Raw genomic sequence first — 55,916 nt, 5'->3', positions numbered from 1 at the left:
ACTTCCCGGCCATCGGCATGGACGACCGCGCCGCCGCGCGCGAGGTGGTCGAGCACCTGTTTTCGCTGGGCCACACCCGCATCGGCCATATCGCCGGCCACCCGGATCACGCCGCCAGCACCCACCGCCGCAACGGCTTCTTCGAAGCCTACGCCGCCCGTGGCCTGCCGCGCCCCTCGCCCGAGCTGATCGTGCAGGGCGAGTTCACTTTCAAGACCGGTATCGACGCGGCCCAGAAGCTGCTGGACATCGACAATCCGCCGACCGCGATCTTCGCCGCCAATGACGACATGGCCGCCGCCACCTGCATGGAGGCCCAGCGCCGAGGCCTGCGGATCCCCGACGACCTGTCCGTCGTGGGCTTCGACGACGCGCCCATCGCCGGCGTCATCTGGCCGACCCTGACCACCATCCGCCAGCCGTTCGACCAGATGGCCCTGCGCGCGATGCAGACCTTCGCCGCCTGGAGCGCCAACGAAGGCGCCGGCAAGACCAACACGCCTTTCCTCGCGCAGCACTCGCTGGTGGTGCGCGAGTCCACCGGTCCCGCCCGAGACGGTCCGCCGCCTCGGAGACGACCTTAAATCCCCTCCCCGACGTGGCCGCAGCGCCGCGCGGGACGCAAGAACGAGACCACGGAGGAAACATGACCCAGACGACCTGGCGGGGCCTGCAGCTCGCCCTGCTGATCGGCGCCTCGGCGTCGGCGCTGACCGTCGCCCCGGCCCTGGCCGACACGGCCAAGAAGCCTGTCGCGGCCAAGCCGGCCCATCCGTGGATGAACACCAAGCTCTCGGCCGACGCTCGCACCGACCTGGTGCTGAAGGCGATGACCAACGACGAGAAGTTCACGGTGATCTTCGGCTACTTCGGTTCGGACATGAAGCCGAAGTACACGCGCCACAAGGACTCGCTGGAGGCCTCGGCCGGCTACGTGGCGGGCGTCCCGCGCCTGGGCATCCCAGGCCAGTGGCAGACCGACGCCGGCGTCGGCGTGGCCACGCAAGGCAGCCACCAGGACCTGCGCCAGCGCACCGCCCTGCCGTCGGGTATGGCCACCACCGCCACCTGGAACCCGGAGCTGGCCTTCAAGGGCGGCGCGATGATCGGCAAGGAGGCCCGCGACTCGGGCTTCAACGTCCAGCTGGCCGGCGGCGTGAACCTGATGCGCGAACCGCGCAACGGCCGGAACTTCGAATATGGCGGTGAAGACCCGCTGCTGGCCGGGACCATGGTCGCCGCTCAGATCAAGGGCATCCAGTCCAACCACATCATCTCGACGATCAAGCACTACGCCCTGAACGGCCAGGAGACGGGCCGCTTCGTGGTCAGCAGCAACATCAGCGACGCCGCGGCCCGCACCTCGGACCTGCTGGCCTTCCAGTTCGCCATCGAGCAGTCGGACCCGCACTCGGTGATGTGCGCCTATAACCGCGTCAACACCGAGTGGGCCTGCGAGAACGACTGGCTGCTGAACACCGTCCTCAAGAAGGACTGGGGTTACAAGGGCTATGTCATGTCGGACTGGGGCGCCGACCACTCGTCGGCCAAGGCCGCCAATGCCGGTCTGGACCAGGAATCGGCCGGCGAAGCCTTCGACAAGGAGGCCTTCTTCGGCGCGCCGCTGAAGGCGGATCTCGCCTCGGGCAAGGTCAACCAGGCCCGCATCGACGACATGGCCCGCCGCGTGCTGCGCGCCCTGTTCGCCAGCGGCGCCATCGACCATCCGGTGACCCAGCCCAAGGGCCATGACCTGCCGGCCGCCACCCTGGCCGCCCACGCCAAGATCACCCAGGCCGACGCCGAGGAAGGCATCGTCCTGCTCAAGAACGACGGCGACCTGCTGCCCCTGGCCAAGACCGCCAAGACCATCGCCGTGATCGGCGGCCATGCCGATGTCGGCGTGCTGTCGGGCGGCGGCTCCTCGCAGGTCTATCCGGCCGGCGGCCGCGCGGTGAAGGGTCTCGAACCCGCCACCTGGCCGGGCCCGGTGATCTACTATCCGTCCTCGCCGCTGAAGGCGCTGCAGGCCCGCTATCCCAACGCCAAGATCGTCTATGACGACGGCACGGACCCGGCCCGCGCCGCCAAGCTGGCCGCCGAAAGCGAGCTGGCCCTGGTCTTCGCCGACCAGTGGACCACCGAGTCCTGGGACGTCCAGGACCTGAACCTGCCCAAGAACCAGGACGCCACGATCGATGCGGTGGCCTCGGCCAACAAGAAGACCGTCGTGGTGCTGCTGACCGGCGGCCCGGTGGTCATGCCGTGGCTGGACAAGGTGGGCGCCGTGGTCGAGGCCTGGTTCCCGGGCACGGCGGGCGGCGAAGCCATCGCCCGCGTGCTGTCCGGCGAGATCGACGCCACCGGCCGCCTGCCCGTCAGCTTCCCCAAGAGCGTGGCCGACCTGCCGCGTCCCAAGCTGGACGGCGTCGGCAAGGCCGAGGGCGAGCTGTTCGACACCGACTACGACATCGAAGGCGCCGCCGTCGGCTACAAGTGGTACGACGCCAAGAAGATCGAGCCGCTGTTCCCGTTCGGCTACGGCCTGTCCTACACCAAGTTCGCCTATTCGAACCTCACGGCCACCGCCGCCGGCGACAAGGTCACGGTCAGCTTCGACGTCAAGAACGTTGGCGCCCGCGCCGGCAAGGACGTCCCGCAGGTTTACGTCGGCCCCAAGGCCGGGGGCTGGGAAGCGCCCAAGCGCCTGGCCGGCTTCAAGAAGGTCTCCCTCGCCCCCGGCGCGACGCAGCGCGTGACCGTCACGGTCGATCCGCGCCTGCTGGCCACCTGGGACGGCAAGGCTCACGGCTGGTCGATCGCGGCCGGCCAATACGACATCGCCCTGGGCTCTTCGTCCCGGGCCCTGACCTCCACCGCCCAGGTCACCTTGGCGGCCCGGAGCCTGCCGGTCTCTCCGGCGGCGAAGTAGGCGAGTTCGGCGGGATCTAGCCTACCCCTGTCCCGCCGCGCTCATCTATGTCTCTTCCCTTCTTCGGGAGCGTCGCCTTCGGGCGCCGCTCCCTTTTTTTGGCCGCTTGCGTCGCGGCATTTATAATATAATTAGCGCGGGGCGGCGCGAGGCCGGCGGGAGGAACTACGCGTGATCCGGATCGGCCTCGTCGGCGTGGGCAAGATCGCCCATGACCAGCACATCCCCGCCATCGCCGGCGACCCGCGCTTCGAGCTGGTCGCGGCCGCCAGCCGCAGCAAGCCGGACTTGGGCGGGATCCCGGTCTTCCACGACATCGAGACCATGCTGGCCGAGGGCCCCGAGCTGGACGCCGTCGCCCTGTGCACCCCGCCCCAGGCGCGCCGCGAGACGGCTTTGGCCGCCCTGCGCGCCGGCAAGCACGTGTTCCTGGAAAAGCCGCCCGGCGCCACGGTCAGCGAGGTCGCCGAACTGGCCGCCGTCGCCCGTGAGCACGGCGTGGTGCTGTTCACCAGCTGGCATTCCCGCTTCGCCGCTGGCGTGCCCCAGGCCAAGGCCTGGCTCGCCTCGCGCCAAGTGCGCAAGCTGGCCATCGAATGGCGCGAGGACGTCCGTCGCTGGCATCCCGGCCAGACCTGGATCTGGCAGGCCGGCGGCATGGGCGTCTTCGACCCGGCGATCAACGCCCTGTCGATCCTGACCGAGATCATGCCGACCGAGGTGTTCGTCACGGACGCGCGGTTACAGGTCCCAGAGAATGTGCAGTCGCCGATCGCGGGGTCGGTGGCGATGACCACGCTGGGCGGGGCCGAGATCACGGCGGATTTGGACTTCCTGCAGACCGGTCCGCAGACCTGGGACATCACGGCTTGGGCCGATGACGGGGTGCTGAAGTTGTCGCTGGGCGGGGCCGAGCTGACGGTGGATGGGGTGGCCGTGGAGGTCGGGAAGAACCGGGAGTATCCGGGGCTCTATGATCGGTTCGCGGGGTTGGTGGCGCGGGGAGAGTCCGAGGTGGATGTGCGGCCGCTGACGCTGGTGGCGGATGCGTTTCTGGTGGGGGTACGGGAGAGCGTGGAGGCTTTCATCGAGTAAGACTTGCCCCCTCCGGGCCTTCGACCCTCCTCCCCCGGAGGGGGAAGAAGGATATGGCTCCAACCTTCCGCCCCCTCCGGGGGCGGACGACCGCGTAGCGGTCAGGTGGGGGCAAGTGCTCGCCTCAGTTCACCTGCCGTTCCCGCCCTTCCCAGTACGGCGCCCTAAGCTCCCGACGCAGGATCTTCCCCGACGCATTGCGCGGCAGCGCCGCCACGAAATCCACCGACTTCGGAACCTTGAACCCAGCGATCCGCGTCCGCGCGAACGCGATGATGTCATCCGCATCCGGCTCCACCCCCGGCTTGGCAGCCACCACCGCCTTCACCGCCTCGCCCCATTTCTCATCCGGCACGCCGATCACCGCCACCTCGGCCACGTGCGGGTGGCCGTACACCGCGCTCTCGACCTCGGCGGGATAGATGTTCTCGCCGCCCGAGATGATCATGTCCTTCACCCGGTCGTGGATGAACAGGTAGCCGTCCTCGTCCAGGTAGCCGGCGTCGCCGGTGCGCAGCCAGCCGTCGGCGTCGACCGTCTTCCTCGTAGCGTCGTCCAGCTTCCAGTAGCCGGCCATGTTCGAGCCCGAGCGGATGGCGATCTCGCCCACGGCGCCCGTCGCGACGCTGTTGCCCTCGGCGTCCATGACCTTGATCTCGACGCCCGGCATCGGCAGGCCCGCCGCCCGCATGCGCTTGTTGCCGGCCGGGTCGTGGTCCTCGGGCGGCAGATAGACCACCGTGCCCGTGGTCTCAGTCATGCCGTACTGCTGGACGAAGCCGCAGCCGAACACCTCCATACATTCCCGCAGCAGGTCCAGCGGAATGGGCGCCGCGCCGTACAGGATGTGGCTGAGCCGCGAATAGTCGATCTCGCGCGCCCGGGGCTGGCGCACCACTATCTGCAACGCGGCCGGCACCATGAACATCTTCGAGACCCGGTCCTTCTCGATGAAGTCCAGCACCTTGAAGGGATCGAACTCGCGCGCCACCACGCCCTTGGCGCCGTTCATCAGGCCCACCAGGCCCCAGCCGGTGCCGCCGATATGGGCCACCGGCATGGCCACCAGGCTGACGTCGTCCGGGCCCCACTGGTTCCATTCCATTGGGTTCTTGGACGCCTCCCGACGCATGCCCAGCAGGTTGTCGTGGGTCAGCATCGCGCCCTTGGGTCGCCCCGTCGTGCCCGAGGTGTAGAGCTGGATGGCGATGTCCGAGGTCTCGATCGGCTTGTGCGGATCGGTATCGGGCTGCGCGTCGCGCCAGGTCTCGAAGGTCGGGTGCTCGCCCGCCCCCTCGGCCTCCATGGCGATGACCACCGGACGCTGGCTCAGCGCCGCGCCGACCGCGTCGACATGGGCGATCAGCTCCGGACCGACGAAGACCATCTTGGCCTCGCTGTCGGCGACGATATAGGCGACCTCGGCAGAGGCCAGGCGCCAGCCGATCGGCGTGGTCACCACGCCCGCCTTGGCCGCGCCCAGCAGCAGCTGGAAATAGTGGTCGCTGTTCTTGCCGACATAGGCGATGCGGTCGCCCGTCCCCAAGCCCGCCGCGATCAGGGCGTTGGCCACCTGGTTCGCATGGCGGTCGAACTGCTCGAAACTGGTCTGCCGCCCCTCGAATACGAAGGCCACGTCGCCAGGGCGGACCTCCGCGTGATAGCGGGCGACGTCGCCCAGGGTTTGCATGCGGTCGAAATCGATCGCGGTCGACATCAGGCCTGGCTCCCTCGGTTTGCCCACTCTGCTGGCGGGTCAAACGGATGTTGGGCCAGGCTTGGGGTGGCGACAACCTATTCTTATCGACAGGGTAGGCCTCACAACCTTCCCTTCATTTGCCTTCCTCGCCCTCGTGGCGAGGATCCATCGTTCCGCCGGTGCGGAGCACGACGGTCCAGCGCTGCGCCAGCGGCACCATGGGTCCTGGGCACAAGGCCCAGGAAGACGGGGTTGGGTTGGACTATCGCCAGGCTCTCACGCCGAAGACCACCGCCGTGCTGCCGGCCCGCTCGCCCAACGGCGTCAGCGGGCCGAACGTCCGCTCTCGCACCACCCCGACATAGGGCGCGAACTCGCGGGTGATCTCGTAGCGCAGGCGCAGGCCGCCCTCGAGCCGCCCTGCCCCGGCCTCGGCCAGGTCGCCTTCGAGGCGCGGTTGCAGGATCAGCCTCTGGCTCAGGCGCAGGTCGTAGGACGCCTCGCCCCGCGCCGAGACCTTGCCCTGGTCGGAGAGGTATGCCGCGCCCTGGAGCTCGAACCAGTAAGGCGCCAGACCCTCAAAGCCGACGGCGGCGTACGACCGTCCTTTCGGCGCCAGATCGTAGCGGGCACCGGCTTGCAGATCGAAATAGGGACCGACCGGCCAGGCCTTCAGCAGCTCGGCCTCGCCGGTCTCCCAGCCTTCGCCGTCGGTGCGCTCACCGCGCGCCTTCACGACCCATTTGGAGCTGTCATTGCCCCACCAGGCCTCGCCCTCGAACGCCTTTCCATCGGCGCCTTTGCGCGCGCGGTATTCCAGGACGTCGGCGCGGACGGTCCAGAAACTGCCGCCGCCGTGCTCCTTCATCAGCTGGGCGCGGGCGGCGGCCATTTGCTGGGGCGTGTAGAAGCGCTCGGCGGCGTGGTCGCCCGCAACGGCCGGCGCGGGCTGCTCGATCGCCGGCGGCGTGTGCTGATGGTGCTCGTGCTGCATCACAGCGGCCGCACCGTCACGACGTTGAACATCCCAGCATGCATGTGCAGCAGCAGGTGGCAGTGGAAGGCCCAGTCGCCGGGCTCATCGGCCGTGAGATCGAAGGCGACCTTGCCGCCGGGGGCGACATTGACCGTGTGCTTCAGGGGCTGGTTCTGCTGGCCGTTGACCAGCTCGAAGAAGTGGCCGTGCAGGTGGATCGGGTGGGCCATCATGGTGTCGTTGATCAGCACCACCCGTACCCGCTCGCCCCTCTCGAAGGCGATCGGCTTCTTGATCGGCCCGAACGCCTCGCCATCGAACGCCCACATGAAGCGCTCCATGTTGCCGGTCAGGTGGATCTCCTTTTCCCGGCCGGGCGGGCGCGTGTCCTTGGCTGGCGCGAGGTTTGCCAAGTCGGCGTAGCGCAGCACCTTGTGGCCGACATCCTCCAGCCCCTGCGGCGGCTGGCCCATCCGGTCCATCGGCATCGGCGAGATGGTCTGGACGCCCGGCGTCAGCGGCACGTTGGGGGCGTTGCTCTGGGCCCGCATCGACATGTCCATGCCGGGCATATCCATGCCGTGATGCATGTTGCCCATGCCCATGTCCTTCATGGTCGCCAGCGGACGCTTGCGCAGCGGCGGCACGCCGGCGGCCATGCCCAGACGCGGCGCCAAGGTCCCGCGCGCCATCCCCGAGCGATCCGACGCCTCGGCCACCAGGGTGAAGGCCTGGTCCGTCGTCGGACGGACGATGACGTCATAGGTCTCGGCCGGGGCGATCTGGAACTCGTCGACGCCGACCGGAACCACCGGCTGACCATCGGTCGCCACGACCTCCAGGCCAAGGCCCGGGATGCGGACGTTGAAGATGGTCATGGCGGCGGAATTGATGAACCGCAGCCGCACCCGCTCGCCCGCCGAGAACAGGCCCGTCCAGTTGTCGCCCGGCCCCTGGCCGTTGATCAGATAGGTGTAGGTCGAGCCGGTCACGTCGGCGATGTCGGTGGGATCCATCCGCATCTTGCCCCAGGCGGCGCGGTCCTTCAGCGACTGGTCCTGGCCCGCCAGCAGGCCGCCCACAGTCTGCTTCTGCATGTTGAAGTGGCCGGCATTGACCTTCAGCTTCCGGAACAGCTCGTGCGGATGCAGGAAGCTCCAGTCCGACAGCACCACCACGTGCTCGCGGTCATAGGGAATAGGATCCTCGCCGGCCGGGTCGATGATCATCGGGCCGTAGTGACCGACCTGCTCCTGCAGGCCCGAATGGCTGTGCCACCAGTAGGTCCCGGCCTGCCGCACGGGGAACTCATAGGTGAAGGTCTCGCCCGGCTTGATCCCGGGAAAGCTGACGCCCGGCACGCCGTCCATCTGGAACGGCACCAGCAGGCCATGCCAGTGGATCGAGGTGTCTTCATCCAGGGTGTTGGTGACGGAGAGCCGAACGTTCTGGCCTTCCTTCAGCCGGATCAGCGGTCCCGGGATCGTGCCGTTGACGGTCACCGCATGGCCGGCCTTGCCGTCGATCTTCGCCATGGTGTGGCCGACGGTGAGCTTGATTTCGTCGCCCGACAGCGCGACCGGCCGCGTCCCTTCGCTGGCTGTCGCCCATTCGGGCAGCAGGCCGGCCGCGCTCAGGCCTAGAGCGCCGCGCAGCAAGGTCCGTCGATCGATCATCCGCTATCCGTATTCCAACGCTTGTCGCACTTGGGTATCACCGCAAGCATGTCCAAGAGCACCCCCGCCACGATCGCACTGACCAAGGCCGGCGTCGCGTTCGACCTGCATACGTACGACTACGACCCTGGATCCGAGCGCGTGGGCCTCCAGGCGGCCGAGGCGCTGGGCGAGGATCCCTGCCGCGTGCTCAAGACCCTGGTGGTGATGCTGGACGGCAAGCCCGCCTGCGCCATCCTGCCCTCGGACAAGGAGGTCAGCATGAAGAAGCTGGCCGCCGCCCTGAAGGGCAAGTCGGCCGCCATGGCCCCCGTCCCCGACGCCGAACGCATCACCGGCTACAAGGTCGGAGGCGTCAGCCCCTTCGGCCAGAAGAAGCGCCTGCCGACGGTGATGGAGGAAGCCGCCTTGGCGCAGCCCTACGTCTTCATCAACGGCGGCCAGCGGGGCTTGCAGGTCAAGCTGGCGCCTGCCGATGCGGTGAAGGCGCTCGGCGCGGTGACGGCGGCGATCGTCTCCGACTAAGTCTCCAATCCAACAACAACCCTGCCTTCCTGGGCCTTGTGCCCAGGACCCAGTGTTCAGCGGGCATTGAGGTGGTCGGGCGTTCTGGGCTTCGACGGCGGCGCGTCCTTGGCTGTTCAAAGCCGCCCGTCGGCATGGGTCCTGGGCACAAGGCCCAGGAAGGCAATCTGGGGAGATCTGGAAACTGGAGAGAACACCGCCGCTTGATATCCCGCGCGGTTCTCGCCTATAAGCCGCGCCTCCTGGGGCTGGGTAGCTCAGATGGTTAGAGCGGTGGATTCATAACCCACAGGTCGGCGGTTCGATCCCGCCCCCCGCCACCAGGACAGACTACTTTTCCTGAAAATTCAACGCGATGTCACAGCGGCGGATGCTTGGCCAGGTGCAGCGCCATGCCGATGCCGTTCCATACCGCATGCGACAGGATCGCCAGCCAGTAGGCGAGTCGCCCGGGCTGCCTGGACCAGTCCCAGGACATATAGGCCATCAGCACGAAGGCGCAGGCCTGGCCCAGCGTTCCCGGGCTGGCGCCGTGCAGCAGCCAGGCCCCGCCGAAGATGATCGATAGCATGATCCACAGCGCCAACGAGACGCGCTCGCGGTTCGTGCGTCGTACCAGGTAGGTGATGAACGGCGTCTCGATCAGCGCCGGCAGCAGGACCCAGCTGGCGAACACCGCCCAGGCGCTGGCGTCGGGTGGCGGCGGCGCGGGCCCCCGCGTGGGGCCGCCGACGATCGTATTGGCCGCCGCCCGCACCAGCAGCGAGATCGTGAACAGCGCCACGCCGACCAGCACGGCCTGGCCGATCAGCTTGCCCAATTTCCTGTCGTCCGCGCCCATGGCCAACCCATGCCACAGATTGCAGCATGGAGACTACTAGTCTTGAGCGCGAGCACGGTTTGACTGCCATTCACCCCGCCTCCTACTCTGCCGGCATGACGGAAACGGCCTTCAAGGGCGGATGCCTGTGCGGCGCGCTGCGCTGGGAGGCTGACAGCGCCCCCACCTTCATGGGCGTCTGCTGTTGCGCCGACTGCCGCAAGGCGTCGGGGAGCGGGTTCATTCCGTTCATGGGCTTTCCTGCCAGCGCCCTGACCATCACCGGCCCGGCGCGGCAGTACCGCAGCCGCGCCTTCCGAGGCGGCGAGGCCACCCGCAATTCCTGCCCGAACTGCGGGGGCCTCGTCTTTGGCGGGGAGCATGGCCTGCATGACTCCCACACGATTTATGCCGGGTCGCTGGATGACCCGGGTCTGTTCAAGCCCGCCATGGCCCTGTTCGGCCGCGACAAGCCCGACTGGGTGGTCCTGCCCGAAGGCGTGACCGTGTTCGAGACGATGCCGGACTAGGCCATCATGCCCGCGTCATGGCTCTCCGCGACCTGCCCCACCAGCGCCACAGCCTTGGCCGCGCCCAGCAGCTCGGTCCCGTAGGTCGCCGTGCCATCATAGGCCTTGGTCAGGAACGCCTTCACCGCCTCGGCATAGGCGCCGACGCCGCCCTCCAGCCCCTTGGACATCAGGAACCCCGCCACCGCGGCCTTGGCGCCCAGGGCGTCGTGGCCATAGGCCTCGAAGTACTTCTGCTGGGAGACGATGTAGTCCAGCGCGGCGTTGACATTGACGCCCGCCGCCTGGGCCTTCGCATTGCCGATGATGGCGTCGTAGATCTTGGCCGCCGCGTCGCGGAAGCTCAGCGTGTCGTAGGCGGTCTTGAAGGTCACCGCGCCCGTGCCGCTCATGGCCTGGTTGACGGCGAATTCGATATATTTGTTCTCGGTGCTGTAGATCGCATAGGCGAAGTCGGTCAGGTCGGTGGTGTTCGCAGCGCTGTCGATCAGCTCGTTCAGCGCCGCCTGGGTCGGCGTTTTGCCGGTGAAGAAGTTCATCGCCTGCAGCGCCAGGGCCGAGGTGTCGGCCGAGAAGCCGATCAGCTTGTCCAGGAACGCCGCCTTGGTGATCTTGCCGGCCGTGACATCGACCTGCAGCTGGGCCAAGAGCTTCATCTCGGCATAGAAGGCGTTGACCACCTTCTCGCCGTTGGGGCCCGTGAGGTACTCCGACAGCGCCTTGGACGAGGTCGCCGCGATGCCGGCCAGGGCCTTGTAGGCGTCCTTGATCTGGGCGTCGGTCAGCACGATCGGATTGGCCACCGTGCCCCCGCCGTCGCCGCCACTGCCCGAGCCGAAGGCCACGCTGAGCGGCGTATCCAGCGGCCACTTCAGCAGGGCCTCCTTCAGCGTCGCCAGGCCGATATTGATCAGCACCGGATTGGCCTCGACCAGCTTTAGCGCCGCGTCGACTTCGGGGGTCAGCACGTTGAAGCTCTTCAGCAGCCCCCGGATGTCCGAGAACTTGAAGCTGGCCTGGATCAGGCCGCTGTCGATCAGCTGGACCAGGAACTGGAAGTCGCGAAGCGTCGGTTCGGCCATGACGGGATCCCCTCGGGACCCTCGTCGCACCACGCGCCGCGCACTGTCCCCGAACGCCGTTCTACGGCTCGGGGCGCTCCGCCCGACATCCCCAGCTCAGGGGGTTGGCGCGCGGACTCAACATCCGGCCGGCCTTAACCTCCGGCCACTCTTAACCTCCAGGAAGCGTGCCCGGACGGATGTAGGCGAACATGTGCGAGACCCAGTCGGGCTTGCCCAGCGCCACGCCCTTGTGGCGCAGGATCGCGTAGGCCGCGGTCAGGTGGAAATAGAACTGGGCCAGCGCCCAGTCGCGCAGGAACTGCTCGCCGGTCATGTCGAAGACGATGCCGTTGGGCATTTTCAGCTCGATCGTCTTCTGCGCCGCGCCGTCGAAGGCCGAGGCTGGTGTCGCCTGCACCTTCGCGACCGCCTCGGCCAGCTGGGCGCGCAGGCCGTCGAAATCGGTCGCGTCCTCGGCCGGGGTGAACGAGTCCGAGCCGGTCAGCTGGCGCAGCATGTCGCTGGCCTGGGTGCAGACGAAGCGCACCTGGGTCGACAGCGGGAACATGTCCGGCGCCAGGCGGGCGGAGATCAGCTCGTCCGGTGACAGGCCATTGTCGGCGGCGAAGGCCTGCGCCTTGGTCAGCTGGTTCGACAGGCCCTTGAGCATCTGGGCGTAGGTCGGGACGGCGATCGCGTGCAGGTCCATGGGAGCTCTCCGGTTTGGGCGGGAGCTAAGCCGACGCGGCGCCCGTGCGCCAGAGGGACCGCGCCCTTAAGCTCCCGGCCCGAACCGCGCCACCAGATCATACGCCTCGCCGGGGAAGACCTGGCGGACGCGAGTCACGTGCTGGCCCTCCCGCCAGGTGCGGCGGTCGACGACCAGGCAGGCGGCGCCTTCGTCGAGCGCCAGCAGGCGGGCGTCTTCGGCGTCTGCGTTGATGGCGCCGATGCGGCTCTCGGCCTCGGTCCAGGTGACGTGCTCCAGCAGCCAGGCGCCGGGCGGATGTTCGGCGAAGTCGGCGGCTTCGATCTCAGGCGCGGCCTTTAGGCTGACCAGGCGGCGCTCCAGGGCGAAGGGCCGGCCGCCGGCGTCGTGGACGCCGTCCAGTTCCAGCAGCTTGCCGCCCGCCGCCAGCTCGACCTCTTCGGGGCTATCGCGGTCGGCCGCCCGCACCGTCCGGGCCAGCAGGCGGAAAGCGTAGGCCTCGCCGCGCGCGACGATCTCGGACTGGATGTCGGGGATGTTCAGCACCGGCGCATGCACCTTGGGCCGTGCCACGAACGAGCCGGCCCGCTTGCGGCGCACGATCAGCCCGGCCTCGACCAGGGCGGTCATGGCCTTGTTCACCGTCATGCGCGCGCAGCCGTACTGATCCATCAGCTCGGCCTCGGTCGGCGCCTTGTGGCCGGGCGCCCACTCGCCCGAGCGGATGCGGGCCTCGATGTCGCCGCGGATGCGCTGGTGCAGCGGTCCGGTCACGCCAGCAGGGCCTTCAAGGTCTGGACGTAGCGGGCCTGAATCACCTCGCGCGCATGGTGACGACCGCCGCTGACCAGCTGCTTGCCGTGCCGCCAGACCGTATCGATGCCGCCGCCAGCGAAGACCAGGCTGTCGATCAGCGTATCGCCAGAGCGGCCGACCAGGTTCGGGTGGTTGGCGTCCAGGGTGATGAAATCGGCCGGCGCCCCGCGACGCAGGCCGCCTCGGCCGACGCCCAAGGCCTGCGCCCCGCCGACCGACGCCGCCCGCCACAGGTCGCCGCCCGTGGAGCGACGCGCGCCGCCCGCCAGCACGTTGCGGGCCCGGCGGGTCAGGCGCTGGGCGTATTCCATGGTCCGCAGTTCCTGGGCGGCGTCGATCACGATGTTGGAGTCCGTGCCGATTCCGAAACTTCCGCCAGCCGACAGATAGTCCGGGGTCGGGAAGATCCCGTCGCCCAGATTGGCCTCGGTCACCGGGCACAGGCCCGCCACCGCGCCGCTCTTGGCCAGGCGCTCGGTCTCGGTGGCGTTGATGTGGGTGGCGTGGATCAGGCACCACCGCTTGTCGACCTCGGTGTGGTTCATCAGCCAGCGGACCGGACGCGCGCCGGTGGCGGCCAGGCAGTCGTCGACCTCCTTGGTCTGCTCGGCCACGTGCATGTGGACCGGCCCGCCGGCGGCCAAGGGCAGGATGGCGGTCAGCTCCTCGCCGGTCACCGCGCGCAGGCTGTGGGGCGCGATGCCGACCACCGCCTCGGGCAGCGGCGCGACAATCGCGCGGCAGGCCTCGACCAGCCGGGCGAAGCCGTCGACGTCGTGGATGAAGCGCTTCTGGCCATCCGTGGGCGGCAGGCCGCCGAAGTTGCTGTGCGCGTAGAATACCGGCAGCAGGGTCAGGCCGATGCCCGTCTCCTCGGCCGCCGCCGCCATCCGCGCGGCCATCTCGGCGGGGTTGTCGTACGCGCCGCCATCAGGCGCGTGGTGCAGGTAGTGGAACTCGCCCACCCGCGTGAAGCCGCCCTCCAGCATCTCGACCTGGCCCATGGCGGCGATGGCCTGGGCCATGTCGGGGTCGAGGCGCTCCAGGAAGCGGTACATCACCTCGCGCCAGGTCCAGAAGTTGTCGCCGGTCTCGCCGCGCGTCTCGGCCAGACCGGCCATGGCGCGCTGGAAGGCGTGGCTGTGGACGTTGCCCAGGCCCGGCAGGGCGTGACCCAGGCGCTGGGCGTCGCCGGCGTTGACGTCGGTGTCGATGCGCCCGATGCGGCCGTCGGTGATCGTGAACTTGACGCCCCGCGCCCAGCCGTCCGCCAGCAAGGCGCTCTCGCACCAGACCACCGTCGAGGACTCTACCGACTTCTCTGGGGGATTCTGCGCGTCGGTCACTGGACAAGCCTCATCGTTCGCAAATATGTCTATACATATTGAAGCCGACTGCAAGCGAGGGAGACGGAACAGAATGCGTTGCGACACCCTGTGGATAACTTGCCGTCTGGCCACCCTCGATCCGACGCAGCCGGGTCTTGGACTCGTCGAGAACGGCGTGATCGCCGCCCGCGACGGCCGCATCGTCTATGCTGGTTCGGCCGATGACGCGCCTGCCTTCGAGGCCGATCAGACGATTGATGTCGAAGGCCGCTGGATCACCCCCGGCCTGATCGACCCGCACACCCACCTGGTCTTCGCCGGCGACCGCGCCCACGAGTTCGAGCTGCGCCTGGCCGGCGCGTCCTACGAGGAGATCGCCCGGGCCGGCGGCGGCATCGTCTCGACCATGCGGGCCACCCGCGCGGCGTCGGAAGAGGAACTGGTCCAGGCCGCCCTGCCCCGCCTGGACGCCCTGATCGCCGAGGGCGTCACCACGGTCGAGATCAAGTCCGGCTATGGCCTGTCGCTGGACGACGAGATCAAGAGCCTGCGCGCCGCCCGCGCCCTGGGCGGCATCCGCCGCGTCGGGGTCAGCACCACCTTCCTGGGCGCCCACGCCCTGCCGCCGGAATATCGCGACGACAAGGACGGCTACATCGCCCTGGTCTGCGAGAAGATGATCCCCGCCATCGCCGCCCGCGAGCTGGCCGACGCCGTCGACGGCTTCTGCGAGGGCATCGGCTTCTCGCCCGAGCAGATCCGCCGCGTGTTCGAAGCGGCGCGGAAACACGGCCTGCCCGTGAAGCTGCACGCCGAGCAGCTGTCGAACCTGCACGGCGCATCGCTCGCCGCCGAGTTCGACGCCCTGTCGGCCGACCATCTCGAACACCTCGACGAAGCCGGGATCGCCGCCATGGCCGCCTCCGGCACGGTCGCGACCCTGCTGCCTGGCGCCTACTACTTCACCCGCGAGCACAAGGCCCCGCCGATCGTGGCCCTGCGCGAAGTGGGCGTGCCGATGGCCCTGGCCACGGACTGCAACCCCGGCACCTCGCCCCTGACCTCGCCGCTGCTGGTCATGAACATGGCCGCCACGCTCTTCCGGATGACCGTCGAGGAGTGCTTGGCCGGCGTGACGCGCGAGGCCGCGCGGGCCCTGGGGCTGCTGCACGATCGCGGCACGCTGGAGGCCGGCAAGGCCTGCGATCTCGCCATCTGGGACGTCGAGCGTCCCGCCGAACTTGTCTACCGCATGGGCTTCAACCCGCTCCATGCGCGCGTGTGGAGAGGCCAGTGACCAAGCTTGTTCTGAACCCCGGCGCCGTGCCGCTGGCCGACTGGAAGGCGATCTATCGCGGGGCGACGCCGCGCCTGGCCGACGACGCCTGGCCTGTGATCGCCGAGAGCGCCGCCGCCGTCGAACGCATCCTGGCCAAGGGCGAGCCGGTCTACGGGATCAATACGGGCTTCGGGAAACTGGCCAGCGTCCGCATCGGCGACGCGGACCTGGAGACCCTGCAACGCAACATCGTCCTCTCCCACGCCGCCGGCGTCGGCGAGCCCTCGCCCGTGCCGGTCATCCGCCTGATGATGGCGCTGAAGCTGGCCAGCCTGGCGCAGGGAGCCTCGGGCGTGCGGGTCGAGACCGTGCGGATGCTGGAGCTGATGCTGCAACACGACCTGACGCCGGTCGTGCCGTGCCAGGGCTCGGTCGGCGCCTCGGGGGATCTCGCCCCGCTGTCGCACATGGCCGCGACCATGATCGGGGTCGGCGAGATCTTCGTCGACGGCGAGCGCAAGCCGGCCGCCAAGGCGCTGAAGAAGGCCGGCCTGGAGCCGCTGGTCCTGGGTCCCAAGGAGGGCCTCGCTCTCCTTAACGGCACCCAGTTCTCGACCGCCAACGCCCTGGCCGGCCTGTTCGAGGCCGAGCGCCTGTTCCAGTCGGCCCTGGTCACCGGCGCGCTGTCCACCGAGGCCGCCAAGGGCTCGGACACCCCGTTCGATCCGCGCATCCACACCCTGCGCCGCCATGCCGGCCAGATCGAGACCGCCGCCGCCTTGCGCGGCCTGATGGCGGCCTCCGAGATCCGCGCCTCGCACCTGAAGGAGGACGAGCGCGTCCAGGACCCTTACTGCCTGCGCTGCCAGCCGCAGGTGATGGGCGCGGCGCTGGACGTGCTGCGCCAGGCGGCCACGACGCTGGAGACCGAGGCAAACGGCGTCTCGGACAATCCGCTGATCTTCCCGGAAGCCGACGAAGCGCTGTCGGGCGGCAATTTCCACGCCGAGCCCGTGGCCTTCGCCGCCGACATGATCGCCCTGGCCGTCTGCGAGATCGGCTCGATCGCCGAGCGCCGCATCGCCATGCTGGTCGACCCGGCGCTGTCGGGCCTGCCGGCCTTCCTGACGCCCAAGCCTGGCCTAAACTCCGGCTTCATGATCCCCCAGGTCACGGCCGCCGCCCTGGTCTCGGAAAACAAGCAGAAGGCCTATCCGGCCAGCGTCGACTCGATCCCGACCTCGGCCAACCAGGAGGACCACGTCTCGATGGCCGCCCACGGCGCGCGGCGCCTGCTGGGCATGGTCGAGAACGCCATGGCGGTGCTGGGCATCGAGCTGCTGGCGGCGGCGCAGGGGTGCGACTTCCACGCGCCGTTGCGGTCGAGCGCGGCGCTGGAGGCGGTGCGCAAGCTGACCCGCGCCGAGGTCCCGCACCTCGACGACGACCGCCACTTTCACCCGGACATGGAGGCGGCGAACGCCCTGGTGCGGAGCGGTGCGGTGATCACGGCGACGGGCGAGTTGCCGGGGATCGCATGACCCTTCCCCTTCATCCGATCTCCCCGGCGAAAGCCGGGGCCCAGATCGAACCCACGAGCGCCCGAGGATTGGCTAGGGCCGTCGGCGCGCGCACCCCAACCGCTCCGGATGAATCTGGGCCCCGGCTTTCGCCGGGGAAACGGAGGGTTGAGGGATGAGAGATTGGCTTCAGGTCATCAGGGGCTCCGCGCCCCTCATCATCTCCCTGCCCCACACCGGAACCGAGATCCCACCAACGATCGAGGCCGGCCTCGTCTCCCCCTGGCTGGCCCGCAAGGACGCCGACTGGTGGGTCGACCGGCTATACGCCTTCGCCGAGGGGATGGGCGCGACGATCGTGCGGACGGCGATCTCGCGCACGGTCATCGACGTCAATCGCGACCCGTCGGGGGCCTCGCTGTATCCGGGCCAGGCGACGACGGAGCTGTGCCCGACCACGACCTTCGACGGCGAGCCGCTATATCGCGACGGCGGCCCTGACGCGGCCGAGATCGACCGGCGGCGCACGACCTACTTCGAGCCCTACCACGCCGCCCTGCGCACCGAGATCGACCGCCTGCGCGGCCTGCATCCGACCGTGGTTCTGTACGAGGCCCACTCGATCCGCTCGCGGGTCCCGCGCCTGTTCGACGGCGAGCTGCCGCAGTTCAATCTCGGCACCAATAGCGGCGCCTCCTGCGCCGACGCGCTGACCGCCGCCGTCGAGGCCGCCTGCGATGCCTCGGGGCGCTCGCGCGTCACCAACGGCCGCTTCAAGGGCGGCTGGACCACGCGCCACTACGGCCAGCCGTCGACCGGCGTCCACGCCATCCAGATGGAGCTGGCCTGCCGGGGCTACATGGACGACCCGGCCGAGCCGCCGACCGAAGACACCTGGCCCACGCCCTTCCACGCCGACCGCGCCGAGCCGCTTCGCCTCGTGCTCGAAGACGTCCTCAAAGCTTGCCTGCAATTCGCGAGAGCCCCATGACCCGCCGCGACAACACCCGCGTCATCCGCCCCGCCACCGGCACGGAACTCGGCGCCAAGTCCTGGCTGACCGAAGCCCCGCTGCGGATGCTGATGAACAACCTGCACCCCGACGTCGCCGAGCGTCCGGAGGAGCTGGTCGTCTATGGCGGCATCGGCCGCGCGGCCCGCGACTGGGAGAGCTTCGACAAGATCGTCGAGACCCTGCGCCGGCTCGAGGACGACCAGACCCTACTGGTGCAGTCGGGCAAGCCGGTCGGCGTCTTCCGCACCCATGCCGACGCCCCGCGCGTGCTGATCGCCAACTCCAACCTGGTGCCCCGCTGGGCCAATTGGGAGCACTTCAACGAGCTCGATAAGAAGGGTCTGGCCATGTACGGCCAGATGACCGCCGGCTCGTGGATCTATATCGGCGCGCAGGGCATCGTGCAGGGCACCTACGAGACCTTCGTCGAGATGGGCCGCCAGCACTATGGCGGCGACCTGTCGGGCAAGTGGCTGCTGACGGCGGGCCTGGGCGGCATGGGCGGCGCGCAGCCGCTGGCGGCGGTGATGGCCGGGGCATCATGCCTGGCCATCGAGTGCCAGCCGTCGCGGATCGAGATGCGCCTGCGCACGGGCTATCTCGACAAGTCCACCGACAGCGTCGACGAGGCCCTGGCCTGGATCGAGAAGGCCTGCGCCGCCAAGACCCCGATCTCGGTCGGCCTGCTGGGCAACGCCGCCGAGTTGCTGCCGGAGCTCTTCAAGCGCGGCGTCCGCTCTGACCTGCTGACCGACCAGACCAGCGCCCACGACCCGAACAACGGCTACCTGCCGGCAGGCTGGACGCTGGACCAATGGGAGAAAGCCAAGGCGCGCGACCCCGACAGCGTCAACCGCGCCGCCCGCGCCTCGATGGCCACGCATGTCCGCGCCATGCTGGACTTCCAGGCCGCCGGCGTCCCGACCGTCGACTACGGCAACAACATCCGCCAGATGGCGCTGGAGGAAGGCGTGGCCAACGCCTTCGACTTCCCGGGCTTCGTGCCGGCCTATATCCGCCCGCTGTTCTGCCGGGGCATCGGTCCGTTCCGCTGGGCGGCGTTGTCGGGCGATCCGGAAGACATCGCCAAGACCGACGCCAAGGTCAAAGAGCTGATCCCGGACAATCCGCACCTGCACAACTGGCTCGACATGGCCGGCCAGAAGATCAAGTTCCAGGGCCTGCCGGCGCGGATCTGCTGGGTGGGCCTGGGCGATCGCCACCGCCTGGGCCTGGCCTTCAATGAGATGGTCGCGTCGGGCGAGCTGAAGGCTCCGGTCGTCATTGGCCGCGACCACCTGGACTCAGGCTCGGTCGCATCGCCCAACCGCGAGACGGAAGCCATGCAGGACGGTTCGGACGCGGTGTCGGACTGGCCGCTGCTGAACGCGCTGCTCAATACCGCCTCGGGGGCGACCTGGGTGTCGCTGCACCACGGCGGCGGGGTCGGCATGGGCTTCTCGCAGCATGCGGGGATGGTGATCGTGTGCGATGGCACCGAGGCGGCGGCCAAGCGGCTGGAGCGCGTGCTGTGGAACGACCCGGCGTCGGGCGTGATGCGCCACGCGGATGCGGGCTACGACATCGCGGTCGAGTGCGCGCGGGAGAAGGAGCTCGATCTCCCTGGTATTCTCTAGAACCAAATCTCGTCATCCCGGCCGCAGCGAAGCGGAGAGCCGGGACCCAGGGGTGGCCGCACTACACCGGCCCCTGGGTCCCGGGTCGGCTACGCCGCCCGGGATGACGAGTTTTAGTGAGCGGAGAGAAGCTGTGCCGCCTCGGCGGGGCTCTTCTTGCCGGTGTCGCGATCCACTGCGTAGTTCGCCGCCTGCATCGCCTTGACGTCGATGCTGCCGGCGAGCGGTTTCAGGGCGTCGAGCAGGCGCCGATCCCCCGCCCGCTTCGGCGAGACCAGGATCACCGCGTCATAGGGCGGCAGCGCGCCCTTGGGGTCGCCCAGCAGCACCAGGTCGTCGGCCGCGATCCGGCCGTCCGACGAGAAGGCCGAGATCACGTCGGCTTCGCGGCTCTCCAGGGCGCGGTACATGAAGGTCGGCTGGAACTGGCGCTTGGCCTTGAAGCGCAGGCCATACTGCTTCTCGACCGACGCCCACTCGGGTCGCGAGAAGAACTCCAGGTCGCCGCCCATGGTGAGCTGCGAAGACTTGGTCGCCAAGTCGGCCAGGGTCTTCACGCCCAGCGCCTCGGCGCGGTCGCGGCGCATGGCCAGGGCGTAGGCGTTCTCGAAGCCCAGCGGCGCCAGCAGCACGACGCCGTCGCGGGTCTTCAGGTCCTTGCGCAGGGTGTCGAGCACCGCCTGGCGACCGGGATTGTCCGTGCGGTGCAGGATGTTGGCCCACAGCGTACCGGAATAGTCGACATAGGCGTCGATCTCGCCGCTGGCCAAGGCGCGGTAGGCGATGACCGAGCCCAGGTTCACGCGGCGCTGCACGGCCGCGCCCTGGGCCTCCAGCTTGCCGGCCATCAGCTCGGCCAGGATGTACTGCTCGGAGAAGTTCTTGGCCCCGATGACGTAGGCCGGCTTGTCGTGCGGAACCACTAGCGGTCCCAGCGCCGCCAGGAGACCGATCGCCAGGCCCGCGCCGCCGACCCACAGCCGCCTTGGCTCGCGCCGCGCGACGCCGCCCTCGATCAAGCCCAGCAGACCGTCCACGACCAGCGCCAGCCCCGCCGAAGCCGCGCAGCCGACCAGCACCGCCACCCAGTCCTCGGTCTGCAGGCCAGAGAAGATGTAGTCGCCCAGCGAGGTCTGGCCGACGGGAGTCGAGAGGGTCGCCGCTCCGATCGTCCAGACGGCGGCGGTGCGCACCCCGGCCATGATCACCGGCGCGGCCAGGGGCAGCTCCACGCGCCACAGCCGCTGGCGGTCGGTCATGCCCACGCCCCGCGCGGCCTCGACCACGGCCGGGTCGATCCCCGAGACGCCCGCCGCCGCGTTCCGCAGGATCGGCAGCATCGAATAGAGGGTCAGGGCCAGCAGCGACGGCAGGAAGCCCAGGGCCGGAAAACCGTGTCCCAGCACCTTGGTCGCCAGCCCCGAGAGCAGCAGCAGCACCGGATAGAACAGCGCCAGCAGGGCCAGGCTCGGAATGGTCTGCACCAGGCCGGCGGCGCCCAAGGCGAGCCACTTCAGGCGCGGATTGCGCGCGGCCGCGATCCCCAGAGGCAGGGCGATGGCCAAGCCCAGCGCTAAGGCCGAAGCCGACAGGGTCACGTGCCACCCTAGACGTTCCGGTAGAACCGCGAGCGCGGCGCTCAAACGATCAGCCACGGGCCAGCTCCGCCAGGCGCTCGGCCTGTTTCTTCGGCGCGGCGATCAGGTCGGCGACCACGGGGTCGGGATGGCCCGCCAGCAGCTCGCGCGGAGAGGCATGGGTCAGCGCCCAGCCGTCGGCCATCACTACCACCTCGTCGGCCAGCAGCAGGGCCTCGCCGACGTCGTGGGTGACCATCACGGTCGTCAATCCCAGCTGGTCGTGCAGCGCCCGGACATCATCGGCCAGGGCCGTGCGGGTCACCGGATCCAGCGCGCCGAACGGCTCGTCCATCAGAAGGATCGAGGGTCGCGCCGCGAGGGCCCGCGCCACGCCTACCCGCTGGCGCTGGCCGCCCGACAGCTGCGACGGCGCGCGGCCGGCGACCTTGCGCGGCAAAGCTACGAGATCGAGCAGCTCATCCACCCGCGCGGCGATGGCGTCCGCCGGCCAGCCCAGCAGGTCCGGCGTGACGCCGATGTTCTGGGCCACGGTCATGTGCGGGAAGAGGCCGATCTCCTGGAAGACGTAGCCGATCCCCCGTCGCAGCTCTGGCCCCGGCCGTCCGGCGATGTCCTCGCCGTCGATCAGCACCCGCCCGGCGCTGGGCGTCGACAGGCCATTCATCAGCTTCAGCAGCGTGGTCTTGCCCGCGCCCGAGCCGCCGACCAGGGCGACGAAGCGCCCCTGGGCGATCTCCAGCGTCGTCTCGTGCAGCACCGTCTGGCCGCCGTACGTCTTGCTGACCTGATCGAGGACGATGGCGCTCATGGGGGGAGAATCAACCTTTCGCCGCCTCCGAGCGTTGACTCGAATGAAGGGTGCGACAAGGCGGCGCGCGACAGGTCGTCAGGTTCGCACAGGCCGAGTCAATCTCGACCATGAGGGTCAGGTTCAAGGAGCGTCTTCATGACCGTCGCCACGCAAGCCCGTCCGTTCGATCCGCGTCCCGCGCGCCGTGCGCCCCGCCAATGGCCCCTGGGCTTCGCGGTGCTGCTGGCCTCGGTGCTGAACGCGATCATCTGGGGCGGCCTGCTCGCGGCGGCCAAGACCTTCCTCCATCTCTGAGTTTGTTCAGTAAGCGTAGCGTTTCCTTCTTTCTCCCCTGAAGCAAACTGGGCCGCGTCCTCCCCGAGGCGCGGCCCTTCTTTCGTCTAGGCGACGCCGTAGCGAGCGGCGGGCTTGGCGTTGCCGAACTTGGGACCCAGCGCGCGGCGGTCCTCTTCCCAACGGGTCCACAGGGCGTCGTCGTGCAGGCCAGGGATGGTGACCGTCTCGCCCAGGTCCAGGCCGGCCAGGGCCGCGTCGACCAGGTCCTCGGCCGACATGGTGATCGCCGAGGTCTTCTGCGCGGCATAGCCGGCCACGTCCCAGAACTCGGTGGCGGTGGCGCCCGGCAGCACGGTCTGGATGCGCACGCCCTTGTCGCCCAGGTCCTTCTGCAGCGAGTGACCCAGGCTCAGCACGTACGACTTTGAAGCGCCGTAGACGCCGTTCAGCACCTCGACGGCGATGCCGACAACCGAGGCGATGTTGATGATCGTCCCCTGCCCGCGCGCGGCGAAGGCCGGGGCGGCGGCGTAGGTCAGGCGGGTCAGGGCGGTGATGTTCAGGTCGATCATCGCCTCCATGTCCTCGACATCGGCCTGGAGGATCGAGGCGACCGAGCCGACGCCGGCATTGTTGACCAGCACGGTGATGTTGGAGTCCTCGCGCAGCACGGCCTCGACCTTGGCGCGGCCGGCGCGGTCGTTGAGGTCGGCCGGCAGGACGGTGACCTGGCGGCCGGTGTCGCCGCGCAGGCGGTTGGCCAGGGCGTTCAGCCGCTGCTCATTGCGGGCTACCAGGATCAGGTCGTAGCCGCGCTTGGCCAGACGGTCGGCATAGACCGCGCCGATGCCCGTGGAGGCGCCGGTGATCAGGGCCGCGCCTTTGGAAGAGGGATTGCTCATGGGGGAGGTTCTTTCGTCCGTGACACTCGGGATCGAGTGCGATGGCCGATGGATACGCTTGCCCTCCGAAGTCTCAAATGTCATATAAGCGGCGATTTAGGTCATTCGGACGCCGCCAATGCGTGATTTCGCCTTCGTCGTCTATCCTGGCTACTCGGTCATGGCCCTGGCGGTCGTCACCGCCTTCGAGGTCGCCAACGCCATCGCCGGCGAGACGCTGTACGACCTGCATTTCGTGTCCGAGACCGGCGGCAAGGTGCGCACATCGGCCGGGATGCAACTGGACACCGAGCCGTTCACCGACCGGCCGTTCGACACCCTGGTGGTCGGCGGCTCGACCCTGCTGGAGCCGGTCTCGCCTGGCATGATCGCCTTCCTGCGCGAGGCCTCCACGCGCTCCCGCCGGGTGGCCGCCGTCTGCACTGGCGCCTTCGTGCTGGCCGAGGCGGGCCTGCTGGACGAGCGCCAGGCCACGACGCACTGGATGCACGCCCGCGACCTGCAGCGGCAGTTCCCCAAGGTGCGGATGACCGAGGACCGGATCTTCGTGAACGACGGCCCGATCTGGACCTCGGCGGGCATGACGGCCGGCATCGACCTGGCCCTGGCCTTGATCGAGAGCGACCTGGGACCGGAGGCGGCCAAGGCCGTGGCCCGCAAGCTGGTGGTCTATCACCGGCGGGGCGGCGGCCAGTCGCAGTTCTCGACCCTGCTGGAGCTGTCGCCCAAGTCGGACCGCATCCAGACCGCTCTGGCCTATGCCCGGGACAACCTGCACAAGCCGCTGAGCGTGCCGGACCTGGCCGAGGCCGCGGCCTTGAGCCCGCGCCAGTTCAGCCGCGCCTTCCATGCCGAGACGGGACAGTCACCGGCCAAGGCGATCGAGAACCTGCGGGTCGAGGCGGCGCGCGGCCTGATGGAGCAGAGCCGCCACCCTATCGACGTGGTGGCGCGACAGACGGGCTTTTCCGATCGCGACCACATGCGCCGCGCGTTTCTCCGCGCGTTCGGCCAGCCCCCGCAGGTGCTGCGCCGCCATGCGCGCCTGGAGGCGGTGGACGCCTAGATCGGCATCCGCATGATTTCTTGGTAGGCCGAGATCACCTGGTCGCGAACGGCCATCACGGTTTCCAGGCTGGCTTCGGCCGAGCTGATGGCGGTGACGACGTCGACCAGTTCGGCCTTGCCGGCCACCTGGTCGGCGATCTTGTGCTCGGCGACCTTCGAGGCCTTGGTCGCGCCTTCCATGGCCGACTTCAGCATGTCGCCGAAGTCCATGCCCTTGGCCTTGTCGGTCCCGCCGATGGAGCCGATCGAGCCGACGCCCATGGCGCCTTGCGAAGCATAGGCCTTGGCGGCCGCCAGCGCGGTGATCATGGCCTAGCCCCCTACTTCTTCAGGATGTCGAGGGTGCGCGCTTCCATGGAGCGGGCGGTCTCGATGACGTTGAGGTTGGCTTCGTAGGCGCGCTGCGCCTCCTTCATGTCCAGCGCCTCGACCAGCGTGTTGACGTTGGGCGTCTTGACGTAGCCCTTGGCGTCGGCAGCCGGGTTGCCGGGGTCGTATTCGCTCTTGAAGTCGCTCTGGTCGGGATCGACGCGCAGCATCTGCACGCCCTCGGCGCCCTGCACCTGGGTCGGCTTGAACACCGGGATCTGGCGGCGATAGGGGTCGCCGCCGGCGGTGCGCGCCGTCGAGTTGGCGTTTGCGATGTTTTCCGCGATGACGCGCATGCGGCCCTGCTGGGCGCGGAGGGCCGACGAGGCCACGGCCATGGTCGCCAGCGAGTTGGATTTGATCTCGGCCATCTAGTCCTTACCCGTTCGGCTTGCGCGCCGCCTGGCGCAGCATGTTCATGGACTTCTGGTAGAAGCTGATCGCCGCGTCGTAGTTCATGCGCGCGTCGGTCATCTTGAGCATCTGGTCTTCCAGCGACACCGCGTTGCCGTCGAGCGTCGTTTCTGAGTCCGGCCCTTCCTTCTCGTGCCAGCCGCTGGCCGCCTTGGCCGGCGCCATGTGGGCGGCCGAGGTGGCCATCATCGCCACGCCGCTGGTCGGCGCGCTGGGTCCGCCGCGATAGGCCGAGCCCGAGGTCTGGTTCATCAGCGAGGCCTGGAAGCTGAACGGCTTCAGGTCGCTGGGACGGTAGCCAGGCGTGTCGGCGTTGGCCACGTTCTGGGCGACAAGCTTCTGGCGCTCGGTCAGATAACCGAGGCGGCTCTTAAGCATGCCGAAGAGAGGAATGTCATCCGGTCCCATGGCGATCATGGTGAAGAAACAGGGTTAATTCGGCATTAAGAACCCTCAGGCACACCAGGGTCGTAGGCACGATTTGCCTGCGCCAAGTTGTCTCGCCACTCCTGGGTGTTTTTGGGCGATCCATGCTCGATATCGTCGAATTCATTCGCGCCCTGGCGGCGCTGGCGGTCACGCTGGGCCTGATCGGCCTGGGCGCCTGGGCGCTGCGCAAGTACGGCCCCGACGCCATCGGCCGCGCGATCGCCGCGCGCCAGGAGCGCCGCCTGCGCATCGTCGAAAGCCTGGCCCTGGATCCGACCCGCCGCCTGGTCATCGTCAGCCTGGACGGCCAGGAGCGAATGGTCCTGCTGGGCGACGGCAAGCTGCTGGACTGGATCCCCTCGCCTCCCGCTGAAACCGTTCCCGCCCCGGAGCCCGTGGTCTGATGATCCGCGACCTGATCAAGTCCGTGACGGGCGCCAAGGCCGAGGACCTGCGCCGCGCCGCGGTGATCTCGGTGCTGGCCGCCATCGCCTGCGCGGTCATGCCCGCCGCGGCCCTGGCTCAGTCGGCGGTGAACATCAATCTGGGCTCGGGCGCGGGCCTGACCGACCGGGTCGTGCAGCTGGTCGGCCTGATGACGGTGCTGTCCCTGGCGCCGTCGATCGTGATCATGACCACCTCGTTCGTGCGGATCGTGGTGGTGCTGGGCCTGCTGCGCACCGCCATCGGCATCCAGCAGAGCCCGCCCAACCCGGTGATCATCAGCCTGGCGCTGTTCCTCACCGCCATCGTCATGGGCCCGACCTTCGAGCGCAGCTACGACGCCGGCATCAAGCCGTTGCTGGACCACCAGATCGAGCTGCCCGAAGCCTTCGACCAGGCCAGCGGGCCGGTGAAGCAGTTCATGCTGCGCCAGGTCGACCGCGAGGACCTGGCCCTGTTCGTGCGCCTGTCGAAAGTCCCCCAGACCCAGAACGCCCAGGAACTGCCGATGAAGGTGGTGACGCCGGCCTTCATGATCTCGGAACTGAAGCGCGCCTTCGAGATCGGCTTCCTGCTGTTCATCCCGTTCCTAGTCATCGACCTGGTGGTGGCCAGCGTGCTGATGAGCATGGGCATGATGATGCTGCCGCCGGCGACCATCAGTCTGCCATTCAAGCTTATCTTCTTTGTGTTAGTGGACGGCTGGCGACTCGTCGCGGGCAGCCTCGTCGAGAGCTTCCAGCGCGGCGGCGGCGGATGACGACCTTCTAGAAGACTTAAAGACCATGACTGTTTTCGTTCTCGGCTCGATCAACCTGGACGCCGTGGCGCGGGTCGATGACCTGCCTCGCCCGGGCGAGACCGTCGCCGGCACCTCGCTGGAGCTGTTCCTGGGCGGCAAGGGCGCCAACCAGGCGGTCGCGGCCGCCCGCATGGGCGCGGCCACACGCCTGATGGGCGCGGTTGGCGGGGACGACAGCGGCAAGAGTCTGAAGGCCAGCCTGGCCGGCTACGGCGTGCAGGTCGCCGACGTGATGGAACTCAGCGGCGTCCCGACCGGCCAGGCCCACGTCTGGGTGGCCAACAACGCCGAAAACATGATTGTCGTGACCGCCGGAGCCAACGCCCTGGTGACGCCGCAGCAGGTCTCATCGACCCCACTGGAGGGCCAGCGGGTGCTGCTGTGCCAGCTGGAGACCCCGGCCATCGCCATCGAGACCCTGTTTCGCACCGGCGCGGCCAAGGGCGCCCTGCGCGTGCTGAACGCCGCCCCGGCCCTGCCCCAGGGCGCGGCGCTGTTCCCGCTGACCGACATCCTGATCCTGAACCAGACCGAGCTGGCGACCTACGCCAAGCTGGACCGCGAGCCGGTCCGCCTGGAAGACGTCTCGGTCGCCGCCCGCAAGCTGATGAGCCGCCCGGACCAGACGATCATCGTCACCCTGGGCTCGGCCGGCGTCGCCGCCGTACGCCGCGACGAGGCCTTCCTGGTCGAGGGCAAGAAGGTCAAGGCCGTCGACACCGTCGGAGCCGGCGACTGCTTCTGCGGCAGCCTGGCCGCCGCCCTGGCTTCCAGCATGGACCTGCGCGACGCCGTCGAGCTGGCCAATGGCGCAGCCGCCCTGTCAGTACAAAAGGCCGGCGCGGCGCCGTCGATGCCCTCGCGCCGCGAAGTAGAAGCCTTCCTGGAAGGCTAGACCTCCGGGTCGCGCTTCAGGTTCTTGGCCACCACCGCCACGATGATCAGCACGAAGGCCGCCAGGCGGATCAGATAGATCCCGCCGCGGTCCTCCTGCGGGATATGCAGGATAACCGGCAGCGCCTGGTTCACCGCCATCAGGGCGAAGGCCGCCGAAAAGGCCAGGAACAGGCGCTCGCGCGTGCGCCCCCAGAAGCGCAGGAAGAACGCCGCCAGCACCAGGAAGCCGGCGCTAAGGCCGCCGGCGATCAGGCCCTCCTGGCCGCTCATTGGTCGACCTCCCAGATGAAGGCGTAGATCAGCACACCGATACCCAGCGCCAGAGCGATCTGGCGCGGCCACCACAGCTGCACCTGGGTGGGCAGCAGGACGAGATCCACGACCAGCAGCAGGTTGTTCAGGGCCATGAAGCCGAATGACACGGCGGTCCAGAGCAGCAGGCGCGTGCGGGCCTTCGCCCAGGCGCGGAACAGCAGCCCCGCGCACAGCAGGCTGGCCAGCAGGCACAGGCCGTAGACGACGGCGGGCGTCATTTGCCCCCTCCCCGGAATTTAAACGCGTCGGCCAAGGACTGTAGCCGCTCGGCCGGCGCCGAGATCCAGCGGATCACGGTCACGGGCCGAACGCGGTAGGTCTCTTCCAGTTCGTCGCACAGCTTGGCGAGGGCCGGCGCGGCGGGGCGGTAGCGGAAACAGCCAGCGTCGTCGGGGACCACTAGGCCCGCGCTCATCAGGGCGTCCAGATTGCCGTCGACCAGGGCGTGGCTGGCGCGCATGGACTCGACCAGTTCGTCGGCCGTCCAGCACCTATCGGGATCGGCCTTCAGCTTCAGCAACAGCTCCAGCGCCCACACCGATCGGATGTGTTCGCGGATGAAGCTCAGAACGTCCCGGTCCCCAGTCACGCCGTATCGAACCTGCCCCTAGAAGCGGCGGACCTTAAGCGGGTTCGCCCGAGGGACAAGCTGAGCTGTAGGGATTTCTGAGATGAGGGGCCTTAAGCCGCCCGGATGCCCGAGACGCCTTCGGCCGCCGCGCCGACCACGGCGTCGTAGCCGAGGATCATGTCGACGTCCTTGCCATTGGTGGCCAGCGGCAGGCGCAGCCACAGGATCGACATGTGCGGGGCGCCGCGCCAGGCCAGGCTGTGGACGCCGACGCCCGGACGGCGCTCGTCAACAACCTTGTCCAGCTCCTTGCGCCAGTAGTCGCCGGCGGCGGTGTTGTAGACGTCGTCCAGCTTGCGGCCGGTGATCTCGCGGCCATAGACGCTGTACAGGCCGGTGCCCGCCAGACGCAGGCGGTAGTCGCGGGTTTCGCCACGAACGACGTCGATCAGCGACACCGTCGGCAGCAGCCGCTTCATGTTCGAAGGATGCAGATCGACGCGCGCAGGGAGGCTCGCCCCCCGGCGGAGGGACGCCCAGTAGGCGAACATCTCCTGATGAGCGCGGGCCGCCGTGGCGGATGCGCTCAATTGCGCGGACATCTTCAGAGTCCTTAACAAGCTATTGGAATCACTTCGATTCACTATCGCTTAAGGAACGAATCGGCGGCAAGTGAAAAACATGTCGCGCGACAAGATTCCCATATTGAGTCAACCGCCAAAGACAACGCCCGCCGTCCGGGTTCGGACGGCGGGCGCGGGGGTCTCACAAGGCCGCTAAAGGCCAAGCTTTTGTTCCGACTCGACTATTTGCCCTTGCGAGCCGGCTTACGTCCGCCCTGACCCAGGCCCATCTGCTTGGCCAGGTTCGAACGCGCCTCGGCGTAGTTCGGGGCGACCATCGGGTAATCCTTGGGCAGGTTCCACTTGGCGCGGTAGTCCTCGGGGGTCATGTCGTACTTGGTGCGCAGGTGGCGCTTCAGCGACTTGAACTTGCGACCGTCTTCCAGGCACACGAGGAAGTCGGGCGTGATCGACTTCTTGACCGGAACCGCGGGCTCTTTGGGAGCCGGGGCCGGCTCGGCGGCCGGAGCGCCGACCGTGGCCAGCGCGGCGTGAACTTGCTTGATCAGAGCCGGCAGGTCGGCGGTCGAAACCACGTTGTTGCCGACATAGGCGGAGACGATGCCCGCGGTCATCTCGATCAGGTCGGATTGATCTTCCATAAGGCCTCGCCCGTAAGCCAATCTTTTTTACGCGACTGATTCACTGATCAGTCGAGGGCTGCATACAAAAGTTGCAAGCGGCGGGCAATACGGACCAATCAAGAGATCGCCCGTAATAATCCAGTGTTCGCTCAACCGGCTCAACCAGCCGGGCGTCAAGTAAGGGAGGTTGAGTTCCTGAAGGATCACAAGCAGCGTGGTCGAAAAACCAACGATATTCCGATGTTAGAGCGCGCCGGTTGAAGGTGTGCGGGATTTCACCCTCGAAACACGCCTCAAATATTGGGAGTTGGAGCGCTTCCGAGAGGGCTCTAGCGGCCAAAATCCCGTGACAGCGCCAGCATCGCGGCGCGCTGCGGAGCCGAGTATTCGTCGACGGCGGCCTCGTCGCCCTCGCGGATGGCCTTCAGCAGGGCCGGGGTCAGGGCCGAGGTCAGCGACCAGTTCCAGTACCTCAGCACCGTCTGGGCGCGGTCGACGGCGACCATGTCGTAGACGGTCAGCACGCGCTCGAGCGCGTGGTCGAGGGCGCCGCTGCGATCGACTTCCTGCCGGCGCAGGCCGCGCCACAGCTGGCGCACGCAGTTGCGCGGCAGGCCGGTGGCCTTGCACAGTATAGCCAGAGGCTCGCCGCCCGGATCGGTGAAGATCTTGGCGCCGGTCATCGGCTTCATGCCCGAAAGGTACGAGATCTCCTCGGCGATCTCGCGGGTGATGCCCGTTTCGCCGGCGGCCACGGCCTCGTCGAGACTGTTGTACGGGCTCTTGGCGATGGCCGCGCGGTTGCGCTGGCGGCGCTCGATGAACTGCAGGGCCTTGCGCGACAGCGGGTCCTGCCAGCCCTCGGCCGAGGCCAGGGCGAAGACGTCGCCGACGGCGTCCTGCAGGATCTCGCGCGATACGGCGAAGCGCTGGAGGATGGTCTTGCGCGCCTCGGCGTCGGCCCACCAGAACATGACGTAGGCGTGGCTGGGCCGCAGCTCGGCGCGGCGTAGCAGCAGCGGGATCAAGTACTGGTTGTCGCGCGTGGCGGCGACGATGTTCTCCACGCCCTGGTGGCTGAACTTGACCAGCTCGTTGCGCAGCAGGGTCTCGATGACCGGCGGCTCGGCCATGTCGATCAGGGCGTCGGCGACCACCTCGCTGACGCCGCGCCGCTGGGCGATCAGCCGGCGGTGATCGGTGGTCGACTGGTACAGGCAGGCGATTAGGTCGGCGTCCGACAGCTTCTCGGCCTCGACCAGCAGGGCGCGAGCGACAGGCAGCTCGTCGCGCAGCAGCAGACGCGCCAGCACGCCCGGCATCTCGGTCAGCATGGCCAGGCGGCGGGCGACCTTCTCGCGCTCGGTGACATTGGCGTCGCGCAGCATCTCGACCAGCAGGTCGGCGGTCATCGAGCGCTCGAAGGCGTTGATCCGGCTGGTCGGCAGGCACACCACGTCGGCCAGGCGCTTGAGCAGGGCCGAGCGCGAGCGCGGCGCGGCCTTGGGGGCCTCCGGCTCTTCGAACGGCGATGTCCGCGCGGCGTCATTCATCCGATCGACAAGAGCAGATCGTGCTTAACGGGTGATGAGCGGGGGCGCGGCGTGTTTACGCATCCTCCAATCCGTTTCCCCGGCGAAAGCCGGGGCCCAGATCCATCCCGAGAGGTTTGGGATGACGCGCCAGCAATCCCAGCCATGGCTCCAGCATTCGTGGGTTCGATCTGGGTCCCGGCTTTCGCCGGGAAGACGGGAGAGGAGGCTTTATCGAAATTCCGGCTCTTCCCACTCCGGCCAGATGTCCGGCACGTCGGTCGAGACCTTGTTCGGATAGACCGGCGAGCGTTTCTCCAGGAACGAGGTCACGCCCTCCTTGGCGTCGCCGGACGCGCCGCGCGACTGGATGGCGCGGCTGTCGGCCTTGTGGGCCTCCATCGGATGCGAAGCTCCGGCCATCCGCCACAGCAGCTGGCGGGTCAGGGCCACCGAGACCGGCGCGGTGTTGTCGGCGATCTCGCGGGCCAGGGCGCGGGCGGCGGGCAGGAGCTCGTCGGGCGCGTGCAGCGAGCGGACCAGACCCTTCTCCAGCGCCTCGGACGCCGGGAAGACGCGGCCGGTGTAGCACCACTCCAGCGCCGTTTGCAGGCCGACCAGGCGGGGCAAGAACCAGGACGAAGCAGCCTCGGGATTGATGCCCCGGCGGGCGAAGACGAAGCCGAACTTGGCCTCGGTCGAGGCCAGGCGGATGTCCATCGGCAGCTGCATGGTCACGCCCACGCCGACCGCCGCGCCGTTGATGGCGCCGATGATGGGTTTCAGGCTGTCGTACATCCGCAGGGTCACGCGGCCGCCGCCGTCGCGATAGACGTCGCCGACCTTGCCCTCTTCACGCTCGACGGCCTGGGGCGAGCTGCGATCGAAGGTGCCGCCGCCACCGCCCAGGTCGGCCCCGGCGCAGAACGCCCGGCCCGCGCCGGTGATGATCACGGCCTTCACCGCGTCGTCGGCGTCGGTGATGTCGAACACCTCGATCATGTCCTTCATCATCCGGGCGGTGAAGGCGTTCATCCGGTCCGGGCGGTTCAGGGTGATTGTCGCGATGCCGTCCTCGACGTCGTACAGGATGGTCTCGAAGGTGGGCTGCGACATGGGGCGGGTCCTCGTGGTTTGGGATAATCCAAACATGTGTATGAATTGAGGGCAACTTCGAACCCTCCCAAATCCGATCTCCCCGGCGAAAGCCGGGGAAACGGGAAAGGGACTATCCCCGTCTCACCCCCAGCTTGCTGATCGCGTGCACGAAGTTGTTCGGCGCGATCTCGATCTCGCCCGTCCACGTCAGGTCGGGGAACCGCGCCAGGATCTGCCGATAGGCTTCCTCCAGCTGGATCTGGGCCACGCGCTTGCCGATGCAGGTGTGGGGGCCGTAGCCGAAGGCGATGTGCTTGCCGGCGTTGGCGCGGGTGACATCCAGCCGGTCGGGATCGGGGAACATCGCCGGATCGCGATTGGCCGCGCCGTAGTACATGACGACCTTCTCGCCCTCGCGGATCAGCTGGCCATCGACCTCGACATCGGCGGTGGCCGTGCGGCGCATATAGATCACCGGGCTGACCATGCGAATGAACTCGTCCACCGCCCCGCCTAGCAGCGACGGATCGTCGATTAGCTTCTGCTTCTGGCCTGGGAACTCGGTCAGCAGCTTCATCGCGCCCGACAGGGTGTTCCGCGTCGTGTCATTGCCGGCGAACACGATCAGCAGCCACGAGCCGTCCAGATACTCATCAGCCAGCAGCGCCCCGTCGACCTGGGCCCGGGCGATGGCGGTCATCAGGTCCTCCTTCGGATCCTCGCGACGCTTGAGCAGCATCGTGCGGCCGTAGTCGAACATCTCCTCGACGCCGTTGTTGAAGTCCTGGACGAACTGCATCAGCTCCAGCGTCGGCGCGACCGGCGCGGCGGCGTTCTGCACCGCCAGGTCCTGGGCGCGTTCCAGATAGTGCATCCACTTGAGGAACTTGGGCCGGTCCTCGGGGGGCACGCCCAGGATCTCGCACAGGGTGAACAGCGGCAGGATCGAGCTGAAATGCTCGACCATGTCGATCTGCGCCCCGTCGGCCAGCAGCGGCTCCATCTCGTCGAGCAAGCGCGTGATCTCACCCCGCACCCGCTCGGTCAGGCCGCGCAAGTAGGCCGGAGTGAAATAGGGCATGTGCTCGCGACGCAGCTGCAGGTGATGCGGCGCGTCGAGGTTGATCATGGTGTCCATCGACGCCCGGAACAGCAGGGCATGGCGCTTCTCGGGCGGCCCCATCGACATCAGGATGCCGCCGCGCTGGGAAGAGAAGGTCGCCGGATCGCCGTTCACCCGCTGGACGTCGTCGTACTTGGTCAGCGCCCAGAAGCCGGGACCGTTGAACGGCTCGGCGTGCCACATGACCGGCGCCTGCTCACGCATCCGCGCGAAGTCGGCCCAGGGCTGTCCTTGCGTGAAACGGAAGATGTCGGCGAGGTCGACGCCGCTCAGCGTCGGATAGGTCGGCGGCGCCCCGGGGCCGGCGAGGCCGTCCACCACCGTCTGGCTGATCAGGTCCATATCGCGCCTCCCAGAGCACCGTTCTTTGGACGCGACGATACCCCGGAAACGCGCCGGAGGAACGGCGCCGCGACGGCAACTTGCGCGATCCCGGAACCTGGGCGCATGCTCCAAACTGAACGGCGATCACGCGGGTCACACGCGGAAGCCGAAGGGAGAGAGACGATGACCGGGATCATCGAGGCCGACTACGTCATCGTGGGCGCGGGCTCGGCCGGCTGCGTACTGGCGGCCAGGCTGTCCGAGGGCGGCAAATTCAAGGTCGTGCTGCTGGAGGCCGGCGGCGACGATCGCCCGACCAAGAACCTCGGCCAGTTCGCCTCGAACCTGATGATTCACATCCCGGTCGGCTACTCGTCGACCTTGAAGGATCCCAAGGTCAACTGGCTCTACACCACCGAGCCCGACCCCGGCACCGGCGGCCGCACCCATGTGTGGCCGCGCGGCAAGGTGCTGGGCGGCTCGTCCTCGATCAACGGCCTGCTCTATATCCGCGGCCAGCACGCCGACTATGACGGCTGGCGGCAGCTGGGCTGCGAGGGCTGGGGCTGGGACGACGTCGCCCCCTACTTCCGCCGGGCCGAGCACCAGGAGCGCGGCGGTTGCGACTGGCATGCCACGGGCGGCCCGCTGAACGTCTCGGACGTCACCACCAAGCACCCGGTCTCGGACGCGGTGATCGAGGCTTGCGAGCAGGCCGGCATCCCGCGCAATGACGACGTCAACGGCTCGTCGCAGGAAGGCGCGACCTACTACCAGCTGACGGTCAAGAACGGCCAGCGCTGCTCGGCGGCGGTGGCCTATCTGCACCCGGCCATGAACCGGCCCAACCTGCGGGTCGAGACCAACGCCCTGGCCGGCCGCATCCTGTTCGACGGCCGCCGCGCGACCGGCGTCGAGTTCACCCAGAACGGCGTCAAGCGCGTGGCCAAGGCGCGGGGAGAGGTGATCCTGGCCGGCGGGGCGATCAACTCGCCGCAGCTCTTGCAGCTGTCGGGCGTGGGGCCGGCCGAGCTGCTGATCCGCAACGGCGTCCACGTGGTCCACGACCTGCCCGGCGTCGGCGAGAACCTGCAGGACCATTACGTCATGAGCGTGCGCTATCGGCTTAAGGCCGGCGTCGTCTCGGTCAACGAGCAGTCCAAGGGCGGCCGCCTGGCTGGCGAGGCGCTGCGCTACCTTTTCCAGCGCAAGGGCCTGCTGACCCTGTCGGCCGCCCACATCGCCGCCTTCTGCAAGTCGCGCCCGGATCTGTCTGGCCCGGATATCCAGTTCCACATCCTGCCCGCGACCATGGACCTGGATAAGCTGGTCAACGAGCAGAAGATGGAGCTGGAGGACGCCCCCGGCCTGACCATCGCCCCCTGCCAGCTGCGCCCCGAAAGCCGTGGGCATATCCGCATCAAGTCGGCCGATCCGAGCGTCTATCCGACCATCTTCGCCAACTACCTGTCCGACCCGCTGGACCAGGAGGTCGCAGTGGCGGGCCTGAAGTGGGGCCGCAAGATCGGCCAGGCTCCGGCGCTCGCGCCCTATGTCGACAGCGAGATCAATCCGGGCGGCGAGTTCGCCACCGACGAGCAGCTCCTGGGCTACGCGCGCATGAGCGGCTCGACGATCTACCACCCGGTCGGCACCTGCCAGATGGGCCACGGGCCGATGGCCGTGGTCGATCCGCAGCTGCGCGTGCGCGGGGTCGAAGGCCTGCGCGTCGTCGACGCCTCGGTCATGCCGCGCCTGGTCTCGGGCAACACCAACGCCCCCACCATCATGATCGCCGAGAAGGCCAGCGACATGATCCGTGAGGCGGCGAAAGAGACGATGGCCGCTTAACACTCGCTGTCATCCCGGCCGCAGCGCAGCGAAGAGCCGGGACCGCAGCAAACTCAGAGCTTCCGGCGGTCCCGGCTCGGCCTTCGGCCGTCCGGGATGACAGTTCAAGAAGAGGTATCGCGATGCACCCCTACCTCCACGCCCAGGCCCAAGGCGACAAGCCGGCCTATGTCATGGCTGGCTCGGGCGAGGTCGTGACCTATGCCCAGCTGGACGCGCGGTCGAACCAGGGGGCGCACCTGTTCCGCTCGCTCGGGCTCGTCCAAGGCGACGTCATCGCCATCCTGATGGAGAACAACGCCCGCTTCTTCGAGGTCGCCTGGGCGGCGCAGCGGGCGGGGCTGTATTTCGTCTGCGTCTCGACCAAGCTGACGGCCGGCGAGGTCGAGTACATCCTGAAGGACTGCGGGGCGAAGGTGTTTGTCACCTCCATCGCCATGCGGCCGCTGATCGACGAGGTCGCGGCGCTGGTTCCGGGCCTGGTGCTCTACGCCGTCGGCGGCACGCATGGCCCCTATGCCGACCTGGGCGCGGCCTTCGCCGGCCAGCCGACCACGCCGATCGCCGACGAGAGCGCTGGCTCGGACATGCTGTATTCCTCGGGCACCACCGGCCGGCCCAAGGGCGTGAAGCCTGCCCTGAACGGCGGCCCGATCGACGCGCCCAACGCCTTGCAGATGATGGCCCAGGGCCTGTTCGGCTTTTCCGGCGACAGCGTCTACATCTCGCCCGCCCCGCTCTATCACGCCGCGCCGCTGCGCTGGTGCATGACCGTCCACAAGCTGGGCGGCACAGTGATCGTGATGGAGAAGTTCGAGCCCGAGGCGGCCCTGGCCCTGATCGAGCAGCACAAGGTCAATTGCGGTCAGTTCGTCCCGACCCACTTCGTGCGGATGCTGAAACTGCCGGAAGAGGTCCGGGCCAAGTACGACGTCTCCAGCATGAAGTCGGCGGTCCACGCCGCCGCCCCCTGCCCCGTGCCGGTCAAGGAGCAGATGATCGCCTGGTGGGGCCCGGTGATCTACGAGTACTACGCCGGCACCGAGGGCAACGGCTTCTGCTGGATCAATTCCGACAACTGGCTGGCCCACAAGGGATCCGTCGGCCAGGCGGTGCTGGGCGAGCTGCGCATCTGCGACGAGAACGGCGACGCCCTGCCGCCGCGCACCGAGGGCACGGTCTACTTCGCTAACGGCCCGGCGGTGAACTACCACAACGCCCCCGACAAGACCGCCGAGAGCTACAACAAGCACGGCTGGACGACCCTGGGCGACGTGGGCTGGGCCGATGAAGAGGGCTATCTCTACCTCACCGACCGCAAGAGCTTCATGATCATCTCGGGCGGGGTGAACATCTATCCGCAGGAGATCGAGAACCTCCTGATCACCCACCCCAAGGTCGCCGACGCCGCCGTCGTGGGCGCGCCGTGCGAGGAGATGGGCGAGAAGGTCGTGGCCGTCATCCAGCCCATGGACCAGGGCGAGGACCACGACGAACTCGCCGCCGAACTGATGGCCTTCGCCCGCGCCAATCTCAGCCACGTGAAGTCGCCCCGGCGGATCGACTTCATGGCGGAGCTGCCGAGGCATCCGACGGGCAAGCTCTACAAGCGGCTGATCCGGGATGCGTACTGGGGCAAGGGCGAGAGCCGGATCGTTTAATCGAACGCTACCGTTTGATTTTTAAGTTAGTTGCCACCACTATATAGAAAGTGGTGGCAACGGTGATCTCGTGACCCTGCAACGCCTTCCCCTGGCGATCCATACCAACGTCGCCGAGCTGTTGGACCAGCTCCGCGCAGCGGGCATCGCCGAGTTTGGCGAGGGCGCCAGCTTCCTGCGTCGCGAGCGCAAGGGCCGCTTCTACTGGTACGTCCGCTCACGGCAGACACAGGGCGAACGCCCCGAGCGCTATTTGGGCCTCGAGACACCGCACCTTCTCGCCACCATCGAACGCGCCAAGTCAGTGAAGGGCGCAGCCGAGGGCCGTCGCCTGCTGGTCCGCTCATTGCGCGCCGCCGGACTGCACGCGCCCGATGAACGGACAGGCCGTATCCTGACCGCCCTCGCCCAGGCCGGCGTGTTCCGGCTGCGCGCAGCCGTGGTCGGCACGGTCGCCTTCCAGACCTACGGCGCCAGCCTGGGCTTCCTCCTGCCCGCACAAGCCGTGCGAACCGGCGACCTCGACATCGCCCAGGACTACGGAATCTCGGTGACCATCGACGATGGTCTCGACCGGTCCTTTCTCGACGTGCTGCGCGCGGCTGATCCGACCTTCGCACCCGTTCCCAAGCTGGATCCGAGCAAGAGCGCCGCCTACCGCACGCCCGACGGCTATGCGGTCGATGTGCTCACCACCAGCCGCCACGCCGGCGACGAAGAGACCTCGCGGCTGGACGCCCTGAACACCGACGCCACGCCGCTGCGCTTCATGGACTTCCTGCTGCGTGAGACCGTCGAGGCCGCCGTGCTGCACGGCGACGGCGTGCTGGTGCGCGTGCCCACGCCCGCCCGTTACGCGGTCCACAAGCTGATCATCTCGCGCAAGCGCAGCCAGGCGAACCCGAAGCGGCGGAAGGACTTGGAACAGGCCCAGGCCCTGATCCACGCCCTCAGCCAAGACGACCCCTTCGCCCTGCGCGACGCCTATGCCGAGGCCCGCGATCGCGGCGAGGCTTGGCGAGAACTGCTCGACCAGGCCGTCAGCCTGCTGCCCGCCGATGCGCGCGCCGTGCTGGAAAGCTGAGCCCTCCGCGCCTATCTGCCGGCCATGACCAAGATCCTGTTCGTCCCCACTGAGGGTCCGCCGCTGGACGCGACCACCGCCAATGACCTGCTCAGCGACGCCTGGAGCGCGCAGGCCGACCTCGTCGCCGTACCGGTCGAGCGCTTGACCGACGGCTTCCTGGACCTGTCGACCCGCATCGCCGGCGAGGTGATCCAGAAGTTCACCAACTACCGCATGCGCCTTGCCTTCATCGGCGACATCTCGGCCCGGATCGAGGCCAGCCATAGCCTGCGCGACTTCGTCTACGAGTCGAACAAGGGCCAGCAAGTCTGGTTCTTGAACGATCGCGCCGCATTGGACGCCAAGCTGGCCGCCCAATTGGCTGGCAAGGGCTGACAAGCTTGGCCGGCAGCGCCTAACTAGGCCCCATGTTCGCCAGCCTGCTCGCCCGCCTCCCCAAGACCGCCACCGCCCCGTTCTGTCCGGCTGAGGTGCGCGGCGCCGTCATCGTTCCGGACGGCCTGCCCGCGTGGAAACGCATGCTGCGGGTAGCCGGGCCGGGGCTGCTGGTCAGCGTCGGCTACATGGACCCCGGCAACTGGGCGACCGACATCGAGGCCGGATCGCGCTACGGCACGTCCCTGCTGTTCGTGGTGGTGCTGTCGAGCCTGGCGGCCATCGTCTTGCAGACCCTGTCGATGCGGCTAGGCTTGGTCACCGGCAAGGACCTGGCGCGCATGTCGCGCGAACGGTTCGGGCCGAAGGCGGTCAAGGTCCAGTGGCTGCTGGCCGAGCTGGCCATCATCGCCTGCGACATCGCCGAGGTGCTGGGCAGCGCCCTGGCCTTCAAGCTGTTGCTGGGCATCCCGCTGTGGGCCGGGGTGCTGCTGACGGCGCTGGACACGGTCATCGTGCTGGGCCTGAAGGGCAAGGGTTTCCGGCAGCTGGAGGCCATCATCCTGGGCCTGATCTCGACGGTCGGGATCTGCTTCCTGGTGCAGCTGATCCTGGCCCCGCCCAATGCCGGCGACGTGGCGCGCGGGCTGGTTCCGTCGCTGTCGGCCCTGCAACAGGGCAACGCGCTCTACCTCGCCATCGGCATCCTGGGCGCGACGATCATGCCGCATAACCTCTATCTGCACTCGGCGATCGTGCAGACGCGCGTGGTCCCGGCCGACGAGCCCGGCAAGCGCGCCGCCATCCAGCTTTCGACCATCGACACCGTCGTGTCGCTGTTGCTGGCCCTGCTGATCAACGCCGCCATCCTGATCCTGGCGGCCTCGGCCTTCCACGGCACGGGACTGACCGAAGTGGCCGGCATCGAGGAAGCGCACAAGCTGCTGGCGCCCGTCACCGGCGGGGTGCTGGCGGGCATTCTCTTCGCGGTCGCCCTGTTCGCCTCGGGCCAGAGCTCGACCTTCACCGGCACCATCGCCGGCCAAGTGATCCTGGAGGGGTTCCTGGACCTGAAGATCCCTTGCTGGCAGCGCCGACTGATCACCCGCGGCCTGGCCATCATCCCGGCCCTGATCGGCGTGCTGACCCTGGGCGAGCACTCGGTCGGCAAGCTGCTGGTGCTGACCCAGGTGGTGCTCTCGGCCCAGCTGCCGTTCGCCATCTGGCCGCTGCTGCGCTTCACCGACGATAAGGCGCTGATGGGGCCGTTCGCCAATGGCTGGACCACCAGGATCGTCGCCTGGTTCCTGTTCGTGGTGATCTCGGCGGCCAATGTCTGGCTGGTGGTCAGCACCTTGTCCTAGAATTCCGATCTCCCCGGCGAAAGCCGGGGCCCAGATGGAAGAACGCCGGGGTGGTTTCTAAAAGCTCCGCGCCCCTCCAATCAGCCCAAGCGCTTTGAGATCTGGGTCCCGGCTTTCGCCGGGAAGATCGGGTTTTAGAGGGCTCGCAAGCTTGCCCTACCTCCCCTCCCATGCCATCCATCAAACAACTGTTCGAGGGAGAGAAAACGTCATGAAGGAAGTCACCTACGCCGACGTCGCCAGCCTGGTCGGTCAGGAGATCGGGGTGTCCGACTGGGTCGAGGTCACCCAGGAGCGCGTCAACCTGTTCGCCGAGGCCACCGGCGACCACCAGTGGATCCATGTCGACGTCGAGCGCGCCACCAAGGAGATCGGCGGCCCGATCGCCCACGGCTACCTGACGCTGTCCCTGATCCCGATGCTGGGCGCCGACATCCTGCGCGTCACCGGCGTCACGCGCGGCATCAACTATGGCTGCGACAAGGTCCGCTTCACCGGCATGGTCCGGGTCGGCAAGCGCGTGCGCATGCGCCAGAAGCTGCTCTCTGCCGAGCCCAAGTCGGGCGGCCTGCAGATGAAGAATGAGTGCACCATCGAGATCGAGGGCGAAGAACGCCCGGCCTGCGTGGCTGAGACGATCTCGGTGATCTACGGGGCGTAGGCGCTCGCTTCCCTGCAATCCCATAATTGCTTTCCTCGCCCTTGTGGCGAGGACCCATGGATCCGCCAGGCGCGGCATCAATCGGAGCGCTCCGCCATCGTGGCAGCGCTCCGGCGCTGGCCTGGGTAGCGGAACAATGGGCCCTAGGCACAAGGCCTAGGGAGGCAGATGGGAGTTGGCAGGATTTAAGGGATAGCCGTCATTTCGCGCACAGCCCGCACGCGCTAGCCAAGCCCCATGCTCGAACTCCGCCCCAATTGCGAACTTTGCGACGTCGACCTCGCCCCGGACGCCCTGAACGCCCGCATCTGCAGCTACGAGTGCACCTATTGCGCCGAGTGCGCGGACAACGTTCTCCAGAACGTCTGCCCCACCTGTGGCGGCGGCCTAAGCGCGCGGCCGATCCGGCCGAAGCAGGCCTATCATCATCCGCATATTTCACTCGGCCTGGGCTTCCATCCGGCCGGTACGGACCGCAAGTACACGCGCTGGAGCCGGGACCAGATCGCCGCCATGACCGCGCGGCTGAAGGACGTCCCTCCACAGGAGCGCTAGATGGCCAAGCAGCACGACTATACCTGCCTGATCGAGTGGACCGGCGACCGGGGTGAGGGCACGCGCACCTATCGCGGCTATGATCGCACCTGGAATATCGCGACGCCGGGCAAGCCGGTGGTGAACTGCTCCAACGACCCGCTGCTGGGTGGCGACCCGACCCTGCACAACCCCGAAGACCTGCTGCTGTCGTCGCTGAGCGCCTGCCATATGCTGTGGTACCTGCACCTGGCCAGCAACGCCGGCATCGTGGTGAAAGGTTATCGCGACCAGCCGATCGGCGTTGGCGAAAGCACGCCCGATGGCGCGGGCCGCTTCCTCTCGGCGACACTCAAACCCCACATCCTGGTCCAGCGCGGCGCTGACCTGGCCAAGGCCGACGCCGTGCACCACGAGATCCACAAGGTCTGCTTCATCGCCCGCTCGGTGAACTTCCCGGTCGACTACGCCGCGACCTACGAAGAGGTCTAAGCGTGACAGCCGAAAGTGGACGCCGGTTTCGGCGCCCGTCACGCGCCAACTAAAGAGACTGAAGGGCCTTCGCCGTCGCCGCATCGGCCGGCAGGAAGGTCTCGATCGCCAGCTCCGACACCATCACGTCCAGCGGCGAGCCGAAGGTCATGGTGGCCGACAAGAAAGACAGCTCGCCGCCCGGCGTCTTCAGGCGCAGCGGCGCGGCGATCAGGCCTTCGCCGGCGCGGGGATGGGCCTCGCCGCCGGGATAGGCCGACAGCTCCCTGATCAGGTCGGCCAACTCGGCGTCGCCGCTCTCGGCCAGCTGGCGGCGTAGGCGCGACAGGATATGGCCGCGCCATTCGGCCAGGTTGGCGATGCGCGGGGCGACGCCCTCGGGATGCAGACTGACCCGCAGCACGTTGACCGGGCCCTCCAGCAGCTTGGGCGAGACGCCCGCCAGCAGCGGGGCCAGACCCGCATTGCTGGCCAACATGATCCATCGGCGGTCGATGGCCAGGGCCGGGAACGGCATGTGGGCGTGCAGCACCGCCTCCACCGCCGTGCGGGCGGCGGCCAGGCCGGGGTCGTCATAGGACCGCTCGGGGAACACTGGCGCGAAGCCGGCGGCCAGCAGCAGGGCGTTGCGTTCGCGCAAGGGAACCTCCAGGTGCTCGGCCAGCCGCAGCACCATGTCCCGGCTGGGCGTCGCGCGGCCGGTCTCCAGGAACGACAGGTGCCGCGTCGAGATCTCGGCCTCCAGCGCCAGGTCCATCTGGCTCAGCCGCCGTTTCTGGCGCCAGTCGCGCAGGCGTTCGCCAATGGTCGGGGTGAGGGTCGCGGTGTTCATGCCCCGCAAGCTAGGGCGACCCGCGCGCCGCCGCCATTACCTGGGGCGTAATCGACGATCGGCGGCGGTGAGGTGGTGCGCTACTTCAGCCGCCACGGCGGCGCGCGGGTGGCCAAGGTGCTGTTGCTGGCCCCGCTGGCCCCCTGCCCGGCGCACAAGGCCGACAACCCCACCGGCCTGCCGCCCGCCATGTTCGAGGCCTTCCGCACCCACGTTCTGTTGCGCGACTATCCTCGTTGGCTGGAGGAGAACGCCCGCCCGTTCGTGACGCCGGACACCTCGCCCGAGATGATGGACTGGGTGCGCGGCCTGATGCTGGGGACGACGACCAAGGCGCTGGTCGAGTGCAACCGCGCCGCCACCACCGCCGACCTGCGGCCCGAGATCCCGAACCTCAAGGTTCCGGTGCTGATCATCCAGGGCGACAAGGACGTCTCGACCCCGCTGGAGACCAGCGGCAAGCGCTACGCGGCCCTGGCCACGAACGCCGAGTTGGTGGTCTACGAGGGCGCGCCGCACGGCCTGATGTTTACCCACATCGAGCGGCTGAACGCGGACATCCTGGCCTTCGCGAGGGCTTCCTAGACGGCGCGTGAGGGCGCATTAGACGTCCCTTAGCTCAGGGATGATCCATGACCTTCAAAGCCCGTGGCCGCGCCGTTCTGCTGTCGCTCCTGCTGAGCGGGGCGGCGCTGCCCGCCCTCGCCCAGACCCCTCCGGTTCCCGCCATCCTGAAGACGGCCGAGGCCAAGGACATCCACTCCTACGCCCAGCCGCTGGTCGCCCGCGTCACCCATGTCGACCTGGACCTGACCGCTGACTTCGCCGGTCAGAAGATGACCGGCACGGCCGCCCTCGACATCGCCGCCGCGCCGGACGCGAAAGAGGTGATCCTCGACACCAAGGGCCTGGTCATCCACGGCGTCACCGACCCGCGAGGCCAGGCCCTGACGTGGACGGTGGGCAAGGCCGATCCAATCCTGGGCGCGCCGCTGACCGTGACGCTCAATGGCGCCAAGCGCATCATCGTCAGCTATGACAGCGCCCCGGGCGGCGCGGCCCTGCAGTGGCTCACGCCCTCCCAGACCGCCGGCAAGAAGAGCCCGTACCTGTTCAGCCAGGGCGAGGCGATCCTGAATCGCAGCTGGATCCCCACCCAGGACAGCCCCGGCATCCGCCAGACCTGGACCGCCCGCATCGTCGCGCCCAAGGGCCTGAAAGCGGTGATGAGCGCACAGATGCTGACGCCCAACGGCGAACCGCTCAAGGACGGCAGCCGCGCCTATCGCTTCAAGATGGACAAGCCGGTGGCCTCGTACCTGATCGCCATCGCGATCGGCGACCTGACCTTCACCCCGCTGGGCAAGCGGACCGGCGTCTATACCGAGCCGTCGGTGATGAAGAAGACGGCCAACGAGCTGGTCGATGTCGAGAAGATGGTCGCCGCCGCCGAGAGCCTCTATGGGCCCTATGCCTGGGGTCGCTACGACCTCTTGGTGCTGCCGCCGTCGTTCCCGTTCGGCGGCATGGAGAACCCGCGCCTGACCTTCGCCACCCCGACCATCATCGCCGGCGACCGCTCGCTGGTCAGCCTGGTGGCGCACGAGCTGGCGCACTCGTGGTCGGGCAACCTGGTCAATAACGCCACCTGGTCGGACTTCTGGCTGAACGAGGGCTTCACCGACTATTTCGAGAACCGGATCATGGAGCGGCTGTACGGCAAGCCGCGCGCCGACATGCTGGCCGATCTGGGCTGGAGCGACCTGCAGGCCGCCATCGCCGACGCCGGCGGTCTGAGCGGCGCCGACACCCGCCTGCACCTGGATCTCACCGGTCGCGATCCCGACGACGGCATGACCGACATTGCCTACCAGAAGGGCGCGACCTTCCTGCGCACCATCGAAAAGGCCGTCGGCCGCCCGCGCTGGGACGCCTATCTCAAGAGCTACTTTGCCCGCCACGCCTTCCAGAGCCAGACCACGGCCGGCTTCGTCGCCGACCTGCGCCAGAACCTGATCAAGGGCGACGCCAAGCTGGAGGCCCAGATCGGCATCGACAAGTGGGTCTATGAGGTCGGCCTGCCCAACAACGCCGTGCATGTGAAGTCGGCCGCCTTCCCGGCGGTGGACGCGCTGGCCGCAGCCTACGCCAAAGGCGGTCCCGCCCCGCTGGCCAAGTGGAAGGCCTGGAGCACGCCCGAACGCACCCGCTTCATCGCCAGCCTGCCGCGCAAGCTGTCCAACGAACGCCTGGAGGTGCTGGACAAGGCCTTTGGCCTGGACGCCCAGGGCAACAGCGAGATCCGCTTCGTCTGGCTGGAACTGGCCGTCGCCAATCGCTACCAGTCGGCGGTGGCATCGCTGGAGGCGTTCCTGACGGAGCAAGGTCGCCGCAAGTTCGTGGCGCCGCTGTTCAAGGACCTGATGGCGCAGGGCGACTGGGGCCAGCCGATCGCCAAGCGGATCTATGGGCAGACCCGGCCGCTGTATCATGCGGTGACGCGGCAGACAGTGGATGGGATCGTGAAGTGAGGCGGCGCTGAGCGCCCTATTTCCCCCTCCCCCGTTTCCCCGGCGAAAGCCGGGGCCCAGATCGAACCCAGGGGCTGTCGTGAGTGTGGCAGACGCCCGATCGCGAACACCCCAACCGTTCCGGATGAATCTGGGCCCCGGTTTTCGCCGAGGAGACGGGGATTGGGGTTGAGGCGAGAACAAACAAAACGGCCGCCGGGTCACCCCGGCGGCCGCTTTCTTTAGTCATAACCCGGTGTTCAGTGCTTGATCGCGTCGCCGATCTTGTCCTGCACCTTGCCGACCTTGTTCTGGACGTCGCCCTTGGCCTTCTGGGCGGCGCCCTCGGCTTCCAGACGTTCGTTGTCGGTCATCTTGCCGACGCCTTCCTTGACGGCGCCCGCGGCCTTGTCGATAGCGCCTTCAACACGGTTGGTGCTCATGGCTGAACTCCTGCTGTTTCGCGTTATTGCGTTGCAGAAGAAACGGGCTGAGACCGCGCCGGGTTCCGGGAATTTCCTAGTGTGAAGCGCCCATCGCCATGGCCGAAACCGCCACCGCGGGGATGGCGCCGGGGATGCTCTGCTCAGGCTTGGCCAGCCTTGCCTGGGTCACGGGCGCGCCGGGGATCTTGTCCAGGATGGCCAAGGTCTCGCGGATGAACTTGGCGTGAGTGACAATGCCGATCTCCAGGCGCTCGCCCGACAGCTCGACCTGCTGGGTCAGCAAGCCGGCCACGAACTGGACCTCCTGGCTTTCGGCGGCGCCCGGCCGGCGGCGCGCGCCCTCGGCCATGAACACCGGGCCGCCCGAATTGCCGGGGAACACCGAGAAGTCCATCAGGAAGGTCGGGAAGTTGGTCGCCGGGGCCAGCGGATAACTCGCCACGCGGCCCGAACGCAGGATCGGGAAGCCGGCCGGGTTGGCGGACAGTCCGCGCGGGAAGCCCAGCGCCATCATCTCGTCGCCCGGACCCAGGTTGTACTGGTTGAAGGTGTCGTCCTGGGCCAGGTACTTGATCGGGATCGCCGCCTTGACGAACTCAGGCGGGGCCTCGACCACCATGGCCGCGACATCGCGGGTCGGGTGCTTGGTCCACAGCGGGTGGTCGCCGTCGCGGATCTTCAGGGTCTCGGGATCGAAGCGCCAGACGCCGCCGTCACCTTCGATGCGGTAGCCGATCTTGGCCGACACCGACGGCATCTTCTCGAAGACGTGGGCGGCGGTGATCAGGATGGTGCGCGGCTTGCCGTCCGGGGTGGGATCGGAAATCAGGAAGCCCGTGCCGACGGTGCGCGAACCGTCGCCAAGCGGTTGTTCAAGCTGAACCGTGGCCTTGATCAGGTCGACGGACAGATCCCACGCCATATCGCCCCCTTGTTACGCTTCGCTACTGTTAGTCGCCCGACTGCTGAGTGAATTTGACCACAGGATTCTCGCGCCGCAAGTTGTCGTTCTGCCGCACTTGCGCGTTGTGTTGGGTTACGGGGGAATTTTGCGCATGGATCGTCGACGCCTGATGACGAGCGCCGCCGCAGCGCTTACGTCATCCCCCGTAATCTTGTCTGGAACAGCTTTCGGATCGCCCATGTCCGCGCAAAACGCCGCTCGCCCTACCCCGCCGGTCGCCAAGAAGATCCCCAAGACCATCGAGCAGCTGGGACGCAGCCGCACCGACGACTATGCCTGGATGAAGGACGACAACTGGCAGAAGGTCCTGCGCGACCCGTCGCTGATCAAGGCCGACGTCAAGGTGCACCTGACGGCCGAGAACGCCTACACCAAGGCCATGCTGGCCTCGACGGAGGCTCTTCAAGAAAAAATGTTCGCGGAGATGAAGGGGCGCATCAAGGAAGATGACGCCTCGGTGCCCGCGAAAGACGGTCCGTTTGATTATTACACGCGCTTCGAGAAGGGCGCGCAGCATCCGATCCATGCCCGCAAGCCGAACGGTGGCGGTTCCGAAGAGATCCTGCTGGATGAAGAAGCCGAGTCGAAAGGCAAAGCTTTCTACCAGGTCGGCGCGGCCAGCCACTCGCCGGACCACAAGCTGTACGCCTACGCCGTCGACGCCCAGGGCTCGGAAGTCTATCGCATCCACGTCAAGGACCTGGCGACCGGCAAGGTGCTGGAGAGCCCCGTCGAAAGCACCACCGGCGACTTCTGTTTCTCGCCCGACAGCCAGTGGCTGTACTGGACCTTCCGCGACGACAACGGCCGTCCGGCCAAGATCTATCGCCGCCCGACCAAGGGGACGGCCAAGGACGACGTGCTGATCTATGACGAGCCGGACGAAGGCTTCTTCATCGGCGTCGGCCTGACCGCGTCGGAGAAGTTCATCGTCATCTCGTGCGGCAACCAGGAGACCAGCGAGGCGCTGATCATCCCCGCCGCCACGCCGACCGCGACGCCGGTGGTCTTCCATCCGCGCGAGGTGGGCCTGCGCTACGAGCCCGAGCACTGGAACGACCACTGGGTGGTGCGCACCAACGCCGACGGCGCGGTCGACTGGAAGCTGGTCACGGCTCCGGAAGGCGCCACCGGCAAGGCGAACTGGAAGGACTGGATCGCCCATCAGCCGGGCCGCCTGATCTCCGGGACCATGGCCTTCAAGCGCTGGTTCGTGCGCCTGGAGAAGGTCGACGCCCTGAACCGCGTCACCGTCACCGCCGCTGACGGCGCCGAGCACGCCATCGCCTTCGACGAGGCTGCCTATGCGCTGAGCCTGGAAGGCGGCTACGAGTACGACACCGACAACCTGCGCTTCGTCTACAACTCGATGACCACGCCCCGGCAGTGGTTCGACTACGACATGGCCTCGCGCCAGCGCACCCTGCGCAAGACGCAGGAGATCCCCTCGGGCCACGATCCGGCCCATTACGAGACCCGCCGCCTGAACGCCAAGGCCAGCGACGGGACCGACGTGCCGATCTTCATCCTGATGAAGAAGGGGACCAAGCTGGATGGCTCGGCGCCGCTGCTGCTGTACGGCTATGGCAGCTACGGCATCGCCATGGAGCCCAGCTTCTCGATCCGGAACCTCTCCCTCGTCGACCGCGGCTGGATCTGGGCCACGGCCTGCCCGCGCGGCGGTTCGGAAAAGGGCTGGGGCTGGTTCCTGGACGGCAAGAAGTTCAAGAAGAAGAACACCTTCACCGACTTCATCGCCTGCGCCGAGCACCTGCATAAGGCCGGCTACGGCAAGCCCGCCAATACCGTGGCCTACGGCGGTTCGGCCGGCGGCCTGCTGATGGGCGCGATCACCAACATGCGGCCGGACCTGTTCGCAGGCATCATCGCCGCCGTGCCGTTCGTCGACGTGGTCAACACGATGAGCGACACCAGCCTGCCCCTGACCCCGCCGGAATGGCCCGAATGGGGCAATCCGCTGGAGGACAAGGAGGCCTACGACTACATCGCCAGCTACTCGCCGTACGACAACGTCTCGGCCAAGCCCTATCCGGCCGTGCTGGCCACCGGCGGCCTGTCGGACCCCCGCGTCACCTACTGGGAGCCCGAGAAGTGGGTCGCCAAGCTGCGCCCCGCCACGACCAGCGGCAATCCTGTGCTGCTGAAGATCAATATGGACGCCGGCCACGGCGGCGCGTCGGGACGCTTTGACTTCCTGAAAGAGATCGCCTTGGACTACGCCTTCGCGGTGTGGGCGGTGGACAAGGGTTGGACCAAGTGAGTTTGCGTATTGAGATCCTCCCCCTAGCGGGGGAGGTGTCCGCGAAGCGGACGGAGGGGGAAGTTCTGCCGGCGGGGCCATTCCCCTCTCCGGCTCTGCGGGCCACCTCTCCCACAGGGAGAGGGTTTTAGATGTCCGTAGTGATCCGCCCCTCCACCGACGCCGACCTGCCGGCGATTACCGCCATCTATGCCTGGAACGTCTTGAACGGCCTGGGCACCTTCGAGGAAGTCCCGCCGGACCAGGCCGAGATGGGCCGCCGCCGCGCGGCCTTCCTCGATCGCGGCCTGCCCTATCTGGTCGCCGAACTGGACGGCCAGGTGCTGGGCTACTGCTATGCCGGCCCCTTCCGCCTCCGCGCCGCCTACCGCTTCACGGTCGAGGACAGCGTCTATGTTTCACCCGAAGCCGTGGGAAAAGGCGTCGGCAAGGCTCTGCTGACGGCCCTGATCGCGTCTTGCGAAGCTTTGGGCCTGCGGCAAATGTGCGCAGTGATCGGCGACAGCGGCAACGAAGCCTCGATCGGCCTGCACGCCTCGCTAGGCTTTGAGAAACAAGGCGTTTTCCCGAGCATGGGCCACAAGTTCGGCCGCTGGGTCGACCTGGTCTGGATGCAACGTTCGCTGAACGGCGGTGGCGACACCCCTCCCGACGCGCCCGGAATGCAACTTAGCGGCGTCTAGCAATTGTAAAAAATCGTCATTCGAAACAAGGCTTAACCAGTCTCCGCTAGTCTACTTGGCGAGGGAAGGCTGGGGACAGGTCTTGAAAGGCTCGAAGACTGAGGAGAGGCGGCGCACCAAGGTCGCGCTGATGCAGGCCTACGTGCCCATCGTGCGCGGCTACCTGCTCGCGACCTCGGTCTACTATGCGCTGATCAGTCTATCCCATCCCTTCTACGAGAAGGGCCTGGCCCTGGTCGTTCTGGAAGGCCTGGCGGTCGTCGCCTGCCTGTATGCCGTCGGCGCCTGGGCCGTCCTGCGCAAAGGCAAGATCATGGGCCTGCCGCTCGAGGCCCTGGCCCTGGGCATGAACGCCCTGTTCTTCATCAACACCCTGGCCTACCAGACCCTGCACTTCGAGGCCCAGAAGCTCGTTTATTTCGTGCTGATGGCTTTGGTCTTCGCGACCTCGGCCCCCAGCCGGCGCGTGGCCCTGATCAGCGCCACGACCGCCATCGCGGGCCTCATCGTCATGACCCGCCAGGTCCCCGAGGACCTGGTCAATCAGTTTCTGTATGTCGGCGTGGCCGGCGCCTTCGCCGCCGCCGGCATGTCGGCCCTGATGCGCGGCGTCGTCGGCCGGGAGGTGCGCGCGCGCCTGGCCAGCGAGGCCCTGAACGCCGAACTCGAGCGCGAGCTGACCGAGAACCGCCGCCTGCGCACCGAGGCCCAGGACCTGGCCCTGACCGCCGAGACCGCCAACCGCGCCAAGACCGAGTTCCTGGCCACCATGAGCCACGAGATCCGCACGCCCCTGAACGGCGTGCTGGGCATGGCCCAGATCATGGCGGCCGGCACGCTCGAGCCCGACCAGCGCCGCCGCCTGGACACCATCAGCGCCTCGGGCCAGTCGCTGCTGTCCGTGATCAACGCCATCCTCGACATCTCCAAGATCGAGGCCGGCAAGATGGACATCTCGCCCGCCCCGTTCGACCTGCCCATCCACCTGGACGCCCTGCGCCAGCTCTATGGAGGCCTCGCCCGCGACAAGGGCCTGGACTTCAGCCTGGAGGTCGCGCCGGGCGCGGCCGGCTGGCGCCTGGGCGACGCCGAGCGCCTGCGCCAGGTGCTGTCGAACCTGATCTCCAACGCCGTGAAGTTCACCGAGAGCGGCGGCGTGCGGGTGATCGTCGACGGCGACGTCTACGGCCTCACCGCGCAAGTGATCGACACCGGCAGCGGCATCCCCGAGGACCAGCGCGACCGACTCTTCACCAAGTTCACGCAGCTGGACGCCTCCAGCACGCGCCGCGCCGGCGGCTCGGGCCTGGGCCTGGCGATCTGCAAGACGCTGGTCGAACTGATGGGCGGGACGATCGCCCATTCCCCCTCGCCCGAAGGCGGCGCGCGCTTCTCGATCGCCGTGCCGATGCCGCGCGTCGTGGCCGAGGCCCCGGCCGCGCCCGCCCTGGACATCACCGCGCCCGAGCTCGACGACGCGGCCGCGCCCAAGATCCTGGTGGTCGACGACAACCAGACCAACCGCGCCGTTCTGCTGACCCTGCTGCATCACCTGGGCGTCGACGGCCATTTCGCGGTCGACGGCCAGGAAGCCGTGGCCATGTGGGAAAAGGACCGCTGGGATGCGATCCTGATGGACGTGCACATGCCGGTCATGGACGGCGTGCAGGCCAGCCAGGCCATCCGCGCGGGCGAGAAGCGCACCGGCCGCCCCCGCACCCCGATCATCGCCGTCACCGCCAGCGTCCTGACTCACGAGCGCTCGCTCTATGCCGAGGCCGGCATGGACGCCCTGGTGCCCAAGCCCGTCGAGATCCCGCGCCTGGTCGAGGCGTTGGCCAAGGTGCTGTCGCTGGACGCGGTCGCTGAACACGACACCCGGGGCGTGGCTTAAACTTCGGCCCGATCCCTCAATTGCCTTCCTCGCCCTTGTGGCGAGGACCCATGGTGCGGCCGGGCTCAACGCATGCAAGTGTGCGCCGCTAGCGTGGGCACACACTACTCCACAGCCCGGACAGCGGAACGATGGGCCCTAGGCATAAAGCCTAGGGAGACAGCTTGGGTGGGACAGTGAGTTCACGGATTCCAGGCACAAAAAAAGGGGACGCCCGCCGCGTCCCCTTTTCGCTTTTCAGCAGGCTGTTAAGAGCCGATCAGCCCTTGCGGCCGCGCGCCGGGGCCTTGCCCTTGCGACCGCCCTGGCCCAGGCCCAGGGCCTTGGCCATCTGCGAGCGCGCTTCGCTGTAGGCGGGCGCGGTCGTCGGATAGTCGTTGGGCAGGCCCCACTTGGCCTTGTACTCGGCCACGGTCATGCCGTGGGTGGTCAGGTGACGCTTCAGCGTCTTGTAGGGCTTGCCATCCTCGAAGCTGATCAGGGCTTCGGGGGTGATGCTCTTGCGAATTTGGGCCGGCGTGGCCTTGCTCACCGCTTCGACGGTCGGCGCGGGCGGCGCGCCAATACCAGCCAGAGCGTCGTGCGTGGCGCGGATAAGCGCCGGAAGTTCCGAAACTGGCGTGACGTTATTGGCCACGTAGTTGGCCACGATTTCGGCGGTCAGCTCGATCAGGGTAGCCTTGTCTTCCACGATACAACTCCATTCCCCTAGTGTTTTCGCAAATACACCCTCACCTCGAAAACACAAGTAGTTCGAGCCCAGATTCTGCTTTAATTCGTGACTTACCGTAACAATTGACTGTCGTTGAGCCCGTTCAACGAGGCGAATTTTCGTCAACTATATCGCCGACAACGCTGTTATCAGGCGCTGAATCAGCCGCTAAACCCTTACGGGTGCACATCTATCTCGCAACTGCGAACTGGACTTGTGGTTTATCGAGCACAAAACCACAAATACCGCATGCCGAAGGCTCGATGTGATCACAGTTCGGCGGCCGACACCGCCCTCGATCCGGTCGTTTCTTATCTGCACCTGAGCGCGGAACGTTTGGACCGGAAGATCAAAGGCGCAGGGGCGGTTCATCGCCGCCAATGCAATCACGCAGCCAAGCTTAACCGGCCGGGGCCGCGCGCGAGCCTCGCTGGCCCGGCAAGTTTCGATCGACGAGAAAGACGACGCCAAGACGAGAGAGAACCTGAATGGGGCGAGCCAACAAGCCGCGTCGGCGGGCGCTCTATCTAGTCTTGGATCTCGGGAGGAAGTGGCTGGGGAACTAGGACTCGAACCTAGAATGACGGTACCAAAAACCGCAGTGTTACCATTACACCATTCCCCAGCAGGAACGGCGAAACCCGTCAGGGCTCGGCGAGGCGGTGGAGATAGCCCACGACTCGGATGGATGCAACATCCCATTTCAGAACTTTTTTCGGGCCGTCACACGAACCTCAAAAAAGGCGCTTGCGCCCTCCGAAACCGCCCCCTATAAGGCCGGCCTCCAAGTCGGAGTGTGGCTCAGTCTGGTAGAGCACTGCGTTCGGGACGCAGGGGTCGCAGGTTCAAATCCTGCCACTCCGACCATTATCTCCTCGCCAACCAGAGGCGGGAAAACAGCCTAAAATTCATAAGCTTGGGCGCCGCGAAAGCGGCGCCGAGCCTTTGCATGCGCCATCTGCGCGTGTTGCCGAGATTCGTTGCGCGCTCTTCATTTGGTCGCAACCCGAACACCGGTTAGCTTGTTTCCGGTTTCGCTAGCCAGGACCTCCGATGAAGCAGTTCTTCCTGACCGTCGCCGGCGTTTTCGTCGGCCTTCTTCTGTTCGTGGTCGGAGTGCCCTTCCTGCTGATCGTGATGGCCGCCGGCGCCGCCCGGCCCGCGCCCGTCCCGACCCACACCGTGCTGCAGCTGGATCTGCGCGACAGCCTGACCGACCAGGAGCCCAAGAGCCCGTTCGCGGCCTTCGGCGGCGGCGGGGATTCGGTGATGTCGATCATCGAGACGCTGCGCCGGGCCGAAAAGGACGACAAGGTCGAGAGCGTGCTGGTGCGCCTGCCCGAGGGCGGCGTCGCCCCGGCGGCGGCCGACGAGCTGCGCCTGGCCTTCAAGCACTTCCGCGAGGTCGGCAAGAAGCCGATCTACGCCCACAGCCAGGGCCTTTATCCCTCCGGCATGGTCACCTCGACCTACATGCTGGGCGCGGCGACCAGCGAGTTCTGGATGCAGCCGGATTCGAGCTTCCAGGCGGTCGGCGTCTCGTCCGAGGCGATGTTCTTCAAGCGCTTCTTCGACAAGTACGGCGTCAAGGCCGAGTACGAGCAGCGCTACGAGTACAAGAACGCCGTGAACCCCTATCTCTACAGCGACTACACCCCGGCCCACCGGGAATCGACGCTGTCGTGGATGGGCTCGGTCTATCGCACCGCCCTGACCAGCGCCGCCGTCGATCGCAAGCGCGACCCGGCCCTGCTGATCAAGACGCTGGAAGACGGCCCCTACAGCGCCCAGGAAGCGCAAGCCAAGGGCCTGATCGACAAGGTCGGCCAGGTCAGCGACATCCAGGCCTTCGCCCTGGACAAGGCCGGCAAGGGCGCCAAGCTGGTCGACTTCGACGACTATGCCAGCCGCTCCAAGCCGACCCCGGTCAAGACCGGTCCGGCCATCGCGGTGATCGGCGCCGAGGGCGCGATCGTCACCGGCGCGGGCGGCGGCGGCTCGCCGTTCGGCGGCGACAGCAACGTCTATTCGGACGAGGTGGCCAAGGCCTTCAAGGACGCGGCCGACGACAAGGACGTCAAGGCGATCGTCTTCCGCGTCTCCTCGCCCGGCGGTTCGGACACGGCCTCGGAGCAGATCCTGGCGGCCATGAAGAGCGCCAAGGCGGCCGGCAAGCCCGTCGTGGTCAGCATGGGCACGTACGCGGCCTCGGGCGGCTACTGGATCTCCAGCCAGGCCGACTCGATCGTCGCCGAGCCCTCGACCCTGACCGGCTCGATCGGCGTCTATGGCGGCAAGTTCGCCATCGGCGACGCCCTGGCCCGCTTCGGCGTCGACACCAAGGACCTGCATGTCGGCGGCGACTATTCGCAGGCCTTCGGCTCGGCCGAGGGCTTCACGCCCGACCAGCGCGCCAAGTTCGCCGGCTGGATGGACCGCATTTATGCCGGCTTCATCAGCCGCGTGGCCGAGGGCCGCAAGCTGCCGCCCGAGCGCGTGCGTGAGATCGCCAAGGGCCGCGTCTGGACGGGGGAGCAGGCCAAGCAACTGGGCCTGGTGGACCAGCTGGGCGGCTTCTACGACGCCGTCGACAAGGCCAGGTCGCTGGCCAAGCTGAAGGATGACGTGCGCCTCAAGCGCATGGACGGCGCGCCCTCGCCGTTCGAGGCCTTCGAGCGCTTCCTGGGCGTCTCGGAGACCTCGGCCAAGACCCTGGCGGCCGCGGCCTGGGTGATGGGCGATCCGCGCTCTCAGGCGATCCTGGACGAGATGGCCAAGGCCCGCCTGCGGGCGGCGCCCGGCGGGGCGTCGGTGCTGGCCGACACGCCGGTGCGGTAGGCTCTTCTTCTACATAGAGAGACAAGAAGGCCGCTCGGGGCTCCCCGGGCGGCCTTTTTGCTGGGCGCTGGTCAGTAGAACCGAGTGTCCGGACGGATCGACTTGGCCGCTCGGCCCGTCTCCTCCTCGATCAGGGCGCACAGGGTCCGCCAGACCGCGTCCGGGCGACTGTCCGCGCCCAACGCCGCGAAGTGGTTGAAGTTTCGAAGGGCGACGACACGGGCAAGATCGCCGACCGACATCTCTCCGAACCATCCCGGATCATGGCGGACCATGACCCATCCCACGGGCAACAGCGCGAGGCTGGGCCAAAGCGGATGAACGGCGATGGCCAGGGGAACCGCCGCGAGACCCGCCAGCAGCAGCAGAAGCCCTACCTCTCCCCGGGCCGAAAGCGAGGCTGAAGGCATGTCCACGCCCAGCTCGCGCCTCAGCGCGGCCAGCAGGCGATTGGGCGTTATTCGGGCCAAGCCCTCCAGCCGCGTCCGGGGCGTTATGGGGCTCGCGGGGGTCGCCAGCCGCGTCAGCGCCGCGCGGAGCCGATAGAAGGCCATGGAGGTCGCGCAACGTCCCGCGGCAGCCGTCGGCGCGATCTGGCCGACCAACGCCTCATGGAGCTCTCCCACGGTTGTCCATTGGGCGGTCTCGTCGCCGAAGCGCAGCCCGAACGAATCTTCGATCGTCGTGATCAGGTCCAGGTCGTCGCCGTCGCCCGCCAGTCCCAGGGCATCAGCGGAGCGTCGCGATGTCGCCGCCATGGTCGAACCTCCGTCACCGCCAGGATGGCCGCTGCCGGCCGCCCCTTGTCAACGGCCGCCCCTCAGGCGCCCAGACCAAGCGCACAAAAGAAAACGGCGGGCTCCTTTCGGAGCCCGCCGCCATTCTCAGAACCGTCAGGTCCCGACCGGGAATTAGAATTCCAGGTCG

Annotated in this window: 54 protein-coding genes, 3 tRNA genes and 3 pseudogenes (2 of these 60 only partly in view); 31 read left to right on the top strand and 29 right to left on the bottom strand. The window is 67.8% G+C overall.

The annotated features are described in order from the left end of the window. From J7528_RS02975 to J7528_RS02965, 3 genes are all read left to right on the top strand, one after another. Positions 1-584, top strand: partial view of a LacI family DNA-binding transcriptional regulator gene (locus tag J7528_RS02975; protein WP_291871146.1) — the 3' portion only. The gene continues 460 nt to the left of window position 1, outside the view; the window shows 584 of its 1,044 coding nt (coding positions 461-1,044); its start codon lies beyond the left edge, outside the window; it ends in the stop codon at positions 582-584. A 62-nt stretch (positions 585-646) separates the two neighbouring features. Next, positions 647-2,932 (top strand): glycoside hydrolase family 3 protein, encoded by a 2,286-nt coding sequence (locus J7528_RS02970; protein WP_291871144.1) that lies wholly within the window; start codon positions 647-649, stop codon positions 2,930-2,932. 171 nt (positions 2,933-3,103) lie between these two features. Next, positions 3,104-4,027: a Gfo/Idh/MocA family oxidoreductase gene (locus J7528_RS02965; protein WP_291871142.1), complete on the top strand. Its 924-nt coding sequence runs from the start codon at positions 3,104-3,106 to the stop codon at positions 4,025-4,027. A 124-nt stretch (positions 4,028-4,151) separates the two neighbouring features. Here the strand turns inward: J7528_RS02965 and J7528_RS02960 are convergent, their stop codons facing one another. The 3 genes and pseudogenes from J7528_RS02960 to J7528_RS02950 form a co-directional block, all read right to left on the bottom strand. Beyond that, positions 4,152-5,744: a fatty acid--CoA ligase gene (locus J7528_RS02960; RefSeq protein ID WP_291871140.1), complete on the bottom strand. Its 1,593-nt coding sequence runs from the start codon at positions 5,742-5,744 to the stop codon at positions 4,152-4,154. Positions 5,745-5,988: 244 nt separating this feature from the next. Further along, positions 5,989-6,654: pseudogene (locus J7528_RS02955) on the bottom strand (copper resistance protein B); the annotation flags it as partial. Between the two features lie 65 nt (positions 6,655-6,719). Then, positions 6,720-8,378: a copper resistance system multicopper oxidase gene (locus J7528_RS02950; RefSeq protein WP_291871138.1), complete on the bottom strand. Its 1,659-nt coding sequence runs from the start codon at positions 8,376-8,378 to the stop codon at positions 6,720-6,722. Positions 8,379-8,426: 48 nt separating this feature from the next. On the opposite strand from J7528_RS02950, the gene ybaK reads away from it, so the two are divergent. Together ybaK and J7528_RS02940 are read left to right on the top strand one after the other, a co-directional pair. Then, positions 8,427-8,903 (top strand): Cys-tRNA(Pro) deacylase, encoded by a 477-nt coding sequence (gene ybaK / locus J7528_RS02945; RefSeq protein WP_291871136.1) that lies wholly within the window; start codon positions 8,427-8,429, stop codon positions 8,901-8,903. 246 nt (positions 8,904-9,149) lie between these two features. Continuing rightward, positions 9,150-9,226 (top strand) — tRNA-Met (locus tag J7528_RS02940). Between the two features lie 35 nt (positions 9,227-9,261). Here the strand turns inward: J7528_RS02940 and J7528_RS02935 are convergent. Next, positions 9,262-9,744: a hypothetical protein gene (locus J7528_RS02935; RefSeq protein ID WP_291871134.1), complete on the bottom strand. Its 483-nt coding sequence runs from the start codon at positions 9,742-9,744 to the stop codon at positions 9,262-9,264. 59 nt (positions 9,745-9,803) lie between these two features. Between J7528_RS02935 and J7528_RS02930 the strand changes: the two genes are divergently transcribed. After that, positions 9,804-10,253 (top strand): GFA family protein, encoded by a 450-nt coding sequence (locus J7528_RS02930; RefSeq protein WP_291871131.1) that lies wholly within the window; start codon positions 9,804-9,806, stop codon positions 10,251-10,253. Here the strand turns inward: J7528_RS02930 and J7528_RS02925 are convergent. From J7528_RS02925 to J7528_RS02910, 4 genes are all read right to left on the bottom strand, one after another. Next, complete coding sequence (locus J7528_RS02925; protein WP_291871129.1) at positions 10,250-11,335, bottom strand: hypothetical protein; 1,086 nt, start codon at positions 11,333-11,335, stop codon at positions 10,250-10,252. The genes J7528_RS02930 and J7528_RS02925 overlap by 4 nt on opposite strands. A 151-nt stretch (positions 11,336-11,486) precedes the next feature. Next, entirely contained in the window at positions 11,487-12,026 is a 540-nt protein-coding gene (locus J7528_RS02920; protein WP_291871128.1) for a DUF1993 domain-containing protein, read from the bottom strand. A 66-nt stretch (positions 12,027-12,092) separates the two neighbouring features. After that, the gene (gene hutC / locus J7528_RS02915) at positions 12,093-12,800 is read right to left on the bottom strand and encodes a histidine utilization repressor (RefSeq protein ID WP_291871126.1); all 708 of its coding nucleotides are present in this window, start codon (positions 12,798-12,800) and stop codon (positions 12,093-12,095) included. Continuing rightward, positions 12,797-14,188 (bottom strand): formimidoylglutamate deiminase, encoded by a 1,392-nt coding sequence (locus J7528_RS02910; RefSeq protein WP_291871124.1) that lies wholly within the window; start codon positions 14,186-14,188, stop codon positions 12,797-12,799. Before J7528_RS02910 ends, hutC begins: the two co-directional genes overlap by 4 nt. Positions 14,189-14,261: 73 nt before the next feature. Between J7528_RS02910 and hutI the strand changes: the two genes are divergently transcribed. The 5 genes and pseudogenes from hutI to J7528_RS02885 all read left to right on the top strand — a co-directional run. After that, positions 14,262-15,467 carry an imidazolonepropionase gene (gene hutI / locus J7528_RS02905; RefSeq protein WP_291871122.1) on the top strand — a complete coding sequence of 402 codons (1,206 nt, stop codon included), beginning with the start codon at positions 14,262-14,264 and terminating at the stop codon, positions 15,465-15,467. Continuing rightward, on the top strand, positions 15,452-16,990 hold the full coding sequence (gene hutH / locus J7528_RS02900; RefSeq protein WP_291871120.1) for a histidine ammonia-lyase: 1,539 nt from the start codon (positions 15,452-15,454) through the stop codon (positions 16,988-16,990). The genes hutI and hutH overlap by 16 nt, the downstream gene beginning before the upstream one ends. 154 nt (positions 16,991-17,144) lie before the next feature. After that, positions 17,145-17,960: an N-formylglutamate deformylase gene (gene hutG, locus J7528_RS02895; protein WP_291871118.1), complete on the top strand. Its 816-nt coding sequence runs from the start codon at positions 17,145-17,147 to the stop codon at positions 17,958-17,960. Next, positions 17,957-19,621 carry a urocanate hydratase gene (hutU, locus tag J7528_RS02890; protein WP_291871116.1) on the top strand — a complete coding sequence of 555 codons (1,665 nt, stop codon included), beginning with the start codon at positions 17,957-17,959 and terminating at the stop codon, positions 19,619-19,621. The genes hutG and hutU overlap by 4 nt, the downstream gene beginning before the upstream one ends. Then, positions 19,602-19,712, top strand: a pseudogene (locus J7528_RS02885) (hypothetical protein); the annotation flags it as partial. The gene hutU and the pseudogene J7528_RS02885, both read left to right, overlap by 20 nt. A 22-nt stretch (positions 19,713-19,734) precedes the next feature. On the opposite strand, the gene J7528_RS02880 reads toward J7528_RS02885, so the two are convergent. Further along, positions 19,735-21,276, bottom strand: a complete 1,542-nt coding sequence (locus J7528_RS02880) for a glycine betaine ABC transporter substrate-binding protein (protein ID WP_363269670.1) — start codon at positions 21,274-21,276, stop codon at positions 19,735-19,737. Next, positions 21,269-22,030, bottom strand: coding sequence for an ABC transporter ATP-binding protein (locus J7528_RS02875; protein WP_291871113.1), 762 nt, complete (start codon positions 22,028-22,030; stop codon positions 21,269-21,271). Before J7528_RS02875 ends, J7528_RS02880 begins: the two co-directional genes overlap by 8 nt. Positions 22,031-22,168: 138 nt before the next feature. On the opposite strand from J7528_RS02875, the gene J7528_RS02870 reads away from it, so the two are divergent. Next, positions 22,169-22,327 carry a hypothetical protein gene (locus J7528_RS02870; RefSeq protein ID WP_291871111.1) on the top strand — a complete coding sequence of 53 codons (159 nt, stop codon included), beginning with the start codon at positions 22,169-22,171 and terminating at the stop codon, positions 22,325-22,327. An 86-nt stretch (positions 22,328-22,413) separates the two neighbouring features. On the opposite strand, the gene J7528_RS02865 is transcribed toward J7528_RS02870, so the two are convergent. After that, positions 22,414-23,211: an SDR family oxidoreductase gene (locus J7528_RS02865; protein WP_291871109.1), complete on the bottom strand. Its 798-nt coding sequence runs from the start codon at positions 23,209-23,211 to the stop codon at positions 22,414-22,416. Between the two features lie 118 nt (positions 23,212-23,329). Here J7528_RS02865 and J7528_RS02860 point away from each other — a divergent pair, with 118 nt between their 5' ends. Further along, positions 23,330-24,277 carry a GlxA family transcriptional regulator gene (locus tag J7528_RS02860; protein WP_291871107.1) on the top strand — a complete coding sequence of 316 codons (948 nt, stop codon included), beginning with the start codon at positions 23,330-23,332 and terminating at the stop codon, positions 24,275-24,277. Here J7528_RS02860 and fliE read toward each other — a convergent pair. From fliE to flgB, 3 genes are read right to left on the bottom strand one after another with little or no spacing between them, the layout of a single operon-like run. Next, positions 24,274-24,588 (bottom strand): flagellar hook-basal body complex protein FliE, encoded by a 315-nt coding sequence (fliE, locus tag J7528_RS02855; protein WP_291871105.1) that lies wholly within the window; start codon positions 24,586-24,588, stop codon positions 24,274-24,276. The two genes, J7528_RS02860 and fliE, sit on opposite strands and share 4 nt — an antisense overlap. 11 nt (positions 24,589-24,599) lie before the next feature. Beyond that, positions 24,600-25,019: a flagellar basal body rod protein FlgC gene (gene flgC, locus J7528_RS02850; protein ID WP_291871102.1), complete on the bottom strand. Its 420-nt coding sequence runs from the start codon at positions 25,017-25,019 to the stop codon at positions 24,600-24,602. Positions 25,020-25,026: 7 nt separating this feature from the next. Beyond that, positions 25,027-25,470, bottom strand: a complete 444-nt coding sequence (gene flgB / locus J7528_RS02845; protein WP_291871319.1) for a flagellar basal body rod protein FlgB — start codon at positions 25,468-25,470, stop codon at positions 25,027-25,029. A 122-nt stretch (positions 25,471-25,592) separates the two neighbouring features. Between flgB and J7528_RS02840 the strand changes: the two genes are divergently transcribed. The 3 genes from J7528_RS02840 to J7528_RS02830 are packed head-to-tail and all read left to right on the top strand — an operon-like array spanning position 25,593 to position 27,632. Next, the gene (locus J7528_RS02840) at positions 25,593-25,895 is read left to right on the top strand and encodes a flagellar biosynthetic protein FliO (protein ID WP_291871100.1); all 303 of its coding nucleotides are present in this window, start codon (positions 25,593-25,595) and stop codon (positions 25,893-25,895) included. Continuing rightward, entirely contained in the window at positions 25,895-26,695 is an 801-nt protein-coding gene (gene fliP / locus J7528_RS02835; RefSeq protein WP_291871098.1) for a flagellar type III secretion system pore protein FliP, read from the top strand. The genes J7528_RS02840 and fliP overlap by 1 nt, the downstream gene beginning before the upstream one ends. Positions 26,696-26,720: 25 nt before the next feature. Then, the gene (locus tag J7528_RS02830; RefSeq protein ID WP_291871096.1) at positions 26,721-27,632 is read left to right on the top strand and encodes a ribokinase; all 912 of its coding nucleotides are present in this window, start codon (positions 26,721-26,723) and stop codon (positions 27,630-27,632) included. On the opposite strand, the gene J7528_RS02825 is transcribed toward J7528_RS02830, so the two are convergent. The 8 genes from J7528_RS02825 to J7528_RS02790 form a co-directional block, all read right to left on the bottom strand. Then, positions 27,629-27,904, bottom strand: coding sequence for a DUF5985 family protein (locus J7528_RS02825; RefSeq protein ID WP_291871094.1), 276 nt, complete (start codon positions 27,902-27,904; stop codon positions 27,629-27,631). The two genes, J7528_RS02830 and J7528_RS02825, sit on opposite strands and share 4 nt — an antisense overlap. Further along, on the bottom strand, positions 27,901-28,167 hold the full coding sequence (locus J7528_RS02820; protein WP_291871091.1) for a DUF5985 family protein: 267 nt from the start codon (positions 28,165-28,167) through the stop codon (positions 27,901-27,903). Before J7528_RS02820 ends, J7528_RS02825 begins: the two co-directional genes overlap by 4 nt. Next, the gene (locus J7528_RS02815; RefSeq protein WP_291871089.1) at positions 28,164-28,538 is read right to left on the bottom strand and encodes a hypothetical protein; all 375 of its coding nucleotides are present in this window, start codon (positions 28,536-28,538) and stop codon (positions 28,164-28,166) included. Before J7528_RS02815 ends, J7528_RS02820 begins: the two co-directional genes overlap by 4 nt. A 92-nt stretch (positions 28,539-28,630) precedes the next feature. Then, positions 28,631-29,128, bottom strand: a complete 498-nt coding sequence (locus tag J7528_RS02810; protein WP_291871317.1) for a PAS domain-containing protein — start codon at positions 29,126-29,128, stop codon at positions 28,631-28,633. A gap of 197 nt (positions 29,129-29,325) precedes the next feature. After that, entirely contained in the window at positions 29,326-29,745 is a 420-nt protein-coding gene (locus J7528_RS02805) for a MucR family transcriptional regulator (protein ID WP_291871087.1), read from the bottom strand. A 311-nt stretch (positions 29,746-30,056) separates the two neighbouring features. Next, entirely contained in the window at positions 30,057-31,280 is a 1,224-nt protein-coding gene (locus J7528_RS02800) for a DUF2336 domain-containing protein (RefSeq protein ID WP_291871085.1), read from the bottom strand. A 210-nt stretch (positions 31,281-31,490) separates the two neighbouring features. Then, on the bottom strand, positions 31,491-32,375 hold the full coding sequence (locus J7528_RS02795) for a crotonase/enoyl-CoA hydratase family protein (protein WP_291871083.1): 885 nt from the start codon (positions 32,373-32,375) through the stop codon (positions 31,491-31,493). A gap of 112 nt (positions 32,376-32,487) precedes the next feature. After that, a complete protein-coding gene (locus tag J7528_RS02790; protein ID WP_291871081.1) occupies positions 32,488-33,822 on the bottom strand; it encodes a cytochrome P450 in 1,335 nt (444 codons plus the stop codon). Between the two features lie 165 nt (positions 33,823-33,987). Between J7528_RS02790 and J7528_RS02785 the strand changes: the two genes are divergently transcribed. The 8 genes from J7528_RS02785 to J7528_RS02750 all read left to right on the top strand — a co-directional run bounded on the left by J7528_RS02785 (position 33,988) and on the right by J7528_RS02750 (position 41,829). After that, positions 33,988-35,655, top strand: coding sequence for a choline dehydrogenase (locus J7528_RS02785; RefSeq protein WP_291871079.1), 1,668 nt, complete (start codon positions 33,988-33,990; stop codon positions 35,653-35,655). Positions 35,656-35,777: 122 nt separating this feature from the next. Further along, positions 35,778-37,316, top strand: a complete 1,539-nt coding sequence (locus tag J7528_RS02780) for an acyl-CoA synthetase (RefSeq protein ID WP_291871077.1) — start codon at positions 35,778-35,780, stop codon at positions 37,314-37,316. A 70-nt stretch (positions 37,317-37,386) separates the two neighbouring features. Continuing rightward, positions 37,387-38,400, top strand: a complete 1,014-nt coding sequence (locus J7528_RS02775) for a GSU2403 family nucleotidyltransferase fold protein (protein WP_291871075.1) — start codon at positions 37,387-37,389, stop codon at positions 38,398-38,400. Positions 38,401-38,424: 24 nt separating this feature from the next. Further along, positions 38,425-38,778 (top strand): DUF4180 domain-containing protein, encoded by a 354-nt coding sequence (locus J7528_RS02770; protein ID WP_291871074.1) that lies wholly within the window; start codon positions 38,425-38,427, stop codon positions 38,776-38,778. A gap of 32 nt (positions 38,779-38,810) precedes the next feature. After that, complete coding sequence (locus tag J7528_RS02765) at positions 38,811-40,142, top strand: Nramp family divalent metal transporter (protein ID WP_291871072.1); 1,332 nt, start codon at positions 38,811-38,813, stop codon at positions 40,140-40,142. 211 nt (positions 40,143-40,353) lie between these two features. After that, positions 40,354-40,803, top strand: coding sequence for a MaoC family dehydratase (locus J7528_RS02760; protein ID WP_291871070.1), 450 nt, complete (start codon positions 40,354-40,356; stop codon positions 40,801-40,803). Positions 40,804-41,040: 237 nt separating this feature from the next. Continuing rightward, complete coding sequence (locus J7528_RS02755) at positions 41,041-41,358, top strand: DUF1272 domain-containing protein (RefSeq protein ID WP_291871068.1); 318 nt, start codon at positions 41,041-41,043, stop codon at positions 41,356-41,358. Then, a complete protein-coding gene (locus tag J7528_RS02750) occupies positions 41,359-41,829 on the top strand; it encodes an OsmC family protein (protein ID WP_291871066.1) in 471 nt (156 codons plus the stop codon). Positions 41,830-41,878: 49 nt separating this feature from the next. Here the strand turns inward: J7528_RS02750 and J7528_RS02745 are convergent, their stop codons facing one another. Beyond that, positions 41,879-42,661 (bottom strand): helix-turn-helix transcriptional regulator, encoded by a 783-nt coding sequence (locus J7528_RS02745; RefSeq protein WP_291871064.1) that lies wholly within the window; start codon positions 42,659-42,661, stop codon positions 41,879-41,881. 72 nt (positions 42,662-42,733) lie between these two features. On the opposite strand from J7528_RS02745, the gene J7528_RS02740 reads away from it, so the two are divergent. Further along, the gene (locus tag J7528_RS02740; protein ID WP_291871062.1) at positions 42,734-43,246 is read left to right on the top strand and encodes an alpha/beta hydrolase; all 513 of its coding nucleotides are present in this window, start codon (positions 42,734-42,736) and stop codon (positions 43,244-43,246) included. Positions 43,247-43,293: 47 nt separating this feature from the next. After that, a complete protein-coding gene (locus J7528_RS02735) occupies positions 43,294-45,192 on the top strand; it encodes a M1 family metallopeptidase (protein WP_291871060.1) in 1,899 nt (632 codons plus the stop codon). A 225-nt stretch (positions 45,193-45,417) separates the two neighbouring features. Here J7528_RS02735 and J7528_RS02730 read toward each other — a convergent pair. Further along, positions 45,418-45,614 (bottom strand): annotated as a pseudogene (locus J7528_RS02730) (CsbD family protein). A 76-nt stretch (positions 45,615-45,690) separates the two neighbouring features. Continuing rightward, positions 45,691-46,539: a serine protease gene (locus J7528_RS02725; RefSeq protein WP_291871058.1), complete on the bottom strand. Its 849-nt coding sequence runs from the start codon at positions 46,537-46,539 to the stop codon at positions 45,691-45,693. 133 nt (positions 46,540-46,672) lie between these two features. On the opposite strand from J7528_RS02725, the gene J7528_RS02720 reads away from it, so the two are divergent. The 3 genes from J7528_RS02720 to J7528_RS02710 all read left to right on the top strand — a co-directional run bounded on the left by J7528_RS02720 (position 46,673) and on the right by J7528_RS02710 (position 51,439). Continuing rightward, positions 46,673-48,862, top strand: coding sequence for a S9 family peptidase (locus J7528_RS02720; RefSeq protein ID WP_291871056.1), 2,190 nt, complete (start codon positions 46,673-46,675; stop codon positions 48,860-48,862). Between the two features lie 131 nt (positions 48,863-48,993). After that, a complete protein-coding gene (locus J7528_RS02715; RefSeq protein ID WP_291871054.1) occupies positions 48,994-49,545 on the top strand; it encodes a GNAT family N-acetyltransferase in 552 nt (183 codons plus the stop codon). Positions 49,546-49,627: 82 nt separating this feature from the next. Beyond that, positions 49,628-51,439, top strand: coding sequence for an ATP-binding protein (locus J7528_RS02710; RefSeq protein WP_291871052.1), 1,812 nt, complete (start codon positions 49,628-49,630; stop codon positions 51,437-51,439). Positions 51,440-51,698: 259 nt separating this feature from the next. Here the strand turns inward: J7528_RS02710 and J7528_RS02705 are convergent, their stop codons facing one another. Together J7528_RS02705 and J7528_RS02700 are read right to left on the bottom strand one after the other, a co-directional pair. Beyond that, a complete protein-coding gene (locus tag J7528_RS02705; protein ID WP_291871050.1) occupies positions 51,699-52,130 on the bottom strand; it encodes a MucR family transcriptional regulator in 432 nt (143 codons plus the stop codon). Between the two features lie 572 nt (positions 52,131-52,702). Then, a tRNA-Gln gene (locus tag J7528_RS02700) sits at positions 52,703-52,776 on the bottom strand. Positions 52,777-52,941: 165 nt separating this feature from the next. Between J7528_RS02700 and J7528_RS02695 the strand changes: the two genes are divergently transcribed. Both J7528_RS02695 and sppA read left to right on the top strand, forming a co-directional pair. Then, a tRNA-Pro gene (locus J7528_RS02695) sits at positions 52,942-53,018 on the top strand. 186 nt (positions 53,019-53,204) lie between these two features. Continuing rightward, on the top strand, positions 53,205-54,989 hold the full coding sequence (gene sppA, locus J7528_RS02690) for a signal peptide peptidase SppA (RefSeq protein WP_291871047.1): 1,785 nt from the start codon (positions 53,205-53,207) through the stop codon (positions 54,987-54,989). Between the two features lie 71 nt (positions 54,990-55,060). Here the strand turns inward: sppA and J7528_RS02685 are convergent, their stop codons facing one another. Then, positions 55,061-55,747, bottom strand: a complete 687-nt coding sequence (locus J7528_RS02685) for a hypothetical protein (protein WP_291871046.1) — start codon at positions 55,745-55,747, stop codon at positions 55,061-55,063. A gap of 153 nt (positions 55,748-55,900) precedes the next feature. Continuing rightward, positions 55,901-55,916, bottom strand: the end of a protein-coding gene (locus J7528_RS02680) for a TonB-dependent receptor (protein ID WP_291871044.1). Its footprint extends 3,215 nt past the window's final position; only the last 16 of its 3,231 coding nucleotides appear in the window; its start codon lies beyond the right edge, outside the window; it ends in the stop codon at positions 55,901-55,903.

The sequence above is a fragment of the Caulobacter sp. genome (assembly GCF_017744445.1).
Lineage (GTDB): Bacteria > Pseudomonadota > Alphaproteobacteria > Caulobacterales > Caulobacteraceae > Caulobacter.
Note: the sequence above shows the minus strand (reverse complement) of the source record. Positions and strands in the feature narration are given on the sequence as shown.

Excerpts from the sequence above, each read along its gene's own strand:
- J7528_RS02960 (WP_291871140.1), bottom strand. The coding sequence starts at position 5,744 with ATGTCGACCGCGATCGATTTCGACCGCATGCAAACCCTGGGCGACGTC.
- fliP (WP_291871098.1), top strand. The coding sequence starts at position 25,895 with ATGATCCGCGACCTGATCAAGTCCGTGACGGGCGCCAAGGCCGAGGAC.
- J7528_RS02865 (WP_291871109.1), bottom strand. The coding sequence starts at position 23,211 with ATGAGCAATCCCTCTTCCAAAGGCGCGGCCCTGATCACCGGCGCCTCC.
- J7528_RS02780 (WP_291871077.1), top strand. The coding sequence starts at position 35,778 with ATGCACCCCTACCTCCACGCCCAGGCCCAAGGCGACAAGCCGGCCTAT.
- J7528_RS02950 (WP_291871138.1), bottom strand. The coding sequence starts at position 8,378 with ATGATCGATCGACGGACCTTGCTGCGCGGCGCTCTAGGCCTGAGCGCG.
- J7528_RS02825 (WP_291871094.1), bottom strand. The coding sequence starts at position 27,904 with ATGAGCGGCCAGGAGGGCCTGATCGCCGGCGGCCTTAGCGCCGGCTTC.
- J7528_RS02715 (WP_291871054.1), top strand. The coding sequence starts at position 48,994 with ATGTCCGTAGTGATCCGCCCCTCCACCGACGCCGACCTGCCGGCGATT.
- J7528_RS02760 (WP_291871070.1), top strand. The coding sequence starts at position 40,354 with ATGAAGGAAGTCACCTACGCCGACGTCGCCAGCCTGGTCGGTCAGGAG.
- J7528_RS02795 (WP_291871083.1), bottom strand. The coding sequence starts at position 32,375 with ATGTCGCAGCCCACCTTCGAGACCATCCTGTACGACGTCGAGGACGGC.
- hutI (WP_291871122.1), top strand. The coding sequence starts at position 14,262 with ATGCGTTGCGACACCCTGTGGATAACTTGCCGTCTGGCCACCCTCGAT.
- J7528_RS02935 (WP_291871134.1), bottom strand. The coding sequence starts at position 9,744 with ATGGGCGCGGACGACAGGAAATTGGGCAAGCTGATCGGCCAGGCCGTG.
- J7528_RS02830 (WP_291871096.1), top strand. The coding sequence starts at position 26,721 with ATGACTGTTTTCGTTCTCGGCTCGATCAACCTGGACGCCGTGGCGCGG.
- J7528_RS02790 (WP_291871081.1), bottom strand. The coding sequence starts at position 33,822 with ATGGACCTGATCAGCCAGACGGTGGTGGACGGCCTCGCCGGCCCCGGG.
- J7528_RS02755 (WP_291871068.1), top strand. The coding sequence starts at position 41,041 with ATGCTCGAACTCCGCCCCAATTGCGAACTTTGCGACGTCGACCTCGCC.
- J7528_RS02820 (WP_291871091.1), bottom strand. The coding sequence starts at position 28,167 with ATGACGCCCGCCGTCGTCTACGGCCTGTGCCTGCTGGCCAGCCTGCTG.
- fliE (WP_291871105.1), bottom strand. The coding sequence starts at position 24,588 with ATGATCACCGCGCTGGCGGCCGCCAAGGCCTATGCTTCGCAAGGCGCC.
- J7528_RS02970 (WP_291871144.1), top strand. The coding sequence starts at position 647 with ATGACCCAGACGACCTGGCGGGGCCTGCAGCTCGCCCTGCTGATCGGC.
- J7528_RS02750 (WP_291871066.1), top strand. The coding sequence starts at position 41,359 with ATGGCCAAGCAGCACGACTATACCTGCCTGATCGAGTGGACCGGCGAC.
- J7528_RS02725 (WP_291871058.1), bottom strand. The coding sequence starts at position 46,539 with ATGGCGTGGGATCTGTCCGTCGACCTGATCAAGGCCACGGTTCAGCTT.
- J7528_RS02735 (WP_291871060.1), top strand. The coding sequence starts at position 43,294 with ATGACCTTCAAAGCCCGTGGCCGCGCCGTTCTGCTGTCGCTCCTGCTG.
- J7528_RS02875 (WP_291871113.1), bottom strand. The coding sequence starts at position 22,030 with ATGAGCGCCATCGTCCTCGATCAGGTCAGCAAGACGTACGGCGGCCAG.
- flgC (WP_291871102.1), bottom strand. The coding sequence starts at position 25,019 with ATGGCCGAGATCAAATCCAACTCGCTGGCGACCATGGCCGTGGCCTCG.
- sppA (WP_291871047.1), top strand. The coding sequence starts at position 53,205 with ATGAAGCAGTTCTTCCTGACCGTCGCCGGCGTTTTCGTCGGCCTTCTT.
- ybaK (WP_291871136.1), top strand. The coding sequence starts at position 8,427 with ATGTCCAAGAGCACCCCCGCCACGATCGCACTGACCAAGGCCGGCGTC.
- J7528_RS02805 (WP_291871087.1), bottom strand. The coding sequence starts at position 29,745 with ATGGAAGATCAATCCGACCTGATCGAGATGACCGCGGGCATCGTCTCC.
- J7528_RS02920 (WP_291871128.1), bottom strand. The coding sequence starts at position 12,026 with ATGGACCTGCACGCGATCGCCGTCCCGACCTACGCCCAGATGCTCAAG.
- J7528_RS02770 (WP_291871074.1), top strand. The coding sequence starts at position 38,425 with ATGACCAAGATCCTGTTCGTCCCCACTGAGGGTCCGCCGCTGGACGCG.
- J7528_RS02840 (WP_291871100.1), top strand. The coding sequence starts at position 25,593 with ATGCTCGATATCGTCGAATTCATTCGCGCCCTGGCGGCGCTGGCGGTC.
- J7528_RS02685 (WP_291871046.1), bottom strand. The coding sequence starts at position 55,747 with ATGGCGGCGACATCGCGACGCTCCGCTGATGCCCTGGGACTGGCGGGC.
- J7528_RS02785 (WP_291871079.1), top strand. The coding sequence starts at position 33,988 with ATGACCGGGATCATCGAGGCCGACTACGTCATCGTGGGCGCGGGCTCG.
- J7528_RS02860 (WP_291871107.1), top strand. The coding sequence starts at position 23,330 with ATGCGTGATTTCGCCTTCGTCGTCTATCCTGGCTACTCGGTCATGGCC.
- J7528_RS02765 (WP_291871072.1), top strand. The coding sequence starts at position 38,811 with ATGTTCGCCAGCCTGCTCGCCCGCCTCCCCAAGACCGCCACCGCCCCG.
- J7528_RS02800 (WP_291871085.1), bottom strand. The coding sequence starts at position 31,280 with ATGAATGACGCCGCGCGGACATCGCCGTTCGAAGAGCCGGAGGCCCCC.
- flgB (WP_291871319.1), bottom strand. The coding sequence starts at position 25,470 with ATGGGACCGGATGACATTCCTCTCTTCGGCATGCTTAAGAGCCGCCTC.
- J7528_RS02870 (WP_291871111.1), top strand. The coding sequence starts at position 22,169 with ATGACCGTCGCCACGCAAGCCCGTCCGTTCGATCCGCGTCCCGCGCGC.
- J7528_RS02720 (WP_291871056.1), top strand. The coding sequence starts at position 46,673 with ATGGATCGTCGACGCCTGATGACGAGCGCCGCCGCAGCGCTTACGTCA.
- J7528_RS02925 (WP_291871129.1), bottom strand. The coding sequence starts at position 11,335 with ATGGCCGAACCGACGCTTCGCGACTTCCAGTTCCTGGTCCAGCTGATC.
- J7528_RS02745 (WP_291871064.1), bottom strand. The coding sequence starts at position 42,661 with ATGAACACCGCGACCCTCACCCCGACCATTGGCGAACGCCTGCGCGAC.
- hutG (WP_291871118.1), top strand. The coding sequence starts at position 17,145 with ATGAGAGATTGGCTTCAGGTCATCAGGGGCTCCGCGCCCCTCATCATC.
- hutU (WP_291871116.1), top strand. The coding sequence starts at position 17,957 with ATGACCCGCCGCGACAACACCCGCGTCATCCGCCCCGCCACCGGCACG.